The following is a 57,671-nucleotide window of genomic DNA, read 5'->3' on the forward strand; positions in this document are numbered from 1 at the left end:
GGATTGTCGTATAATTTCAATCAGTTTAAAATTGATATTGATAAATTTGATCCTAATATTCCTGATCCGGGAGTATATGACGATCGTTCGATTATCAATCATAACTTTGATGTGAGTATACTATACAGAGAGAAAAACTTCTATGCTAATTTTAGTATTGCTAATATTCTGGATAAGAACCTAGATAATTTTACCGGGATTGAGCCAATTACTTTAAGAACCTATCAGTTTTATACCGGCTATGTATTGAAAAAAGATCGATTAAGTAATTTTGAGATTGAGCCTTCCGCATTCTTTCAGTATTATGAAAGTGACGGACGTTCAAGTACAGATTTGAATTTAAAGTTTCGTTTTTTGCAACATGAAGATTATTTCTGGGCAGGAATCACCTATCGTTTTTTAAATGATCAGATGTTAGAGCCTTTAAGCATCGGACCGATGGCAGGACTAAAGAAGTCAAATTTCTATTTTGCTTACTCGTATCAGGTGACCACTAATAGTATTATGGGCTATAACTCAGGGACACATATGGTCACTCTGGGACTTGACCTGTTCCAGGGAATAAGTGATTGTCCTTGTATGGCAACAGCTCTTCCATAATGTAAAATGTTTTTTACAAACTATCAACTATTTAAGGCTTCTACTTTAATTTCCGGATCATTAAGCATATCTTTCAACATGTTTTCTATACCATTCTTCAAAGTAAAAGTAGAGGACGGGCAACCACTACAGGCTCCCTGTAATACCACTTTTACTCTTTTATCTTTCTCATCATAAGAATCAAACAAGATATTGCCACCATCAGCAGCAACCGCAGGCTTTACATACTCTTCAAGGATATTGATAATTTGTTGAGACGTAACATCCAGAGTATCAAATTTTTTCTCCTGTTGTTGTTCATGTTGCGGAGCAGCTGTAATCAGTGTTTCGTCAATGATTGTTTTGCCTTCCTCGATGTACTGTTTGATAAAAGAGCGAACTTCCTGAGTTACTTCCTGCCATTCACTTACATCATATTTTGTGATAGAGATATAGTTCTCATCAATAAAAATTTCTTTTACAAAAGGGAATTTAAAAAGTTCCTTTGCCAGAGGAGAAGCCTTTGTTTCATCGATATTTTTAAATTCCACAATGGTTTTGGTCAACATTTTACTGGCAACAAATTTTAATACAGAAGGATTCGGAGTACTTTCAACATAAACCGTTACCGGAACTTTTTTTGTAGTATTATTTTTTAGCTTAATGATTTCACCTCCTTTATTTACAAAATCTTCAATTTGTTCTGCAACAGCGTCTTTTACATCATCCCATTCTACAATGTTATATTTTTCAACAGCTATGAAATTTCCTGAAATATAAACTGTTTTTACAAACGGCAGATAGAATAATTGTTGTGCTAAAGGAGAGTCACCTGCTTCATCAATATTTTTAAATTCAAAATTATCTGTTTTAGTGATGAAATCCGGCAATTCAAATTTTATGATAGATGGACTCTGAGTCTCTTTGATCGTTACTTTAGTCATGATTTAAATTTTCTCCAAAATTAATGAACAAAAATGGTTGTTCTGCCAAATAAAAGAGTTTAAACAATAAATTAACATATTGATTTTGCGATACAGTTTAAAAAACAGTATAGTAATTTAATTTTTTTTATCCACATAACGTTAAGTGTTTTTATTAAATAAATATTTAGTAAATTTTGTTGATATATTTTATTGAATCGAAGGTTAAAATAGAAATTAAGTATTTTTATTTCTTTTCACCGTGTTTTTTCCTGTTAAATAACGCAATAATAACGCATTTATGGTTAATTGTTTTTAACATTCTTAGTTGTAATATGAATTTTTACTAAAATCATTAATGAAGAATAGAAATAAGTTGTTATGTTTGTGTTTTGTTAAATTGTGTTAAGATGCAAAAATTATTATTTTTTATAGGAATTAGTTTCAGTTTGTTATTTAGTGTAACGGATTCATATTCACAAATCAGTCTGAAAGATTCATTGATTAACCAAACTCATCCAAAAGTTATTGTAAAAGATAAGTACAATAACAAAGATACTATCACTATTGACTGTGATTATATTTTTGAACCTAATAAAGGAGTTCAGTTAACAGTAGAACATCCTATTATCAAAAAACCTACTGATTATGAAGTTTCAAAAATTCCGTTTGATCCCATAGGAGATTTCTCGGAAGGAACCATAATAGATATTTCAGGAGATGATAAGTGGAGTGAAGTTCAGAGAATTCCATTTAATTTTTGTTTTTATGGTAATCGGTTCAATTCTCTGATACTTGGAGATAACGGAGTGATTAGTTTTGATGTCAAAAATACCGGAACAGAGTGCCCCTATACTATTGCAGGATCTATCCCTAATCCCGGATTAATTCGAAATGCAATATTTGGAGCATATCATGATTTAACAAATGATAAAAATGTTTTCGGATGTTATAATCCCATTACAGGAGTAGATGATTGCGGTCAGATTTTAATGTATGTGACCGGAACAGCTCCTTTCAGGAAAGTAGTAATTAATTACTACAGAATGAATCATTTCGCTTGTGAAGTAAAATCGACTACCCAGATTGTATTATATGAGTCGACAAACATCATTGATATTTTTATAAAAAACAAATCGGCTACCTGCGCAACAGGAAACGAAAAAAAAGCCGTAATAGGGGTTATAAACGAGACAGGTACAGAAGGGTTAGCTGCTCCGGACAGAAACACAGGAATCTGGACTACCGAAGACGAAGCATGGAGATTTATACCTTCTGGTGCAGAAAGTTTTGTCTCATATGACTGGTATGAGAATTCTGCACGTCTTTATAAATATACTAAGGACGTTATTGTCTATCCAAAACAAAATACAACCTATAGTGCAAGAGTAACCTATAGTATTTGTCAGAATCTTACGCTGACAGATGATATAAAAGTGATTTTTTCTGAAGATTTCCCAACAGCAAAAAACGTAGATAAATCCTATTGCACTATAATTCCTACAGGGCAGACCACATTTAATGAAACGATTAATGTAGAAGCATTAATACCAGAAGTAACAGGAGTCCAGCAGGGACTTACAGTTACAATGCATAATTCATTAACAGATGCTAATTCAGGCGCTAATCCTTTGTCGGGAATGGATGCTTATCAGATGCAGGTGGCGACAAAAGTATTATATTTAAGAATCTCAAAAGGAGCAAACTGTTATACTACAGCAACCATTATATTAAGACTGTATCAGAAACCGGAAGGTTTTCAAGAAGAGCAGATATTAAATATATGTGATACAGGAGATGATGGAAAAGAATCGTTTTACCTCTCCAATCTTTCTAATAAACTAATAGGATATAAATCCTGGATGTATTTCCGATACTTTAAAAATGAAATCGATGCAGAAAATAATACCAATGCAATTTCTAATTATATTACGATAACCGGAGATACAGAGGTTTATTTCAGAGCCTATAATTATTATATGGCTTCTTCCTGTTATACTGTCTTTAAAGTAATTTTAAAATTACAAGAAGAAGTAAAACTAAAGGATCAGAAAATAACAGTATGTGACGATGATTTCGATGGAGTAGTAGAGTATAATCTTAAAAATAGTGAACTGACTAATATCCTTTTAGATGGACGAACAGATATTAATTTATCCTACTTTTATTATAAATCGTACGCAGAAAGCAATATATATCCAATTGCAGATCCAACTAAAGTTATAGCAAGAGAAGGAACAATACTTTACGTAAGAGGAGATATCGAAGGATTATGCGGAGGTGTAGCTAAAATAACCTTTACATTCTGTGAGTCAGATATAGAAGATGGAGGAGACACCTCCGGTGGCGGAAGCGGTGGCAATGGTAGTCCGGCTTGTATTGAGTCAGCTGGTCAGGATATAGATTTAAACACCTATTTTAAAGGTATGATTAAAGACGTGACACCAGCTCCCACACTTTATGGATTTTATGAAACACAAGAGGATGCTAAAAAAAATCAGAACAGAATTCCTGATACAAAAGCTTCCGCTTTCTATATTGAGAAAACTACAGAATTCTGGGTAAGATTTAAAGATAATAGAACAGGAGCAACAGCGGTAAGAAAAATAACAGCAGCTTTAAATAAAAAAGTAGAGATCGTATTGAATATAAATATTTGTGATTTCTATGACGATAAAAAAGAAAATGTTCTTCTGGAAGAGTATATAGAGAAATATACAGAACAATATCCGGAATCAGAAGTTACTTTTCACCTCACAAAAGAAGAAGCACAAACAGGAAAGAACCCTATCGAATCAGTAGTAGTACCTCCATCCGGAGTTATAGTATATACAAGCGTAAAAATAGATGCCTTTTGTACATTTGTTTATGATCTGAAGTTTAATTTAGTTGCTCTGGATAAACCGGAACTTCTCAAAGTTAAGATCTGTGATGATGAAAATGACGGAAAAGAAAAATATAATTTAACAGAACTTATTTCCGATCTGACAAAAGATTTCACAGAGTATATTTCCGCTGATTTTTATCCGATAAATTCCATAAAAGATGTTTATGATGAAGAAAATAAAATAGCGAATCTGACCGATTACGATATAACAAATGGTCATACTATTTATGTTCGTGTTAATTTCGAAGAAAGATGTCCCTTTATTCAGAAGATAGAATTTTCATTTTATGATTCGGTTATTCTTACACCGTTAACCCCCATTGAAGTTTGTGACTGGGACAGAAATCAGAGAGAACCCGTAGATTTAACACCCTTAATAACAGAAGGTAGTATAGATGAAAATGAAACACAAATAGATTTTTATCAGACATTAGATGCCGCTAAAAATGAAGATAATAAGTATAAAATAGATTCTCCCGATTCCTTTGAAGTAGGTCAGGCAGAAACAGAAATCTATATTCGATTAAGAAATAAAACAACCAATTGTGTTCTGATTAAACCCTATACAATATTCATGCATACACTTCCCGTGTCAGTGAATTCAGATCAGAGTATTTGTGATTTTGAAAATGATAACATTGAGAAAGAAGTGCTGTTAAGTACTTTTAATACCAAGTTGGTTGCTAATTCAACAGAATATACTTTTGAGTACTATAAAGACGCAGAAGAAGCAAAGAACCAAAAAAATGTTGTAACAAATTATGATATTATTGAAGGTGCAATCCTTTATGTAAGAATAATGAACCAGCAGGATTGCTTCATTATTGAGCCCGTTCAGTTCCACCTTACACTTTCTCCAGAGGTTAAAAATTATTCCACAATAATCTGTGATAATAATGGAGATAATAAAGAATACGTGAATTCGGGTCTTTACACATCATTCTTAGTTGATAATTCAAATGATTTTACCTTTACATTTCATGCTTCCGCTGACGATGCTGTTAAAGGAATTGGAGCAGTTTCCTCTACAAGTTATTTGATAAACGGATTCCCTAAAGATGTTTATGTCAGAATTAAAGATAAAACAGAAGGATGTTTCTCCATTGCAACGATTAATTTTTCAGTTCATCCCGCTATTGGGGTAAAAAATACAGTTACCTATTTATGCAATAAAGGTTCAGATATGAAAGAAGTTGTCAACCTTAAGGAATATATTCCCGGGATGATAACCGATGACGCTACAGTAAAAATTACCTATTACAAAACAGAGAACGGAGCGAATAATGAAACGGTATCCCAATTGATAGATGACCCGGAAAATTATCTTGCCACAGATGAGCAATCTTATGTATGGGTGCGTTTCCTGAATCCCGATACCGGATGTTATGCAGTAAGAAGTATAGAGATTAATATTATGGCTCCCCCAAAACTGATTAATAATTTCTATCAGGTCTGTGATGATAATCTGGACGGTATTTATACTTTAGATCTGACAAAAATAAATACATATGTAATTCAGAATCCGACAGGATTTACTTTCTCTTACTTTTTGGATCCAACAGAAGCACTAAATAATGAAAATCCAATTGTTGATTTTGAAAATTTTGTTATTCCTGATTTTATGAAGATTATTTATGTCAGAGCAACAAATAGATTTGGTTGTAGCGATGTAAAAACAGTTACCCTGTATACCCTTGATAAAGTTTCTTTATTAGAAGAAGAAGTAGATCTATATGCCTGTGATTATGATAACAGCGGATATAGAGTATTTGATCTGACATCAGCAGAGAAGCTTCTTACCTCAGAAAGTGGTGTCGATTTTATATACTACAGAACTCTGGAAGATGCCCAGAAGAATGAAAATACGATTACAGATAAAACAGCCTATACAAACAGTATAATTTATGCCGAAACAATCTATGTTCGTTTATCCAAAGCCACAAGATGTCCCGCTTTAGCAAGAGTGAAACTAAATACGTTCTACAGAAACTATAGCATTCCGGACAAATTAGAATACTGCGATAATGAAGCAGATAAAAAAGAATATATTAACTTACAGACCTACGTTCAGGATATTATAGGGGAAACCGGTTTAGAATTGGATTTTTATAAAAATAAATCCGATGCCGAATCACAAAGTAATGTTATACCCGATTCTACGAATTATTTACTGGAGCATTTTGATTCCACAGTGACATTATATGTCAGAATTACACATACCGTCAGTACCTGTTATTTTATTCAGGAACTGAATTTTACCAGATATCCGCCAGTCAAAGTGACTAATACTTCCGATTCAAAATGTGATATCGGAAAAGATATGCAGGAATACTTTGATCTGACCAGTTATGTTTCAAAAATGGTTGTTGATCCTTTCGTCTTAGAAATTACTTATTATACCACTAAAGAAGGAGCAGATAAAGAACTTGTTTCAGATAAGATAAATTCACCGGATAATTATTCAGCTATTCAGGAGAATGCCACGATTTATGTTCGTTTTGAAAATACTTCAGGTTGTTATATGATAGGAGAGATTGCACTGAAGATTTTACCATTACCGGAATTAACAGAACAACGTTATCAAGTATGTGATGACAACCTGGACGGGGTTTACACACAGGATCTTTCAGCTTTAGAAACGGTTATTATGGCTGATCCGGTAGGAAATACATTTGCTTATTTCCTTGACAGAGAAGACGCTTTAGATAGCGAAAATGAAATAATCGATTATAAAAATTTTGTAATCGATAGTTTTGAGAAAGACATTTATGTCAGAGTAACCAATGGTTTAAAATGTTTTGATGTTGTAAAAGCGACTCTTTTTACCCTTAATAAAGTACCATTATTAACAGAAGAAGTAGAATTAGTAGTTTGTGACAATGACAATAATGGTTTTGAAAAATTTGACCTCACACTGGCTCAGACCCTTCTTACCTCAGAAAGTGGCGTTGATTTCACCTATTATAGAACTTTAGAAGATGCTCAGAATGATGAGAATAAGATAATTGATTTTACAGCCTATCAGAATGGTATTATTTATACCGAAACAATCTATGTTCGTTTAGCGAAACCCGGAACCTATTGCCCCTCATTAGGGAAAATTAAAATAAATACATTCTATAAAGAGTATGATATTCCCGTATCATTACCCTATTGTGATAATAATGGAGATGGTGAAGAATATATTGATCTTCAGGAGTATATTCAGAATGTTCTGTCAGGAGAGACCGATCTGACCTTTACATTCTTTACCTCCCATAATAATGCGCTGACGAATACTAATGTTATTCCGAATTCGGAACATTATTTACTGAAAAAGTTTGATACTACCGTAACAGTATACGTAAGAATCACAAATATACTGGGATGTTATACCATTACAGAGCTGAAATTCAATAGATATCTTCCAATTCCGGCAGAAGACACGTCTACTGCAAAATGTGACCTGAAGTCCGATATGCACGAATATTTTGATCTTACTGAGTATATTCCGGATATGTTATCGGATACTTCCGATATAGATATTTCCTATTATGAAAGTTTTGAAGGAGCAGATGTAGCAACCACTTCCGATAAGATCAATAATTATGGTTCCTATTCCGTTACTCAGGAACAAAAAGATATCTGGATTCGTTTTCAGGACAGAATAACAGGTTGTTACACCGTTAAAAAACTGTCTATGATATTACTTCCACTTCCTCAGGTTATAGCCCCTGCAACAATGGAATACTGTGATGCAAATAATAATGGTTTCGAATCTTTCAGAATAGCAGATGCCATTCCGGAAATTACCGGAGGAGTAGCTGGTGTTGCCGTTACATTCTATGAATCAGATTCTGATCTTATTGCTGATACAAAAGTGATAAGTAGTCCATACACCAATAAGACAATCGATAAACAAACACTTTATTTCAGAGTTACCAATACAACAACAGGATGCTGGAGTAGAGGAGAGCTGAACTTACAGGTCAATCCATATCCCGTAATTCCAAAATTGCAGGATCTGGTAGAATGTGATATCAATGAAATAGACGGAAAGACTCCTTTCGATTTGACCTCACAGACCCTATATATTGAAAAGAGTTTATCATCGCCAACAACGCATAGTATTACCTATTATACTTCTGTAACAGACGCAGAACAAGAAGTAAATGCAATTGCTGATGTTGCGAATTACACTAACACCATTAATCCGCAGACGATCTGGGTTCGTCTGAATAATACCATAACCGATTGTTTCAGTATCGCTACATTCCAATTAAAAGTAAATAATCCTTTACCGTTAACCATACCGGATCCTTTACAGGTTTGCGATGATAATTATGATGGTATTTCCACTTTCAATCTGACTTCAAAAAACAATGAAGTACTAAAAGGAGCATCAGGATATACCGTAAAATATTATACAACAATAACAGACGCACAAAATAGTACAAATGAAATAACCGGTTCCCGGGCTTATAAAAGTAATAGCACTACCTTACATATCGTAGTGACAGATATAATAACAGGATGTAAAAGTTTTACAACATTAGAGATTATTGTACTGCCGTTGCCGGATCCGATTGCAAAATTAACACCATTAGAAGTCTGCGATGATAATAATCCGGGTGATGGAGTAGATGTTTTTGATCTGACTTTAAGCGAATTCGAGATTAGAAACGGAAATACAAGTGTAGAAACAGGATATTATACCACGTGGTTAGATGCAGCAAATGAAACAAACAGAATAACTAATCCAAAAACCTATATATCAGGAAGCAGTACACTGTTTGTCAGAGTTACCAATCCAAGCGCAAAAAGATGTTATGTGATCGTACCACTGAAACTGGAATTGAACCTATTACCCAATTCAGGAGATAACAACGTAATTTCAGATTACGTATTATGCGGAAGTAAAGGAACAACAACATTCGATCTGACCACCAAGACAGCAGAAGTATTAGGACAACAACATCCATCCGGATTTACAGTCACCTATCATCAGAGTCCTCAGGAAGCCATTAGCGGAATCAATGCATTACCAGATAAATATGCTAACATAATTAATAATCAGACGATCTATGTCAGAGTACAGAACAAAGTAACTAATTGTGTAAATCCTTATGGTAAATTTAAACTGATCGTTGAAGAACAGGCAATAGCGAATAAACCCGCCGATTTCCCTTTCTTTTGCGATGAGCAGGATGGTGTAAATGACGGAATAGCAGTATTTGATCTGACTTCCCTGATTCCGGAGATATTAGCAGGTCAGGATACCTCCGTTTATATAGTGAGTTTCTATCAGAATAAAACAGACGCTGAAACAAATACAAACCCAATTTCAAATCCCGAATCATATCAAAATAGCAGCAGTCCCGAAAATCAGACGATCTGGATCAGAGTCATCAATAGTACAGGAACCTTGCGCTGTCAGGATATAACAACCGTTGAATTATCCGTTGGCATCGTTCCGGAACCAACATTAAGATTTGAAAACGCAAATATCTGTGTCGATTATACTACAGGAGAACGTATGAAAACCGTATCCCTTCATTCCGGATTATCAGCAACAGATTACTATTTTGACTGGTATAAAGACGGTAAACTGATTCCCGGAGTAGATGGAGCAACTCACGAAGCAGGAGAATCCGGTTTCTATGAAGTAATAGCGACACACAAAGAGACAGGATGTATCTCTAAATCAGGTGAGTTTACATCCCATATACTGGATAAAAGTTCTCCCGCTATTATTAAAGATATAAAAATAAGTGCAGCCTTTACAGAGCACCAGTCTATTACAGTAATAGTAGAAGGTCACGGAGAATACGAATATCAACTGGATAACGAACCGTCCCAGAGTTCCCCGGTATTCCATGATGTTCCGTCAGGACTTCATAAAGTAACAGTCAGAGAAATACTGGAAGGTTGCGGAGAAGTTTCAAGAGAAGTGCTGTTAATTAATTATCCACATTATTTTACCCCAAACGGAGACGGGTACCATGATACCTGGAACATAGATGATCTTAGCGGACAGGAAAATGCCATAATCCATATTTTTGATCGATATAGTAAACATATTAAAACAATACGTCCGGCAGAAGGTATAGGATGGGACGGAACATACAATGGTTATGCTCTGCCTTCCACAGATTATTGGTTTACAGCGATTTATATAGAAGAAGGAGTACAAAAAGAATTTAAAGCACATTTTTCATTAAAAAGATAACTAACATTATGGATTTAAAAAAATGGTTTGTACTTATAACAATATTAATTACAAACATTTCATTTTCGCAGGAAGGAATAGCCATATATTCAGACTATTTAACAGATAACTATTATCTGATACATCCATCAATGGCAGGAGCAGCTAATTGTGCAAAAATCAGATTGACCGCACGTCAGCAGTGGTCCGGTCAGGATAATGCACCAAAATTGCAGACACTGAGTTTTAATACACCAGTAGGAGACCATTCCGGGGTTGGAGTAATACTGTTTAATGACAAGAACGGATACCATTCTCAAAAAGGAGCAAAACTGACCTATGCACATCATCTTAATTTTTCAAATTATGATGATGAGTTAAATCGTTTATCTTTCGGTATGAATGCCGGTTTGATTCAGAGTCAGCTGGATGAGACCAGTTTTGGGTCAGACTATGATCCGAATATAACCGGAGGGATAAAAAAATACTCCTACTTTAATATTGATATCGGAGCCACCTATCAGTATATGGATTTCTATACACATCTGACTGTTAAAAATGTAATTGCCAATAAAAGAGAGATCTATAGCGATTATGAATCCGATAATCTGAAAAAGTTTTTATTCAGTACAGGGTATGTTTTTGGGCGTTATAGCGATATACAATGGGAGCCATCCGTATTATTCCAGTTAATAGAAGAAACCAAAGAAAAAAATATTGATGTGAATCTGAAGGTCTATAAAAATATGGATTTCGGGAAAATATGGGGAGGTCTTTCCTACAGAAGAAGTTTTGACGGAGTAAAATCCAGTCAGCACAGAGATATCGAAGATACCAAACTGCAATATCTTACACCGATTATTGGCGTGAATTATAGAAACTTTATGTTTGCCTATACCTATACCTATTTAACAGGAAATACCAAACTTGATAATAAAGGATTTCATCAGATAACCGTAGGACTTAATTTATTTTGCAAAAAAGAGAGATTTAGTTGTAATTGTCCCGCAGTTAATTAACTTTGAGTTCCGTTAATTAGATTTCAGTTTGTTGAATTGAAGTAGATAAAAGAAAATATATGTTAGTAAAATCGGTAAAAGGAAAGAGTCCGGTTATTCCGGAAGATTGTTACGTAGCAGAAAATGCTACCATAATCGGAGACGTTTCTTTCGGAGAATCCTGTAGTGTCTGGTTTAATGCCGTTATAAGAGGAGATGTTCATTTTATAAAAATCGGTAATAAAGTGAATATTCAGGATGGAGCAGTTATTCATTGTACCTACCAGAAGCATCCCACCATAATAGGAAACAACGTTTCCATAGGACACAATGCCATTGTACACGGTTGTACAATACAAGATAATGTTCTGATAGGAATGGGAGCCATTGTAATGGATAATTGTATCATAGAAAGCAACTCCATTGTTGCAGCAGGAGCAGTCGTCACTCAGAATACCGTAGTAGAATCCGGCACAATATATGCCGGAGTTCCGGCAAAAAAAGTAAAAGATATCAATGCTTCCGCTTTTTCCGGAGAAATTGAACGCATTTCAAATAATTATGTAATGTATTCAGGCTGGTTGAAAGATGAAGAGTAGGTTATTCGTTATTTAGTTCAAAGTTGCAAAGTTAGCAGGGCAGTTCAAGACCAATAACTAACAACCAACAACTATTCTCCGGTATCACATTTTACTAATAACATTTCACCTCTCACAAAAAACTATCAATTATTAATTATCAACTAAATAAAATGGTCAACTAACTTAAAAGTCTTTCTCTATAACAGGATATTTATGTTCCAGTATAGAAGCAAGTACCTTAGAATCCGCATTAGTATAGAATAAATTGCTATTTCCGGTATCTGTATTTGGATTTAGTCCGTTATTCTCATTAAGAATGAACTGAGTTTGTCTTGCAACCGCCTCACCCGAGTCAATGATCTTAATATGCGGAGGAATAATTTTTTTGATTTGAGGGATTAGATAAGGGTAGTGTGTGCATCCCAATACCAAATAATCAATATTTGCTTTAATCATCGGAGTAAGATACGCATGGAGTAGCTCTGTCATCTCAGGCGACTCCATATCGCCGTTTTCGATTAGCTGAACTAGTCCGTAACCTACCTGTTCAATAATCTGAACCTCATTAAATCGAGTTACTATAGAATGAAAAAGGTCACTGCTCAGAGTACCTTTTGTCGCCAGTACCCCGATAATTTGTGTTTTAGAATTATTAGCAGCAGGTTTTATAGCAGGCTCAATACCGATAAACGGGACGTCATATTTAGCTCTTAGTTCCTTAATTGCATTTGTTGTAGCCGTATTACAGGCAACAACAACGATTTTACAATTTCTCTCTAAAAGGAATTCCGTATTTTTAAAACTTAGATGAATAATCTCCTCTTTTGTTTTCTGACCATAAGGAGCATTTTTATTATCTGATAAATAAATGGTATCCTCATTTGGTAATAAAAGATGTACCTCTTTCCATATAGAAGTCCCTCCAATACCTGAATCAAATAATCCAATAGGGTTTGTAGCTATCATAAAACAAATATAAAAAAAACTGCTCAATTAATTGAGCAGTTTTTTAAATGTATTATTTAAGGATTCAGATTAGAAACCTAAATCTTTTTTAACATCATTCAATAAGTTTGGACCATCAGCAAAGATAACACCACCACCACTTGAAGCATCAAGAACATATTGGTATCCTTTTGCTTTCGCTACTTTTTGAATCGCTAATCTTGCTTTCTCTAAGATTGGTTTGAAGATATCCTCTTGTTTTTGTTGTAACTCTTTTTGAGCAGTCTCTCTGTATTGAGTAATGTTCTGTCCAAGAGTCTGAACCTCTTTAGAACGCTCTTCATTTACTTTATCTCCTACAGTAGAAGCTTCCTGCTCGTATTTTTTTAATTTATTCTGATATTCTTCAACCATTGTTCTGTACTCAGTATCGTACGTTTTGCTCAATTTTTCAATCTGAGCCTGAGCCGCTTTCATTTCAGGCATAGTAGTCATTAATTCACTAACGTCTATATGCGCTACTTTTGCTTGTGCGTTAGCAGTTTGGTTAATACCAAAAAATAGTACTGCTGCAATTAATAGGGTTTTTACTTGTTTCATCATTTTAAAAGTATTAATTAATTTTTGTTTTTGTTTTCTTCTCTTTCTTTAAGTTTTTCTTCTCTCTCTCTTTTAGCCGCTTCCCTTGCTTCTAATATTTTTCGTTTTCTTTCCTCTATATCTTTTTTACGCTCTTCAATCTTTTTGTTTCGTTCGTTTTCTGCTTCTGTACCAGTAGAATTGTCAGTTGCTTTCTCTGTAGCAGAAGTATTTTCAGCAGGAGTTTCACCTTTCTTTTTTGCTTCTCTTTCTTGTTTTAGTTTCTCTCTTCTTTCGTCAAACGCTTTCTTTCTGTCATCAAACGCTTTCTTTCTTTCCTCAAGTAAACGTTCTCTTTCTGCTTTTTTCTCTTCAAGGATTTTCTTTCTTTCCGATAAAGCCTCATTATCATCTTCCATATCCTCTTTAGCCTCCTGTGCTTCAATTTCTTTAAGCTCTTTTTTGCTTACTTGCCCTCTTTTTGAAGCACGGGTAAGAACTCTGACGACCTGATCACTAACATCATATTTTTTAGCTCCATATAGAATAGTCAGATCAGAAGATTTGTCAAATATGAAATCATATTTTTTACTTTCAGCCATATCCTGTACCGCTGTAAAGATTTGATCCTGTATCGGTTTTATCAGACCTGCTTTCTGAAGAATCAGATCACCTCCCGGTCCAAATCTTTTTTGCTGATAATCCAATAATTCACTTTCCAGAAACTTAATTTCATCCTCCCGTTCCTCAATAAGCTCCTTAGTAAGAAGAGCCCTTTCAATTTTTAAAGTTTCCTTAAACTTTACGATCTCATTTTTTTTAACTTCAATCTCCTGTTTCCATTTTTGGGCTTTTTCTTCCAGTTGATTTTTAGCCTGAGTATAATCCGGTACATTCTCCAGAATGTATTCCATATCAATATAGCCGATTCTGATTCCTCTTGTTTGCGCTTCAGCCGAAAAAGAAGCAGAAACCGTAATAAACAGTATTATAATATGCTTTCTCATAACTCTCAAGTATTTATTAGAAAATATCATGCCAAGTTTTTAAAATTGTTGTCCGATAATAAAGTGAGTTTCCCACCCGTTCTTTTGCGTTGTTCCCGGAATAGCATCAAAACCATGTCCGAAATCAATACCTAAAAGACCAAAGGCCGGCATAAATACTCTTAGTCCGAATCCGGCAGATCTTTTTAAAGTAAATGGATCAAACTCTTTAAAAGTATCATAAGAATTACCCGCTTCAAAGAAGGTTAGGGCATAGATAGAAGCAGCAGCTTTTAAAGTAATAGGGTATCTTAACTCCAGTGTGAATTTATTATATATAGTTCCACCATCCGTAGAAGATAAAGACTGATTAGGGTAACCTCTTAACTGGATGATTTCACGCCCATCCAGCGCATAATTCGCTAATCCGTCACCACCCACAAAGAATCTTTCAAAAGGAACTAACCCTCTATCATGATTGTAAGCCCCTAAGAAACCAAATTCTCCCAGAGTACGTAATACTAATTTATCATAGATAGTAGTATACCAGTCTGCTTTAAATTTAATTTTATAATATTCTAACCAGTTGTATTTCTTTTGGTCAATTTTTGCCTGATTAGGAGTACCATCTGCATTCTGATATTCTTTCTGATTTTTCAGATCCGCATAATCCACATTGTTGAACAAAGAATATGGGAAAGTTAGTTTAGCACTAATACTGAATTCCGATCCATAAGTAGGGAAAATAGGATTTACCCCTTTGTTATTTCTGCTAAGACCAATAGTATACGCTAAGTTTTTTGAACTACCATTACCAAAAGTGAATAGTCCTGTATTATAATTTTTCAGATCATAGTACTGAAAACTTATTGCCTGTGAGAATACAAAATAATCATCCGGTACATTCAGCCTTTTTGCTAATCCTACAGAAAGAGAAGTAATATTAAAACTTCTGGTTCTGTCAACATCCCTGTTTGAATAGTTATATAAGAACTGCTTACTGTGTGATATCGATGTAGAGAACTGTACTGGTTTTTTACCACCAAACCAAGGTTCAGAGAAAGAAAGACTATAAGTTCTGAAATAGGTGCTTCCTTGTAATCTTAGTGCCAGTTTCTGACCATCGCCCATTGGAAGAGGTTTGTAAGCCTCTTTCTTGAACATATTTTTGACAGAGAAGTTGTTGAAAGAAAGCCCCAGCGTACCGATGAATCCACCGCCACCGTAACCTCCTTGTAGTTCCACCTGACTAGCTCCTTTTTCAACTAAATGGTATTCAACATCCACCGTACCGTCATTAGGATTTGGTTTTATATCCGGTCGGATTGCCTCCGGATCAAAGAATCCTAAAGCACCGATCTCTCTAATTGTTCTTACAACATCTTCTTTACTCCATTTTTGTCCCGGTTTTGTACGTAATTCACGATAAATAACAGGATCATTCGTTTTGTCGTTACCCACCACAGATATTTTATTGAAATAAGCCATTGGTCCCTCAACAATTCGGATTTCGAAATCAATAGTATCATTTGCTGTTTTTACTTCAACAGCATTGATATTTGAGAATAAATATCCATTGTTCTGATATAAGTTGGTAATATCTTCCCCATCCGGTCGCGTCTGATCCGAAATTCTTTTCTGAAGTAAAAGACCATTATAAACATCCCCTTTTTTAAGTCCTAAAACACGGCTGAGTTGTTGATTCGTATAAACAGAATTCCCTAAGAATTTGAAATCTCCAAAATAGTATTTTTCCCCTTCTTCAAGGTTAATCTTAATTGCTACAGTATTCTTTTCCTTGTTATACGCTATTGAATCCGATACAATACGCGCATCACGATAACCTCTTTCCTTATATTTGTCTACAATATTTACAAGATCTTCTTTGTATTTATCTTTAATATACTTTGAAGCTTTGAAAATACGCAAAGGGCTAATACTTTTCCGTTTCGTGTTTTTCATTGCTTTTCTGAGCTTTTTATCGCTCAGCATTTCATTACCTTCAAAAGTGATTGCACTAACTTTAACTTTATCACCTTTATCGATATTAATCACCATATTTACCTCATTACCTTTTATAGTGTCAAGAATAGTGTTAATAGCAACTTTAGTATTGTAGAATCCGTCTTTTTTGTATTTATTTTCAATATAATTTTTTGTAGTAGTAATAAGGTTTTCATTTACAATCTTACCCTTAGTAAGTCCGTTATCTTTAATCAGACCCTCTTTTTTGGATTTTTTAACTCCTTGAATTTTAACCTCTTTCAGTTTCGGCAATTCAGAAATGTTCAGATCAAGATAAATACTGTCTCCAGAAACACGGTTTACATAAAAGTTAATATCATTAAAAAGACCAAGTTTCCATAATTTTTTAATGGCGTTACTTATCTCTTCACCCGGTACAGTGATTTTCTGTCCTTTTTCAAGTCCTGCAAACGTAACAATGGTCTGTTGATTATAACTTACTTTACCAATTACATCTACACCGGCTAACACATACTGTTGTCCTCTATCAAAATCCGTACTTTTTTGAGCACTTACCTGAAAAATATTTCCTAAAACTAAAACCGTTAAGAATAGTTTAATGCTTTTATCTAACATTAAAAATTTATTTAATTTGTTCACTTGTTTTTCCAAATCTGCGTTCTCTTTTTTGATAACTGATGATGGCCTCATATAAATCTTTTTCTCTGAAATCAGGCCACAGTACGTCCGTAAAGTACAGTTCTGCATAGGCAATCTGCCATAGCAGGAAGTTACTTATACGGTATTCACCACTGGTTCTGATTAATAAATCTACATCTGGTAAATTTTGCGTGTAAAGATGCTGATTAATAATTGATTCGTCAATATCGTCTGTTGAAATTATATTATTTTTAACTTTACTGCTTATGCTTTTAACCACACTGATCAATTCTTCCCTGGACCCATAGCTTAACGCCAGTGTCAGTGTCATTCTTGAATTTTCTTTTGTCTTGGCAATAACGTCCAGAAGTTCTTTCTGTGCAGATTTAGGAAGCTGATTTAAATTACCGATAGAGTTGAGTCGGATATTGTTCTTTTGAAGCAGAGGAAGTTCATTCTTTAAAGAACTAACAAGTAGCTTCATTAAAGTGTCCACCTCCAGTTTAGGTCTGTTCCAGTTTTCAGTTGAAAAAGCATAAAGAGTTAGGTTTTCAATACCCAGTTTTGCGCTTGTTTCCACGACTTCTCTAACTGCTTTTGTGCCACTTTCATGTCCCAAAGTTCTCAGGAATCCTTTTTGTTTTGCCCATCTGCCATTACCATCCATAATAATAGCAAGGTGTTTCGGCAAATTTTCTTTATTTATATTGTTTATTAAATCCATTCTTTACTCACGGCAATAGCAAGGTTTATTTCCAAAGGTATAAGTAAGGGTTAGCCCTGTAAAAACATACCAGTCCTCATTGTTAATGTTTCCGAATTTTAAATGTTGATAGGCTTCACCACCCGGATTACTTCCGTCCAGGTTATCTGTGAATGTATATCTCGCACCTACTTCAAGACCAAGAACGAAGTTTTCGGTCAGTCTTGTCTTTATTCCCAGTGTTATAGGTATTGCTAAAGAACTTTTATTTCCGTCCTTTCGAGTCTCTCCGTTTACTATATATAGCTCATCATACATAACATAACTCAGTCCCGAGTATATATAAGGAGTAGTAACAAATCCTGATTCATGCAAATTAAATTCAAAAAAATTAAATTCGAGACCTAAAGATACTTCTTTTATGTTATTTTCAAAATCATAACCCCTTTGTTTTCTGGCAGGCATATCTGACTTTCTGTCCGTAGCAGAGATTTTACTCTGCGTATAAGAGAATCGGAAAGCATGTCTCGGACTTTTGTTCCATTTGTACAAAACACCAAAAGCACCTCTGTTAGGTGCAATATAAGTAGTAGGTCCTATGTCACCTATATAATTGCTTCCCCCAAGAAAGACACCAAACTCATGGATTTGAGCTTGTACACTAATTAGTGAAAAAAGACAGACAAAAGAAAGTAAGATTCTATTCATTTATTTAAAAATAGTGTGCAAATATAATAATAATGTATTGCCAATTAATCGACTGGTTTCTAAATTTGAGAGTTTTTTTAAAAATAAAATAAAATAATTTATAAAAAGACAAACTTATACAACCATTTTAAACGTGATTTATCTAATTTATAGTATGAATTAATGGTTAAATATCCATTTAGTTTCTTTTATCCTCCCCCCAAAGTAATTTTTTTCGGATCGTTTTTAAAAAGTCTTCTTCAGGAAATTCGATCATATTGATCTTAAAAGGTGTTTTTTGTACAGTCAATATAGTTTCATTATCCATAAAAGTAATTCTGGAATCCAGAGAGACCAAATATTGTGATTCCCGTCCCGAAACTTTTAATGTAATTTTAGTATTGTCCGGTATCACTAAAGGTCTTGCGTTTAAATTATGTGGTGCAATAGGCGTAATAACAAGACTTTCCACATCAGGCATTAAAAGAGGACCGCCACAACTTAAAGAATAACCCGTTGAGCCTGTCGGAGTAGAAATGATTAGTCCGTCAGCCCAGTAAGAATTTAGATATTCACCATTTAAATACGTTTCTATAGTAATCATGGCAGTAGTATCCTTTCTGTTGACCGTTACCTCATTCATGGCGAAATTGATTTCTTCAATATCCGCATTTTCAGGATTACATTCCAGGCTTAAAAGAGTTCTGGGTGAAACAGAATATTTTTTCTCAAAAACGAAATTTAAAAATTGTTCTATGTTTTCCTTCTGAATCTTAGCCAAAAAGCCCAGTCTTCCGGCATTGATTCCTAATATCGGTATCCCGGAATCCCTTACAAAAGTAGCAGCCCTTAAAATAGTTCCGTCCCCCCCGATACTGATCAGAATATCAAAAGAATCGTTTAATTCCCTATAAGATTCAAAAGTAGAGTATTCACTGACCCCTATGTTTCTTTCCAATAGTAGGTCAGAGTAGTTTTTTTCCAGGACTATTTCTATTTTATTTTTATTTAATATACGAAGAATCTCATAAATGATCTCTTCTGTACTCTGCTGGTAGTATTGTCCGTAAACAGCGACTTTCATATATTAAATATTTAAATATTTATCAAGGTAATCCGAACGGTCTTTCAGGCTCTGGATATAAGAATCTTCCTGATGTTCAGAGACGATCTCATAATTAAACCTTCTGAAAGTCTGGATAATTTCATTAATATTCCCCAGATTTATTTTCAGAGTAATTCGCGTTTTTTCAGGATTACTGTCAGAAATGAACAGTCCCAGCAACGTATTATTATTGCTTTCCACAATCTGAACGATCTGGCTTATAGAGTATCCGTTTGTTTCTTTTTCTACGATTAAGATAGCGCCCTGTTCTTTCAGGAAAGGAGTTTCATTAAATAGTTTTATAATATCAATAACCTCGTAATATCCAAGATATACATTGTCCTTGCTTAATATCGGCATGATATTCGTCTGATTTCTTGCAAAATATTCCAGGACATCAAGCCATAACGCATCCTCCCTTACAAAAAAACTTTCCAGAGTATAACGGTAATCAATGATTGTTTTTTCAGATTCAAATGTTTCAGCATCTTCAGAATCAATACATCCCAGATAAACATTCTGTTCAATTACCGGAAAGTGAGAAAAAGTAGTCTGGTTGAAGAAATCCTGAACCGTTCCGATTGTGTCGTGACTGTCAAACGGACTAAAATCGTTATTGATAAGTGCTGTAATGTCTATCATAATTAATTTATAGATAATCGATTGCAAAATAATCAAAATTTAGAACAATACACCTTGTTTAACTTCGTATTTTTGTAATCATTAATAAAGTGTTACTTTAGATTCTAAATCCGATAAAAATAAAACAATAATAATGACAAAGTTAAGCGTAAATATTAATAAAATTGCTACACTTCGAAATTCTCGTGGCGGAAATGTTCCCAATCTGATTAAAGTAGCACAAGATATTCAGGAATTTGGCGGACAAGGAATAACCATTCACCCAAGACCAGACGAAAGACATATTCGTTATCAGGATGCCCGTGATCTGAAATCCGTTGTTTATACAGAATATAATATCGAAGGAAATCCCGTAAAAAGTTTTATTGATCTGGTGCTTGAAGTAAAGCCGACACAAGTAACACTCGTTCCCGATGCAGAAGATGCCATTACCTCTAATGCAGGATGGGATACCATAAAGCACAAATCCTTTTTGCAGGAAGTAATCCGGGAATTTCAGCATAACGGGATCAGAACCTCCATTTTCGTAGATCCCGTTCCGGCGATGATTGACGGAGCTAAAGAAACAGGAGCCGAAAGAATTGAGTTGTATACAGAATCATTTGCCCATGAATACGGTTTAGGAAATCAAAAAGGAATACTACCTTATATAGAAGTCGCAAAACAGGCAAACCAATTAAATCTGGGAATCAATGCCGGTCACGATCTGAGTTTGGAAAATATAAAATTCTTTAAAGAAAACATACCCGGTCTGCTCGAAGTATCCATAGGACACGCATTAATAGCAGAATCCCTGTATTTAGGATTAGAAAATGTAGTTAATATGTATCTTCAGAAGCTGAAATAGTTGATAGTTTGTGAGATGTAAAATGTTTTTTGTAAAAAGTGCTAACCCTTTGCGACCCTTGCGTAATACTTTGCGTTCTTAGCGGTTAAAAATATCCGGTTTCGTAACTTTGAACCTTTGCAACCTTAAACTTTAAACCTTAAACAAAAAATATGTTATATTCAAGAATAGAAGGAGAAGGAGAACCTTTGTTGATTTTGCATGGTTTTCTCGGAATGTCCGATAACTGGAAAACATTAGGAGGACAGTTTGCAGAACAAGGATATCAGGTTCATATATTGGACATGAGAAACCACGGACACAGTTTTCATTCCGATGTTTTCAATTATGACGTTATGGTTGCCGATGTTCTCGAATATTGCGAACAGAACCATTTAGACACCATAAATATAATAGGGCATTCAATGGGAGGGAAGGTTGCCATGTTTTTTGCCGTTTCCTATCCTGAAAAGATAAATAAGCTAATAGTAGCCGATATTGGCCCAAAATATTACGCTCCCCATCATCAGGATATTTTAGCTGGTTTGAGTGCTGTAGATTTTACAAAAAAACCCGGACGTAGCGATGTAGAAGCGATACTTAAAAACTATATAACTGATTTTGGAACCCGTCAGTTTCTAATGAAAAGTCTGTACTGGGAAACACCCGGACAACTCGCTTTTCGATTTAATCTGAAAGTTTTTCTTCAGAATCCGGATACAATAGGAGCCGCTTTACCCGAAAGTGCCGTTTGTATAAAAGAAACATTGTTTCTCAGAGGAGAGAAATCAGATTATATAAAAGACACCGATACTAAAATAATTCGACATCATTTCCCAAATTCAGAAATAAAAACAATCAGTAATGCAGGACATTGGCTACACGCAGAGAACCCAAAAGACTTTTTTGATTCCGTAGTCGATTTTCTGAAAAAATAAACAATAATGAAATAAAAGGACCCTGTTGTTCTTGATAATTATTCTCATTTCTTAAATCTGTTTTTTAAGGTATTCTTGGTTTTATGACTTTAAAACCAAGAATACCTTAATTTTTTTATTCTCATTTTTATACGGTATTTATTATGCATGCATAGTAAATTCAAGAAAAATAGTATGAGTGCATAATAAATTCGTTAAAATTATTGTAAAATTCATATTTTGTTTTACATTTGAAAAATCTATTTTTTGATTTCAATAAACAAACAAACAAAATTTAAGGTTATGAGAAAACTGTTATCATTAACACTAATGACATTTGCGACTTCGATCGTATTTGCAGGAGGATACCGTGTAAGTTTACAAGGTCAGAAACAACTGGCAATGGGACATACCGGTGTAGCCGTAGTAAATAGTGCCGAAGTTCTGTTTTTTAACCCTGCAGGGATGGCTTTCTTAGAAGACAAGTTTAATTTCTCAGTAGGAGGGAATTTATTAGTTGCAAAAACAAAATTTCAGAATGAAACTTATGGCTGGAGGGCTAGTACCGATAATACAGGTACCCCGTTCACCGCTTATGCAGCCTACAGAGTTACAGACTGGCTTTCCGTTGGTCTAGCAGTATACACACCTTATGGTAGTACTGTAAAATGGGATAAAGACTGGCAGGGTTCTCATCTTGTTAATAATATTAAGTTAGAAGCATTTTATATACAACCGACAGTATCGATCAAAGTAAATGAGAAATTCAGTATCGGAGGAGGTCCTATCTATGTAAATGGTAGTGCTAATCTAAATAGAAATCTTTCCAGAAGTTTAACAGATGAAGCAGGTAATCGCTCCAATGTAACCATAGATGCCAAAGGTGTATCTGCTTGGGGATATACACTGGGCTTTATGTTTAATCCTACTGAAAAAATCCGTATGGGATTTAATTATCGCTCAGAAATTACAGTACAAGCAAGAGGAGAAAAAGCAACATTCCAGAATATTCCTACCTTTCTTCAGGGAACATTCACAGATACTAAATTTGATGCCGATTTTCCATTACCCGCAGAAATTTCTGTAGGGATATCCTATCAGGTTACAGACAGACTGTTACTTGCTGCCGATTATAACAGAACACAATGGAAAGTATACGATGCATTAGTTGTTCATTTTGAAAATAGTGTTCCTACCTCTTATAACCCGAGAAACTATAAAGATTCTGATGCCTACAGATTAGGTGCTCAGTATAAAGCAAACGAGAAATTCACAATTAGAGCAGGTTGGTATGTAGATCAGAGTCCCGTACAAGATGGTTATTTTGCACCAGAAACACCAAGAAACAGTTCTATGGGCTTTACAGGAGGATTAACCTATCAGATCACTAAAAAATTAGGAGTTGATTTCTCATTCCTTTACTTGCATTTTGATGAAGTGGATAATTCCTATGACCATTTTATTGAAGACGGTCATGCTGTTACATTTGGCGGAACCTATAAATCAAAAGTATTTTCTCCGGGTCTTGGTTTAACCTATAGTTTCTAATTTTAATAAAAAGAAAGATGAAAAATAAATTTATATATTTAGCACTTTTAGCAATCAGTTTTACAGCATGTGATCCCGAATTTGATCATCCGGTAGAAGACGGCGGAACTTACACCGCAGGTGATGCTGATTTCTCATCCTATGTAGCTATAGGAAATTCACTTACCTCCGGTTATATGGACGGAACCGTTTCCAGAACAGGTCAGTCTTATTCCTTCCCGAATACTCTTGCAAAGCAGTTTGCAGTAGTAGGCGGTGGAGAATTTACACAACCTTCCTATGCAGACGATGTTAATAATCTCGGTGGATTGGTTTTAGGTGGTACTCAGATAGGTGCTACCCGATTAATTATTAATCTTGATCCTACAGTAAACGGACCACAGAATTTAAAAGGAACCCCTACAATTGATGTTTCAAAACTTCAAACTACAGCCTATAATAATATGGGTATTCCGGGGGCAAAATCATTTCATTTGATGTTGCCTAATTATGGTAATATAGCAGGTGTTGCAACCGGTACAGCAAACCCATACTTTGTACGTCATGCTACAACACCATCTGCAACCGTTATAGCAGACGCAATGACTAAAGATCCAACTTTCTTTACCAACTGGATTGGTAATAATGATGTATTAGGTTATGCTACCGCCGGAGGCGTTAGTACAACAGAAGGTACAGGAGCTGCGGATATTACACCTTTATCTATTTTTGAAGCTTCTTATACAGGAATTATTAATACATTAACCTCAAAAGGAGCAAAAGGAGTAGTAGCTACAATTCCGGATGTTACCACAATTCCGTTCTTTACCACAGTGCCTTATAACCCTTTAACAGTAACTGTATTAGGGAAAGGTAATCCTGCTGTCGGAGTAGCAACAGTTCAGGCTTTAAATGCTCAGTTATATGGTCCTTTAAAACAGATTCTTACAGCACTGGGACAGGGAGACAGAATTAATTTATTATCCGCAACAGCAGCCAATCCTCTTTTAATTAAAGATGAAAGTTTAACAGATCTTGGTGCTCAGATTTCTTCCATCGCATCAGGGAATCCGCAGTTGGCTCCATTAGCAGCCTTTTTAGGAGCAACATACGGCCAGGCAAGACAAGCAACCACTTCTGATCTGGTTTTATTAACCACAAAAGGAGTAATCGGTACAGCTCCGGTAGGAGTGCCGGCACCATTAAATGCATATGGTATTGCGTATCCTTTACAAGACCAACATATTTTAATACCAAGTGAGATACAAATCGCAAAAGATGCTACTACAGCATTTAATAATGTCATTAAATCTGTGGCTGCTTCTAAAAATCTTGCTGTAGCGGATATGAATGCTATTATGACACAGTTAGTAACCGGGCTGAGAGAAGCAGATGGTCAAATCTATACCAGTGATTATTTTAGTGGAGATAAAGTAAGTACAGTTTTATTCTCTTTAGATGGCGTACATCCTAATGCAAGAGGATATGCCGTAATTTCTAATGAAATTATTAAAGTGATCAATAAACATTTCAATGCAAAGATTCCTCAGGTAAGTGCCTCAGGATATCCAGGAGCAACAATTTTGGCAAAAAACTAACTAACCCGTTTTTAATATTAAAACAGGCTGTTCTGCTTTGGGATAGCCTGTTTTTTTTGTTTTAAGGTTTAAAGTTAGCAGAGCGACTGTAAACTGTATATTGAGACTGAGTACTGAAAACTTTTACTTCCCTGAGAACTAAACTCCTAGTTTGCTCCTGGTGTTGTTTTTTGATCTCCATAATTAGACTTAAATCTATAATTTATTATTAGATAATTACGTAACAAAAACGTGTTTTTTAAGCATACTTGTTTGTTTTTTGTGTTGTTTTTGTAAAATAAGTATAGAAAAAAGAATGTTTTTTTATAAAAAAAACATCGAAAACATATAGGGTATTGTTTATAAATTCCTATGTTTGTTTTTTAAGAAAATTTTTACTTAGAAAAAAGTATAATATGAAAAACACACTACTGTTTTTTAGCTTCCTGTTCTTTTCGATATCAGGTTTCGCTCAGAAGAAATTATCATTCAGTTACGATGCTGCCGGAAATCAGATCAAACGAGAACTGATTTGTATTAATTGCAGAATGTTACCCGATTTTGAAGAATTAGAGGAATTAGAGGACTCAGTTGTTGACACAGAAGAAGAAGGGCTTAATGATTTTACAGAAAAAGAATCAGCCGTAGTTAACTATTATCCTAATCCCACCAGAGAAGAACTTTATATGAATTGGGAAAATACCCCCAATGCCGTTATTCATACTATAGACGTATTTACCACAAGAGGGCAGATCATCCGTTCCTTTACCAATCTTTCAAAAAAAGAAACATTGACCATTCCGTTTAACACTGTGCCCATAGGTACCTATCACGTACAATTACACTATCGGGACGGCAAAAAGAAAGTGATCTATATTATCAAGAAGTAATTTAGTTTTCAGTTTACAGTACTCAGTTCACAGTCTCAGTGTTCAGTTTACATTTGCCGGGCTCCGTTAACGAACTTTGCAACTTTGAACCTCTGCAACTTTAAACAAAACCTCTACCAACCAAATACCAATAACTAACACGCATGAAACAACATTACTTTATACCTGTACTTTTTGGTCAGGAACAGCATAAGAATAGCAATTATAGCATTATAAAATATCCCGTTTTATTTTTTATCTTATTTTTCACATCGGTTTTATTTTCTCAGAATTATCATGATACACAAGGTAAATTAGAAATATCTGGCTCCGGTCAGGCTGTTTATACTTTACCGATAGTTATGCCACCTAGTTTAAAAGAGGTTGGTCCAGTCATTAACCTGACCTATGCTAGTGGACAATTAGGAGGAATTGCTGGTCAGGGATGGGGTGTGAATTCCATTTCTAATATTAGTAGAATGGCAAGTAGAAAAGATATAGATGGTTTTGTGGATGGAGTTGATTTTGATAATAATGATATGCTGGCATTAGATGGTCAGCGGTTAATTCTTAAATCAGGTATTTATTGGGCTGACGGATCCGTTTATGAGACAGAAGTACAATCCAACACAAAAGTAGAATTAAAAGGAGTCGGATCAGCAATTTATTTTATAGTTACTAGTCCAGATGGTTCAACCGCATGGTATGGGAATTACGGAGGGATAAATGCAACAGATTTAACAGCTTATTATATTGTTCGTTTTGAAGATACGAATGGGAATTATAGTACGTATCATTATACAAATCCATCAGGGAAAACTTTATGTATTAGTGAAATAAAATTTAGTGCAAGTACAAAAGGCTTAGTACCGTTAAATAGTATTAAGTTCAATTACAAATTAGCTAAAAGAACAGAATCCACTTTTATAAAAAATATAAAACATGAGAAAGTAGTTTTACTGGATAATATTGAAGTAAAAACAAATAATCAGTTATTTAGAAAATATCAACTTACTCATACTGTCGATTCACAACTGGGATATGAAAGAGTAGCACAGATACAGGAATTTAATGGAGCTTTAGAGCCTGCAAATCCGGTGGTTTTTGAATATAATACAACGCAAACAGATATTAAGGGTTCGGAGAATCAGATTACTTATGTTAATAATCTGAATTTTAATAGTATCGAACTTTCAGGAGATTTTGATGGAGATGGTAAATTGGATTTCACTACAGATACTCATATATTCACTAAATTATTTCAGGGAAATAGTGGTTCTGTTCCTGTTAATTCTCCTATAATTATAGATAGTCAAAATACTTTTATTGCTACTACATTAACAAATAATAAACTAAATCAATATCAGTCTATTGTGAAATATGGAGGAACAGGGAATTTCAATATTTATGATGTCCAAAATGGTAATTTGAGCCTTTCATATATAAAAAAATTTAGTTTCCCATTTCATCTTTCTTGTTTTAGAATTATAATGCCTTGTGATACTGTAAAAGAAGGTTTTCTTGAAGGAGATTTTAATGGAGATGGAATTTCAGAAGTAATAATGTATAACACTTGTAAGAGTGGGACAGGTCCATTTGCAATAACAAGTGAATGTGACGAATTTTATTGGATAGATCTTAATCCAAATGTATCTAGTTTACATTCAGGTGATTTTTTTCAGCCTGATCCTGCTCCAGGAGCTTCAATATTTCCAAGTTCTGATTTAATAAGAGGAAAAAAAAGATATGTAGCAGATTTTAACGGTGATGGAAAATCAGATATATTGGCGATAGATACTTATGACGGAAGTTATAGAATAGTAGGTGTAAAACAATTGACAGAAGCACCGTGGGTAGAGTTGGAGCTTTTGGGAGAAGGAATATTAGATGTGTATTCAAAAACAAAACAAATCTTATTTGGGGATTTCAATGGAGATGGAAAGACCGATATTATGATTCCGGATGGAGAAGGAGGACCTGGACAAACGCTCTGGCATATTTATTACAGTAATCCAAACCCTGCAGGAGGAGAATTCTTTGCTAAAGAATCACACACGATTGTTGAATACTGGCCTGATACAAAAAGAACATATAAAACACAGACCCATTTCAGTAATTATTATGCTCTGGATACTAATGGTGATGGGAAATCGGATTTAGTCAGAGTATGGAGAAAAATTTATAAACCCAATTTGACTATTAACGATCATAATACAACCTGGGTTGTAACTACTTTTGTAAATAATATTGGGAATACAGCTGTTTCAGGGAATAAGTTTGTGCCGGATTATACTTCTCCGAGTAACCATGACAGCGGATCTCCTGATATACCGGTTCCGGTAGTTTCAAACTATAAATATCAGGATGTCAATAATGAATTGGTAATGGTTCGAAATCATCATAACCAGTTAACCTATATTAATTTTACTAAAGACGTACTACAAGACGGTTTATTGAAAAAAGTAGTGGCTTCAGGAGGAAATATAGTGGATGAAATCACTTATAAAACAATGGAATCATCTACCCTGAATAATGGGCAGGGCACTTTGAGTGAGTTTTATTCATCATCAAATTCAGTTACATTTCCAAATATTGAATTAAAAAAACTGTCTGCAAATAATCTGGTAGCTCAGCTAAAGAATACAACAGACGGAGTAATAAAATACCAGGATTTCAGATATCATGGTTTCGTAGTGAATATGCATGGATTGGGAACTATAGGTTTTAATAAAACAGGCAGAAGTGCCTGGTATCAGAATGCCGCCGGTCCGAGAATATGGAGTGTTACCGAAAATGATCCGTTATTAAGAGGCGCTACAACAAGAATGTACTCTCAACTGGTTAATAACGGAAGTCAGTTTTCTTTTATCAATACCGGAAATCCGACAGGGATCATAAACAGTACAGTCAATTTATTTAAAACATCTACTCAGAAGAAGATTTATTCTCTTCTGTTGGAGAAGCAGACGGTAACTGATTATATGACTAATGTAATTACAGAAACAACAAATACATATGATCCGGTCTATCAGTTACCAATACAAACTGTAACCAAAAATCTTTTGGGAACAGCTTTGCAGGGAACACATACCACCACGACCACTTTTGATAATAACCCTACAGGTGCAGGGATGGCGTATTATATAGGACGTCCACAAAAAGTGATTACTACTGCCTCTGCTTATGGAGATTCTTTTTCGACAGAACAGAAATACACCTATACTAATACTAATCTGACCCGATTAGAGAAAAAGGGAAATACAACTAAAGCATTCTATCTGACGGAAGATTTTGAATATGACGGTTATGGGAATATAAAGAAACAAACCATAAGTGTGCCTGGAGCTATACCCGCAGTAACACCAAGAACAACAGAGTATACTTATGAACCTACAGGACGATTTGTGAAAACAGTAAAAGATACAGAAGGTTTAATAACCACAACAAATGGATATCATCCTTTATACGGTTTAGCATTGGGAGTTACAAATGCTTATGGATTAACTATTGCAAATACGTATGATAACTGGGGTAAACCGACAAAAACAACAGATTATTTAGGGAAAAAGACAGAGTATCTTTATATAAAAGGATCGAAAGAGTATACAGTATCTAAAATAGGTGAAGACGGCAGCAATAGTGTGGTAATAAATGATGTATTAGGCAGAGTAAAGAAAACAGGAGTGAAAAATGTTGAAGGAAAATGGGTCTATAAAAATACAACTTATGATTTTCTGGGATTAAAAACACAGGAAAGTGAGCCTTATTTTGGATCCGGTCCTTCTTTATGGACTACAACCCAATATGATATTTATGGTAGACCTGTAGAATCTACAGCAGCTACAGGAAGAGTTACGAAAATAACCTATAATCAGCTGGCAACAACAATTGATGATGGTATAAAAATCAATACAACCATTAAAGATGCATTGGGGAATGTCGTTTCCGTTACTGATCCGGGTGGAACTATTAAGTATGCCTATTATGCTAATGGAACTGCGAGAACCACGACTTATGATCAGACCGTTATTACCCAAGAGCAGGATGAATGGGGCAGAAAGATAAAATTAACCGATCCTTCCGCAGGAACCTATGCCTATGAATATAACGCACTGGGTGAATTGTTGAAAGAAACCACCCCAAAAGGGACGACCACTTTTGTACTTGATGCAACAGGAAAAGTAATAAGCAAAACCATTAAAGGCGATGGTACCGATATGGCAATGACCTATACCTATCATCCTACTACCAAATTACTAACGAAGTTACAATCCGTAAGTAGCGGTGAAACATCCACCTACGAGTATAGTTATGATGCCTATCAACGTTTAAATCAAACCATAGAACAAACCCCTTTTGCCCGTTTCCAGAAAAATAACACCTACGATGCCTTTGGCAGAGTAGAAAAAGAATATAGTGGCGCAACCAATTTAAGAAATGCCAAAACCGTTTCAAAATGGGTTAAAAATAGTTATAAGAATGGTTATCACTGGCAAATATTGGATAATGATACTAATAATATGCTGTGGCAGGCAGATGTTACCAATGCCAGGGGACAACTCGAAAAAGCCACATTAGGTAATGGAATTGCCATTACCAATACCTATGATGCCTATGGTTTTGTAACCACAATGAAACACGATCGCACCGGAGCAACTTCCGCAACCGTCATGCAGCTGACCAATTCCTTTAATCCGTTAAAAGGAACACTCAACAGCAGAACCAACAGCCTATTCAATAAAACCGAAACCTTTCAGTATGATAATCTGAACCGATTAACCTATTATCCTAATAGATATGGTCGTCAGGAAGAACAACTCTACGATCAGAAAGGAAGAATAACCCAAAATAGTATAGGAACTTATGAATATGGAAACAACGCAAAAGCGTATCAGAATACCGGAATAATCCATGTGCCGGAACTTGCTGATAATGAAGATGTTTTTAAGGACGGTATGGAAGAGAGAACAGGATGGGGCATATCAAGATATCCGGGAGGTAATTTCTTTTCATATGATAATACTAAAACACATACGGGTAATTATTCTATAAAATTGACTACCCCTCAAACAGTAACAGTATGTTATTTGCTTTCAGACAAATCAGTTCCTATTGATAATCAAGTAGATACGCAATATACTTTTTCAGGCTGGGTGTATAGTGATAATTCTATAGCTCAACTTATATTATTTATGTATAAAGAAGGAGAAATCGGTTATTATACACAGGTTGAGTCTGTTAATACAACTGTTAAAAATAAATGGCAATATATCACTAAAACGGTTACAGTTCCTGCTCATATTAAAAAATTAAAGATTCGTTTAGATAATGTAGGTAACGGTAATGTCTGGTTTGATGATGTTTTGATTCAAAAGGAATTAGTAACCTCGGCAGTACTGGAGGGGTACTATGCCAATAGAGAAGGGTTATTTAATGATAGTATGGAAGAACAAGGAGGATGGACTACCGGAGTGATTAGCTCCGCAGATATTATCTATGATTTTTCCAAGGCAAAAACCGGAAAATATTCATTAAAAATGAGTACTCCGGCAAGACCTGTAAATTATGTTCAGTCTGACGAATCAATAGTTATTGATAATTCGGTAGCGACACAATATACTTATTCAGGCTGGGTGTATAGTGATAGTCCAACAGCTCAAATAGTCTTGTTTATGTATAAAGAAGGAGAAACCGGTTATTTTACCCAAGTTGCTCATCTTAATACGACTGTTAAAAATGAATGGGTTTATATTACTCAAACCGTTACAGTTCCTGCGCATATTAAAAGTTTGAGGTTAAGATTAGATAATATAGGAAATGGTAATGTATGGTTTGATGATGTGCAGATTCGAAAAACTGCCAATCCAAAAACCGATCTGAGACAACTGAATATTACGTATAATGCCTTTAAAAGTCCGGTACAAATTGAAGAAACCGGAGTCGATAAGATTAGTTTTAAATACAATCCATTTGGACAGCGTAGCAGTAGTTTCTATGGCGGACTCGAAGCCGATCCGGGACGCCGAAGCCAACGTAAACACTATTCACATGACGGTAGTATAGAAATAAAAGATAATATCGTTACAGGAAATACAGAATTTGTTATCTTTATTGGTGGCAACGGTTATAGTGCTCCCGTAATATTAAAAAGTGATGGCACTAAAAATGATTATTACTATCTGCATCGGGATTATCAGGGCAGTATACTGGCAATTACCGATCAGGCAGGGGCAGTTGTAGAAAAACGACATTTTGATGCATGGGGAAATTCAGTAGGAGATTTAAAAATATTGGACAGAGGGTATACCGGACACGAACATTTGCAGAGTGTAGGAATTATCCATATGAACGGTCGTTTATACGATCCTAAAGTACATCGTTTCCTGCAACCGGATAATTTTATACAAGACCCTACTGATACGCAGAATTTTAATCGGTACAGCTATGTGTTAAATAATCCGTTACTATATACCGATCCCAGTGGAGAAAGTTTTGTAGCAGCAGTTATAATTAGTGCAGCAATAGCAGCTACAACGTATACCATGACGGCTTTGTTAGCAGATGTTCCTTTTACAACAGGAGGTTTTATGAAGTCGTCCATTATGGGAGCTATAAGCGGAACAGTAACTTTTGGAATAGGGACCGCTGCTACAGGTATAACTCAGTTGGGCGCCAGAATGACTTTTCAGACATTAGCCCATGGAGCATTTCAGGGAGCAATGAGTGGAGTTCAGGGAGGTGATGTTTGGACCGGTTTTGCCAGTGGTTCTTTAAGTAGTATAACAAGTAGTCTCTGGAGCGGAGGTAAAATGGCAAATGAAAGTACATGGAAAGGCGTAGGAGGTTCCTGGGGTAATGGTAGTTTTGGTACAATTGCTTTTGGTACGGTTTCCGGAGGAGCAGGAGCTGCTATGACAGGTGGTAATTTTTGGCAGGGAGCAGCAACGGGATTAGTGGTTTCAGGATTGAATCATGCGATGCATGATAATGATGATAATGTCCGTATAAACACAAAGAATAAAACAGTTGAGGTAGAAAGAACGGGAGATAATTTTGATAGGATTTTTGTTGATGGTGAAGAGATTATGGCTACAACAAGAGGATTATTAGGAGAAGAATTGAGAGGTAATGGGTTTACTATTAGTGAGAAAGGTCCATATGGAGCTGGAATGAGATTAACGGATTTGGCTTTAGAAGTGTTTGGAACTAAAGGATTAGGGAAACTTGGAAGTGTAACTATATCTAAATATTTTGGAGCAAAATTATTTAATAGTAAAAGTGTAGGATATGCAAGTAAACTATTTGGAAGATATCACCCGAAATTCCTACCAACAGGAACAAAAGGAACTCTAAATAGTGGTTTTATTAGAACAGGTTGGGGAAATAATGCAGGAGTTAATACTTTCAGAACGTCTGTAGGGCATACTCCAAATCAATTAGGACATTTAGACTGGTTTTGGAAACCTTAAAACATATCATATGAAGAGTATCAATTTTACAAAGGAAAATCTTGAAAGTTTAAAGTCATTAGAGCTTAAGGGATTAGATAAAAATATTTTATTTTATACAATTAATTTGCTTAATAAGATTAATTTTCAAAATATAGAGATCATTAATTCTATTATTGAAATTAGACAAGAAATCAATAATGATAGCGTATGTTTTACATTAAATTCTGAAAAATGTATTCCTATGGAAATTGTTTTGCATAAAAATTATATTGATATGACTGTAGGCAATTTTCAATCAATTCGTGAAATGTATAAAATAAATGAAAGTAAGATAAATAACGAATTGAAATTTTTATATAAATGGTTTAATTATGACATCGTTAATAAAGTGAAATATTCTGGAAAATTAATTGTTTACAGTAAATTTTATAACAAATTAAATGCTTCGGATGTTATATTCAAATCATCATCATTGTTTAGTTTTTTATCAGTAGGTAGTAGTGAAGAGATTGGATACAAATCTTGGATGAAATAAAGTGTCTTGTCCTGAAATAGGTTTACACAAAAGAGAAACAAAAAGGAAATATTTATTCCCTGCTGGCACGAGTATCTTGCTCGTGCCCTAGTTCATAATGTTTTAGTTTATTTTAACTCTAGGAAATAGTTTTATGTGGTCACGAGCAAGATGCTTGCGCCAGCGGGTGTCTTGTCTTCTGCTGGCGCGAGCATCTTGCTCGTGTCCTAGTTCTTAATGTTTTAGTTTATTTTAACTCTAGAAAATAGTTTTATGTGGTCACGAGCAAGATGCTCGCGCCAGCGGGGGGCTGTTGGTTCTGGAATAATTTATAATAATTAAATATAACATGAATAATATTGAAAAAGAAGTTATTGTTTTTTTTGAAAAATATGGACTCATTGATAGTTCCATAAATATTAATGATTTTATAATTAATAAAATTTCTTTGGATAAAGAAGATACTATTATGGTTTTTGAAGATTTTATGACCGAATTCCAAATAGAAAATAGTTTAGATTTTATGGTTGAAAAATATTTATACAGTTTAAATTTTTTAGATACAATAAAAATTACAATTTTTAATATGGATTCAAAAAAATATAAAGAAAAACCTCCTATAACGATAGCTCATATGATAGAAGTAGCTAAAAGAAAAGAGTGGTTTGATCCTGAATAGAGATAGAAAATATGACTATAGAAGAAAAAGTAATCTCCTTTTTTAAAAAGAGATTATCAAATAAAATCACAATAGATTCAAATATCAATGATTATGAAAAATATATAGATGATGCAGATTGGCTTTTTATGGATTTTTTAGATGATTTTGATATTAAGGAAGAGAATTTTCATTTAGGTGTTTATTTCCAGGAATATCCAAAATTGTTATTGAAAAGGTTTCTTACTGTTTTTAAGAAAACAGAGTATGAGTATAGACCCCCATTAACCGTGAGACATTTAATAAAAGTGGCTGAGAGAGGTGAATGGTTTGATCCTTTGCCGGAAGGGGAGCAGTATTAATTTATATAACAGCTCCTTACAATCTAATAAAACACGATTAAAGTGTTTAAAAAACATAAAACAAATTAAAAAAATGAAAAAAGCTTTTTTAAAATTTTTCACATTGTTTTTGTTGGTGTATGTGTTTATCTCTTTTTTTCAGAGTTGCGCAACACCGGCAATGAGTAACCAACCTATGAAATTTTAAAAGACTGATAGTTAATCTGTTCCAGCAACATTAAGCTGTGCTCTCAACAATACAAGATTTACAAAACAAATAATAATAATAAAATTTATGAAACAAATTATTACCCTTCTATCTTTAATTTTATCGTTTACCTCCTTTTCGCAACAACTCACTTATAAAAGTGGCGGAACGGTTTATACTACTGAAAACAAAAAATTATCGTCTGATGAAGTTCGTAAACTTTTGGGCAATAATAGTGAAGCATTAGAACTTTACAATGCCGGTCGAAACAAAAAAACATGGGGAAATATTCTTTTTTATAGTGGAATAGGTCTTGTAACAACAAATGTAATTATTGGGATGAATAGTGACAATACTACTACATCTTATTCTGGAAATGGATATTATCCTTCAGTAGCATCTGAACGAACAAATATGACTGCTGCTATCATTGGTGGAGTGTTAATTGTTGCTTCTATCCCTATCAAAATTAGTTATCCCAAAAAAATTAAATCAGCTCTTGTAAGATACAATGAGGGTTTAGCAGAAAATTATAAACCTGCTCCCAAAACAATTTTGCTAGTAAGTACAAATCAAATAGGTCTTAGAGTCGAATTTTAGAACCAACTAAAAAGTAAAACAGATTCTGTCTCGTTCTGAAGTTTACCTAAATTTATACTTAATCCTAAAATAGATTTACAACTATGTTTTAGTCCTGTTTTTTTATTTAAGGTTCAAAGTTAGCGAAGCAACTAATAACATTTTACATTTCACTAACAACATCTCACATTTCACAAACTATCAACTAACCACTATCAATTATCAACTAATTTTCTGGTTTATTCCGGGTTTTTGTCTAATTTTATTACAACTTAAAAACTCGAAAATATGAATTTATTGATCAGGATTTTATTGACGGCTGTATTAGTGCTAGTACTTTCTAATTTTTTACCGGGGGTATCAGTAGACAGTTTTACTACTTCGATCATTGTAGCAGTGGTCTTGGGGTTGCTGAATATTTTTATAAAACCGATATTGGTTTTATTTACACTGCCCGTTACCATAGTTACGTTCGGTTTATTCCTGTTGGTAATCAACGCTGTGATTATTCTGTTATGTAACGGTATTGTCGGAGGATTCCATGTAAGTTCATTCTGGACGGCTTTATTATTCAGTGTAGTACTTTCATTTTGTCAGTCCATTGTATTCTCCGTTACAGGAGGAAGCGATGACAAATAAGTATTGAATTTTGAGTATATTAAACAGTTAAAAAGAAAATATTAATAGCTTGTTGAAATTCAATAAATTAAAAACTTGGTTGGGTTGCAAAAATGTTATAATTTTGCAACCCAATTTTATTCTATAAAAAATTTCGAGATGAATATTACAAAAGAGCAAATAGACGCATTAAATGCTGTTGTAACAGTAGCAGTTACTAAAGAAGATTATTCTGATAAGGTTGAAAAAATATTGTCAGATTACCGTAAAAATGCCGCTATACCGGGATTCAGAAAAGGAGCTGTTCCAATGAGCTTAATTCAGAAGCAATATGGTAAAGCGATACTTCTGGAAGAAGTAAACAAAATACTACAGGAATCTCTGAATAAATATTTAGTAGATGAGAAATTAGATATTTTAGGTAATCCGTTACCAAAAATGACAGAAGATTTTGATTGGGATGCTGACGATTATACTTTTGAATTTGAATTAGGTTTGGCTCCATCTTTTGAGATTGATCTGGCTGCAAAAAACAAGTTGGTTAAATATACTATTACTGCTGACGATACAATGATTGATGAGCAGGTAGAACGTATACAAAAACAATACGGAAAATTAGTTTCTAAAGATACCGTTGAAGAAGGAGATGATATAAGAGGTGTTTTTAAAAATGAAGAAAAAGAAATCGAAAGCGAAGCGACTATTTCTTTAAAAGTATTCAAAGACAAAAAAACCGTTAAGAAATTCATCGGTAAAAAAGTAGGTGATGTAGTGACACTTAAAACCAAAGGTCTTTTTGAAGATGATCATGATTTAATGAACTACTTAAAAGTTTCTCATGATGATGTTCACGGTTTGGATATAGAAGTAACTTTCACAATCGAAGAGATTACTACAACAGAATTAGCAGAGATCAATCAGGAGTTATTAGATAAATTGTTCGGAGAAGGAAATGTTACTTCAGTAGAGCAGTTAAAAGAAAAAATAAAAGAAGATGCTGAAAAGCAGTTTTCTACACAAGCAGATCAGAAATTCTTAAATGATGTAACAGAATTCCTGTTAGAGAATACAAAATTCGATCTTCCTGCAGAATTTCTTAAAAAATGGATACAGACAGTTGGAGAAGCACCATTAACCCCGGAACAGGCAGAAGAAGAATACGCGAAGTCTGAGAACGGATTACGCTATCAGTTGATCGAAGGAAAAGTAATTACAGCGAATAATCTGCAAATCTCTTTTGAAGACCTGAAAGATTATACAGGAGAAGTAATTAAAAAACAAATGGCTCAGTTCGGTCAGATGAACCCTACAGAAGCAGACGTTGAAGGTATTGTAGCCAGAGTTTTATCCAATCAGGAAGAAGTGAAAAGACTTTCAGATCAGGTGATGAGTGAAAAAATGCTTGCCCTGTTTAATGACAAGGTAAAAGCGAAAAATAAAAACGTTACGTATCAGGAATTTATTAAAGAATCTTACGGAGAGTAAATTTTATAAAAAATCAGTATATTTAGGGCATCAAACTATTTTTGGTTAGATGCTCTTTTCTGTTTAATATAAAAAACAAAAAATACTATGAATTACGGTAAAGAATTTAAAAAATTTGCGATAAAACACCAAGGAGTGAACAGCATGTATTACGATAAGATCGTAAAAAGTATGACGCCATATATTATCGAAGAACGTCAGCTGAATATCTCTCAGTTAGACGTGTTCTCCCGTCTGATGATGGACAGAATCATTTTTCTTGGAACAGGTATAGACGATCAGATCGCTAATATAGTACAGGCACAGTTGCTGTTTCTGGAAAGTGCAGATGCGGCAAAAGATATTCAGATCTATATTAACTCTCCCGGAGGAAGTGTTTATGCAGGTTTAGGTATCTATGATACCATGCAGTATATTAAGCCGGATGTTGCAACGATCTGTACTGGTATGGCAGCTTCCATGGGAGCAGTGTTATTATGTGCGGGTGCAGAAGGAAAACGTTCTGCTTTACCACATTCAAGAGTTATGATTCATCAGCCTTCAGGAGGAGCACAGGGAGTAGCTACCGATATGGAGATAAATCTTCGTGAAATGCTGAAACTGAAAGATGAGCTGTATCAGATCATTTCAAAGCATTCAGGACAGACTTTTGATAAAGTACATAAAGACAGTGAAAGAGACTATTGGATGATTGCCGAAGAAGCAAAAGCCTATGGAATGATTGATGAGGTTTTAGTAAGAAAATAAAAAATAAAGAATGGCTAAAGAAGTATTAGAGTGTTCATTTTGTGGAAGGAAAAAGCCAGAAACTAGTTTACTGATTGCGGGTATTGATGCGCATATCTGTGATAAATGTATTGAACAAGCTCACGGAATCGTTTTAGAAGAATTAAAACAGAACAACCACTCCGGATTATCATCAGAATTAGTTCTGAAAAAACCAAAGGAGATAAGAGCCTTTTTAGATCAGTATGTTATTGGTCAGGATCAGACGAAAAAAGTAATGTCTGTTGCCGTTTACAATCACTACAAACGTTTACTGCAAGAGCAGTTAGAAGACGAAGTAGAGATTGAAAAAAGTAACATTATTATGGTCGGACAAACTGGTACAGGAAAAACACTGGTAGCAAAAACGATTGCCAAAATGCTGAAAGTACCCTTGACTATTGTAGATGCAACTGTATTAACAGAAGCAGGTTACGTAGGCGAAGACGTAGAAAGCATTCTGACCCGTTTATTACAGGCAGCAGATTATGATGTTGCCAAAGCAGAAAGAGGAATCGTGTTCATTGATGAAATAGATAAGATTGCACGTAAAAGTGATAATCCGTCTATTACAAGAGACGTATCAGGAGAAGGAGTACAGCAGGGATTATTAAAGCTCCTTGAAGGAACAGTTGTAAACGTACCGCCAAAAGGAGGCAGAAAGCATCCGGATCAGAAGTTCATTGAGGTCAATACACAGAACATACTGTTTATTGCCGGAGGTGCTTTTGATGGTATAGAGCGTATCATTTCAAAAAGACTGAACAGACAGGCAGTAGGGTATAACACCTCCAAAAACGAGGATAATATCGATAAAGATAATCTGTTGCAGTATGTTACACCAAGAGATATTAAAGATTTCGGTTTAATTCCTGAGATTATAGGACGATTACCCGTACTGACCCATATGGATCCACTGGACAGAGAAACCTTAAGAGCAATTCTGACAGAGCCTAAAAATGCACTGATTAAACAGTATACCAAATTATTCGCTATGGATGAGGTAGAATTTACCGTTACAGAGGAAGCATTGGATTTTATTGTTGAAAAAGCACTGGAATACAAATTAGGAGCCAGAGGGTTGCGTTCTTTATGCGAAGCGATCCTTACAGATGCAATGTATGAACTACCAAGCTCAGAAGATAAAAGATTAGAAATTGATAAAGACTATGCTGAAGATTCATTAAATAAGAATTTACTGAAACGATTAAAATCAGCATCTTAATCCGATGGTTTGATTATTCGATTTTTAGATTCATAAGATTTCCTGCAAGGTTTTCAGAACCTTGTAGGTCTATTTTGAGGATTCAGTTATCCGATAGTTTGATTTTTAGATTATTCGATTTTTAGAAAAAATGCCTGACTGATTTCAAAATCAGTCAGGCATTTTTCGTAATCGTTATTTGTTGATCCTGTTCCCTGCTCTGTAAAGTCTCTGACTTTAGTAGGAGTGTTCAAAGGTCTCCAGACCTTAAAAATCCGATTCTGCAAATTTTTCAATATTTGATTGAAATGGTAAACAGAGTTACTATTTCACTAACTTATAACGTCAGTCAGAGACTATCGAACTATCTAAAAATCCTCTCCTAAAGATTTTTAATCACAAATTCACTTCTTCGGTTTAATTCATGTTGTTCTTCTGTACAGGATTCCAAAGGCTCACATCGAACGATTGGCATAGTTTTACCATATCCCTTAGCTTGTATTCTTTTAGGCCCTATTCCTTGGCTTAAGAGGTAAGTTCTGGTTTCTGTAGCTCTTCTTTCCGAAAGATTCAGGTTGTATTTATTTGCACCTCTGGTATCGGTATGTGAACCTACTTCAATAACCATATCCGGATATTTTTTCAGAATTTCGACTACTTTATCCAAAACAACTTTAGAATCTTTTCGAATGTAAGATAAATTGTAATCGAAATAAATAGGTTCCGTTTTAATAAAAAACTTACCTCTTTCTTTTATAATATTTTTATCCTTGCTCACTAACTGTTCCAGTAGATCTTTTTTCCTTTTTTCAGCTTCTTCTTTTTGCTGTTTTTTCAAAATAAGAGCCTCTTCTTTTTGTTTTTTAGCAGCTAGTTGCTGTTCTTTTTTCAAAAGAAGCTCAGCTTCTATTTTCTTTTTAGCAGCTTCTTGTTGTTGTCGTTTTAAAAGAAGAGCTTCTTCTTTTTGTTTTTCAGCAGCCAGTTTCTGTTCTTTCTTTAAAAGAAGTTCAGCTTCTATTTTCTTTTTAGCAGCTAATTCCTGTTGCTGTAACAAAAGGAGCTCCTGTTCTTGTCTTTTTTTCTCTGCGCGTTCTGCTTCAAGTTGCTTTTCCTTTTCTATTTGAGCATATGATTTCAGGGCTAAAGAAATAGAATTTATTTTTTTACGTTCCTTATCCGTTTGAACCCCTTTTGAATCATTGGTATAGTCTTCTTTTGAAGCTAAAACGGCATATTTTTCAATACAGGCTACAGATATACTAAATTTTCCCTCATGATCTGTGTACGTTCTTCCTGTCTCATTTTTCTGGTCATCCTGTAAAACAATCAGAACATTTTCTAAAAATAATGCTGTATCTTTATCTATAACAGTTCCGACAATGAATTGCTGACAGTCTTCCGGAGTTAATGGTTTAATTTCTTTCAACGCATAGATGTCGTCACTTCCTTTACCTCCAGGTCTGTTTGATGCAAAATAACCTGTTTTAGTATCAGAATCTATTGTAAAAGCAAAATCATCATATCCGGAATTTACAGGTAATCCTACATTTAAAGGGTTGGAAAATGATCCGTTTTGTATGTCCGAAACAAAAACATCCAGACCGCCTAATCCTAAATGTCCATTAGAAGAAAAATATAGTTTATGGTCTTTAGACACAAACGGGAATTGTTCATTACCTTTTGTGTTAATAATATTCCCAAGGTTTTTTGGTTCCCCAAAAGTTCCGTCATGATGTATGGCTACTGAGAAAAGATCAAAAGAGCCTAAAGTACCCGGTCTGTCAGATGAAAAATACAACGTTTTTTCGTCATTACTCAGAGCCGGATGTTCGGAGGAATATCCCTCGAGATTAAAAGGAAGCAATTGGATATTTTTCCATTTTCCATTAATCAGTTCAGCTTTATAAATCTGAAGATGTGAAATCTTCATCTTTGTCTCTTTATTTCTAATATGTTTCGAACTGTTTCGGGTAAAGTAAACCGTCGTGCCGTCTTTAGTGAAAACAGCATTAGATTCATGCCGTTTAGTATTGATTTCTTTTGAAAAACTTTCTATCTGTTCCTCTCCGGACTCTAATTTGTCAATAGGAATAGAATACAGATCCAGATAGTTTTCATTATTCCATTTATATATTTTACGGAACCAGTAGTTTGATTTTTTACTAGTTGTAAATATCAAATTTTCTCCGTTTTTTACAGCCCCAAAATCAGAATAATTTGTATTGATTTCGAGATTCTTTAGTTCAAATCGGTTACCAATAGCCATGATGTTTTCTAATACCTGTACCTCTCTGTCAAATTGGTTTAATACCTGTGAATCATTTTCTTTTGCGATCTGTTTTCTCAAAATAGCAGTACCTTCATCATATTTGTCTAATGCTTTGAGAGTTTGGGCATATCTATAATAATGTCCTTCCTGCAGATCAGATTCAAAATTCCTGATTAGAAGCTGATACGATTTCAGGGCATTGTCCATGTCCTGTGTATAATAATAAGCATCCGCTAATCGACTCTCTGTTTCAAAAGAAAGAGATGTTTTTATGTTTTTTTCATACAAAGGAATAGCATAACTATAAAATGTTCTTTCAAAATACAGGTTTGCTCTCTTTAAATCACGATCCTGTGCGTTTATTAATTGTATTGTCAGTACAATAATACAGGTAATTATCTTTTTTATATTTTTCATATCTTAAAAAAACCTTGATGATTTATCATATTTTTTGCCTAGTTGTAAGAAGTCTAAATCAAACAAAAGCATGATTTCGTGTGATCCTGAATTAAATCGACTTAATCTTGAGGTTGAGTAATCATAAGCATAACCAATTCTCAGATTTGGAACCACTTCTACATTTGCCAGTGCACTTACTGAATCATTGAACCGATGAGATACTCCTAGTTCAAATCGTTCCATAAACAATACATTAGCAGAAATATCTAAAGTTATCGGAGTATTTCCTGTCGTTTTTGCCATAAATGACGGTTTCAGTTTAAACTCACTGTTGATTTGATAAACATAGCCTCCAGCCAGATAAAAGTGGGCAGCTTGTGTTTTTACGCCATAAACGTCATCCTTTTTCTGCAGATGTTTTTCTGCTAAAAAATTAGAAATAGATAAGCCTAAGTAGTACTGATCTGTAAAATAAAACAGACCGGCTCCGATGGTTGCAAAAGTGCGGTTTATATTTTCGGAAAAAGCATCATCCGAAATGGTGCTATTACCAAGCTTAAAATTAGAAAAATCAGTTTGAAGTGCTGTAAAACCTGCTTTAACTCCAAAAGAAAGTCTGTGCTTTTCATTCATTTTTAAAACATAAGCAATATTGGCAGAAAAGTTATTTTCTTTTTTCCTTCCTTCTCCAATATTGTCGGATACTATTGAAAATCCAAGTTCTATATTTTTACCCGTAGGAGTATGTCCAAAAAAAGAAAGTGTTTTTGGAGCTCCTTCTATTCCGACCCATTGCGTTCTGTACAGAGTCCCTAAATTGAGTATTGCAGGGGTCTCCGTTGCATAAGCCGGGTTGATAACCCCCATATTATACATATACTGTGTGTATTGGGGATCTTGCTGAGCGAATGCTTTACTCATGAAAGAGAATAAAACGATAACAAGAATTATTTTTTTCATACGATACTATGCTGTTTATTTTTTAATGTAATACACCGATATTGTTTTATTGACTGTTATTTCAGTTTATAAACGGGGTATTCAAAATGATTTTTATCTGTTTAAATACAAATAGCCTTGTTTAGGCGGTTTATTCCCTTTATTGAAGTTTAAGATATAATAATAGACACCATTAGGAACTATACCGTTACTTACACTTTTTGAATGGGTATTTCGTCCGTCCCAAGAAGGCGTGTTCTTATTTCCTTTAAACAAAAGGTTTCCATATCTGTTGTATATTTCTAAAGAGAAATTCGGATAGATATAACCTATATTAGGAATTTCAAAAGTATCATTAAGACCATCCTCATTTGGTGAAAATCCATCCGGAATAAAGAATTCATTGTCTTCTGCATCACAATTGGTAAGTGAAACAGTTACAACCAGAGGCTTTTCGGACATACATTGTGTTGTCTCTGAAAAACTATAACCGTAGTAGGCATATCCCTCTTTAAGTAATTCAGTTTTTGCAATTATATTTCCATTAGATTCAGCATCAAACCAAATTATAGCTCCATCTGTCAGGATTTTTTTATCCAGATCAGAAATGATTGGTTTATCTAATCCGCAAAAATTATGACCCTCAGATGGTAATACAGGAGTAGCTACCTGATGAATAATTACCGTTACTGCTGCTTTTTCTGAAACACATCCTCCTTTGTTTTCTTCAGCTATCCAATAGACACCTTCTGTCAGAGCAGTTTGTATCGGTAGCATATCAGTATCGGAGGCATCATTAAACCATAAAAAGTGATTGCTTCCCGGATTTAGATTTTTAATTATAGTATCTATATCTTCCAAAGTAGGTTTTTCGTTACTACAAAATTCTATTGCCGTACCGGAGACTTTTGGGGTTTCGGGTTTTTCGGATATTATAATTGTTTTTTTCGGAAAGGAAGGAAATTCAGTTGGACAAGAGTTTGTATTGCTCTGAATCGCAACAATGGTTAAAGTCATGTTTCCTACGTTAGGAAGCAGAGCTTTATCAATAGTAAATTTAGCAATACCATCTGAAACCGTTAATTTCAGAGTCTGATCAGTAATACTATTAGCGCCCGAAGCAGCATAGGTCAAGGTAATATCAGTCAAAATATCCAGACCGGAGAGTACAACATCTACGTTGCTATCCTGGCAGCCAATACCATTATTATTAACATCCAGTACAATCTCTTTAATTGTAGCTGTTCTATGAGTTTCAAATTCAGAAGTAAAAGTATCAGGGATTTTTTTAGAACATTCTGCTCCCTTATTTTTAATACTTGTGAGTGTTATAGTTGTTTTTCCTGAATTAGGTATAGAGCCCGGAGGGATTTGGAAAGAACCGTTTCCGTTTTCTATTGTCAGGGTAGCAACTTCATTTGTTTTTATATTTTTACCGGATAGATTATAGGTGATTTCATAGGTGCCGTTAACCAGTCTCAAAGCATTTTTCAAAGTGATCGATACATCTTCATATACTTTTCCTTGATTACAAATAAGTTCTGGTGTTATAGTAAGCCCTTCAATAGTAGGATTTTTATAAATTTTTATTTCTAAGGGTTTATTGCTTACAGGATTCCCACATGTCATATTATTAATGTCTCCTCCTTTTATAGAAGATATACTAAAGGTATAAACTCCCGGATTTTCAAGACTAATTTGAGATCTATCAATCGGGAAAGAGGTTTGTCCGTTTTTAAAAGTAACAGTTGTAGTAAAACTACCTGATTTATTTATTGTATAAGTAAGAGTGTAGGCTCCGTCAGGAATAGAATTTACATTTTTAGGTTGTTCAATTTTTGCTATAATTTGAAAATCCGGTTTTTTAATGTCATCAAGACAAATATTAGTCGTAATAGAGTGTTTTGCAGATGTAAAATCTATGGTTTTATCTATTATAAAAGAAGCAGAGATATTATCTGGAGCTGTCATACTGCATCCGGATACTGCATTTTCAATTTTTGTAAGAGTTAGGGTTGTTTCTCCTGCATTCGGTATAGAGCCCGGAGGGATTTGAAAAGAGCCTTTTCCGTTTTCTATTGTCAGGGTAGCAACTTCATTTATTTTTATATTTTTACCGGATAGATTATAAGTAATTTCATAGGTGCCGTTAACCAGTTTCAGAGCATTAGTCAAATTGATCCATACAGCCCCTTGTTCACAAATAAGTTCTGATTTTATAGTAAGTCCTTCAACTTCAGGGTTTTTGTAAATTTTTATTTCTAAGGGCTCGTTGTTTACAGGGTTTTCACATGTATTATTAATATCATCCTCTTTTATAGAAGAAATACTAAAGATATAAGTTCCCGGGTTTTCAAGGTCAATTGAGGACAGATTAACAGGAAAAGAGGTTTGTCCGTTTTTAAAAGTAACAGTTGTAGTAAAACTACCGGATTTATTTATTGTGTAAGTAACGGTGTAAGCTCTGTCAGCAATAGTATCTGCATTTTCAGGTTGCTCAATTTCTGCTATAATTTGAAAACCGGGTTTTTTTATGTCGTCAAGACAAATATTAGTCGTAACAGAGAGTTTTGCCGATGTAAAATTAATAGGCTTATATATTGTAAAAGGAACAGAGGCATTAGCTGAGGCTGTTACACTGCATCCAGTTATAGTATTTTCAATTTTTGTTATTGTGAGGGTTGTTTCTCCTATTTCAGGAAGTAAAGAGCCGGGAACAGTAAAATAAAAATGACCATCAGTAACAAGAACCTCGACTATTTCTCCGGTTTTTTGATTGCTCCCACTTAAATTATAAGTAAAAAGGTATTCTCCATCCGTTAAAAGAGGATTTGTTGATTTAATAACCATAGATTCTCCTAGACATATCGATTCTGCTGATAATGTGGCATGTTCCATAGTATCAGGAGAAGGATTAAGAACTAAAGATGCCTGAAGGTCATCCATAATATTGTTACAGGAGGTTTCACTGATAATGGAAATTATTTTTAGAGTATGATCACTTGTTATAAAAAGATCCTTTTTATCAATGGCATCAATAGGAAATTCTGCTTTTCCGTTTTGAAAGGTAATCGTTTTTGTTTTTAAAGTTGTAGATCCGGTGGTATATTCAATAATATAAGTCCCATCCGGTACAGGTTTTCCCCCTTGCTGTAGAGTAGCAGAAAAATCAGTTTCCTCAAATTGATCTATACAAATAGCAGGATTTATTTTAAAAGTAGTATTACTAAAATCTAACCTCTCTTTAAATACAATTTGAACCTCTACAGTTCTGTCGGGTTTACATACCGGGACAGATTCCACTTTGTATATAAAAGAGTAGGTTCCGGGACCTTGATTTGCCAGTATTTCGGGTATATTTATGGTTGAGTCGGAACCGTTTACTAATTGTCCTGTATTGGAAGCATCCGTCCAGATTCCACCGGAATCCTCATTATCAATAAGATCAAATAGATCTACATTGGTATAACCTGAAAGATTGTCCGTTTCACAAAAAGGCTGATTAACCCGTGAAGTGTTTATTTCTCCCGGTTTTGGAGCATGACTTACTTTTACAGTAAAAGAGGTTTCTACTCCAAGGCAGTTTTCCACGTCCTTTAAACTATAGGTAAAATGATAGGTTTTTTCCTCCTCTACTTTTGTAGCGTCAAAGGTAGAACCAATGACTGCGTGACTAGCATCTGTACTACTCCAGGTTCCATTACCGTGAGGATTAAAGTCTCCTGTTAAAAACTGGAATAAATTAACCTGAGAATTATCACTACAAGCTCCGCCGTCACTTCCTTTTCCTATATAAGGTCCTAAGATTAAGATCACGGAAGCAGTACTTGTACCACCCTCCGGACAAGTTACCGTGTAGACATACTCATGTTTACCGCTGTTTTTAATAGCAAGGATATTTAAACGACCGGTTTTATAGTCTAGTCCGCTATTTTCTGTCTTTGCAGACCAGATTCCGCCATCGGTATAATTTGCCATAAATAGAGGAAGGTCTACTATACCTTTCGGTGGCGTACTAATATCGCAAAATTCAATCGTTGTTTCAGGAGTTCCTGCAGTACACTGAGAATGAGCCTTAGTGATAGTAAAAACAGTAAAACCGATTATGAACAATAAAACGAAACGGTTCGTTTTGAAAGTAAAGTTATTCCTCATCCACATATTAAAAAAAATTATCAATAAAAATTCGTTCCATATCTTAAAGTAGATATAGAATAATAAATACTACAATTTGTTTTAGAAATTAAATACTTGATAAAACGGATCGTTTTACTTAGTATAAAAAAGAGGGATTTCCTGTATTGTAGACCACAAAAATACTTGTTTTTTTAAATAAAAATGTTAATAAATTAAATTTCGTCGACAAAAATAAATAACCATCTGTTTTTCAGTTGTTTATTTGTTTGTTTATTTTTTAAAGCGCTCTGTTTTTGCTGTTTAACATAGAGTATAAAGAGAGTTTATTGTAGAAATAAGTCTTGGTATCTTAAATTTATTCTTGGATTACTTTGTCTATTTGTGCTTTCAGATTAAAGTAGTTGATTGTAATTTCCTACAGGATTTTTAAAATGCTGTAGGTTTTTGAGAATTTAATTATCCAATATTTAGGAAGTTGGATAAGATAAAAACCCCTAATCAATTTTAAAACCGATTAGATATTTTTTTATAATTGTTATTTTATTTGGGCAAAAGATATTTTTAGTATATTGTCAATAACCAATAACCAAATGTTTATGAATTTTTATCAATTGGTTCAGTAATAAGTACTTTCTCATTTGTTTCACAATATCTTTTTTTACAGCTCCATCCCTTTGAAGCACAGGAAGTAAATAGGGTAAGAGCTAAAAAGGAAGGCAGTATATAAAATATTTTTCTCATAATCTCATATATAAAATTTGATATAATTTCTTTTCAGTAGCAAAGATACATTTTTTTGATAATTTGATAATTTGATTTTTTGATGATTCGACTGCTGTTTTGTAAAGCCTTTGTTTTTAAGATACTGTTTATCAGAAATAGAGAAGCGTAAGTGTTAATACAAAGATCAATTTTCAGTATTTCAAGTTATTGAATAATCTGACAATCCAATAATCAACTATAAATTACTGCATTACTTTCAGTTGCTCTATATAATCTCTTTTGTTCGATAGACGTGGAATTTTGTTCTGACCGCCCAGTTTATCCTGATTTTTTAACCAGTCATAGAATAGGTAATGTCTGGCAATGTTGATTACAGGAGGGTTTAAGGTCATATTATTATAGCGTTTTGCCTCATAATCAGAATTCAGAGATTGTAAAGTTTCATCCAGAATGCGGTGGAAAGCTACCATATCTTCAGGATTCTTTTTAAATTCGATCATCCATTCATGAGCTCCTTTTTCCTTATCTTTCATAAATACCGGAGCAACCGTATAATCCACCATTTCGGTTTGTGTTAACAGACAGGCTTTTGCCAGTGCCTTGTCTGTGTTTTCAATAATTAATTCTTCACCAAAAACATTGATATGATGTTTTGTTCTTCCTGTTACTTTGATACGATATGGATTTAAAGAAGTGAAACGAACCGTATCACCAATCATATAACGCCACAGACCTGCATTAGTAGTAATAACAATAGCGTAGTTTTTATTGAGTTCCACATCCGATAAACGTATTGTTTTTTCGTCGGGAGTTCCATAAGTATCCATTGGAATAAATTCATAGAAAATGCCATAATCCAACATTAATAATAATTCCTGAGAATTATTCAAATCTTGAATAGCAAAGAACCCTTCAGAAGCATTATAGATTTCATAGTAGTTAAAGGAAGAACTCGGGATAATCTTTTTGTATTGTTCCCGATATGGATCAAAACTGACCCCGCCATGAAAATATACTTCCAGATTAGGCCAGATATCCAGCAAATTTTCCTTACCCGTTTCTTCCAGTGTTTTATTTAACAGTACCAGCATCCAGGAAGGAACTCCCGCAAAGCTAGTCACATTTTCATTTATTGTTTCCTTTACAATAGCACTCAGTTTGGTTTCCCATTCACTCATCAGAGAAACTCTATTACTTGGTGTACTGCTAAATTCTGCCCATATCGGCATATTCTCTATCAGGATGGCAGACAGATCACCAAAAAAACTATTGTTATCTTCATATAACTGTTTGCTTCCACCCAGACGTAAACTTTTCCCGGTAAACAGCTGTGATTCCTCATTATTATTCAGGTAAAGACATAATAAATCCTTTGCTGCTTTATAATGGCAATTTTCTAATGCTTCATTACTTACAGGGATAAATTTACTTTTTGCATTTGTTGTTCCGCTTGATTTTGCGAACCATTTTATTGAAGTAGGCCAGAAAACATTCTGTGCTCCTTTACGAGTCTGTTCAATTAAAGGTTCCAGATCTTCATAAACAGATACCGGCACTCTTTCAGTAAAGGTTTGGTAAGAACGAATAGATTCAAAATCATATTGCTCCCCTATTGTAGTACTTTCAGCAGTGCGAATCAGGCTTAACAGTAACTCTTCCTGAACCTCATTCGGATATTTCATGAATAACTCAATCTGATGAATACGTTTTTTTAATATCCAGGAAGCTATTGAATTGATTATAGGTAATGCCATATTTCTAGTATCTTTATGCCATAAAAATAACAAATTTTATTCATGCAATACGAAGGAGTACTAACAAAAATGCAAACTGAATTAGGAAATCCTATTCAATACTACTTAATTTTTGAAAATAATTTCTTAAATATAAATCAATTGTTGAATAAAACACTGGAGATCAATTTTCTGAAATATCAATGTCTGAATTGTGGAAAAGAGAAAAAAATATTTCGCCAGGGGTTTTGTTACGATTGCTATTACAGTGCACCTCAGGCAGGAGACTGGATTTTCAGACCGGAATTAAGTACCGCTCATTTAGATATTGAAGACAGAGATCTTGTTTATGAACAAAAGGTACAGTTGCAGCCCCATATTGTTTATTTAGCCTCTTCCAGCGAAGTGAAAGTAGGAGTGACAAGGAAAACTCAGGTTCCTACAAGGTGGATTGACCAGGGAGCTTCAGAAGCGATTGTGATTCTGGAAGTACCGAATCGTTATTTGGCAGGAATAACAGAGATAGCCTTAAAAGATCATTTTACAGATAAGACGAACTGGAGAAAAATGCTTCAGAATGATATTATAAAAGCAGATTTGGAAACAGAAAAATCAAAATTATTAGAACTTTTTCCGGATGAGGTAAAAGGGTATTTTAATGAAAATAAAAATGATCATTATGTTTTTGACTATCCGGTTTTGCAGTATCCGAAAAAGATAAACAGTCTAAATTTAGATAAGACCCCGTTTTATCAAGGGAAATTAATGGGGATCAAAGGGCAGTATTTATTATTTGAAGACGGAACCGTTTTTAATGTCCGAAATTTTGAAGGATATGTGGTAAGCATAGGAGGAATGATATAATCATAGATTATATCCGTAGAAACGTATTTCAATGCGTTTATTTAATATGCATCTGTAGAGATGCATTGCAATGCATCTTTACATAGGAGGAATGATATAATCATAGATTATATCCGTAGAAACGCATTTCAATGCGTTTATTTAATATGCATCTGTAGAGATGCATTGCAATGCATCTTTACGAACCGGATAATTGAACCGGATTTTTATATATAAAAATCCCCTGCAAAATTAATTTTGCAGGGGATTTTATTTTAGGAATTTATGACACGAATAATCAGTGTGTCATCATTCAATATCAATCTATTCTTTCTTTTTCTTTCCGAAAAGACCTTTAAGAGCATCTACAGCTTTCTCTTTGATTTCTTCTTTCGGAGTAGTGGTTGTTTTAGTAGAATCAGCAGCTGTTTTCTTTCCGCCAAGTAAGTTTCCTAAAGCATTAGTACCCTGACTGATAAGTTTATCTTTTTGTTGTTGTACTAATTGTGTTGCCAGATTAGAAACTGCTTTTTGCAGGTCAGTACCCACTTTGGGATTGCTGAAACTACCGGTAACTGTAGCGGTAATAGGAACACTGCTTATTTTATTTGCTTCAGCAGGACTTAATGAAGATAAAAGTTTAGTTGCTTCAGTTCCTAAATATTTAGCAGGAACATCAAACTTTACATTATAATTCATAGACTGGTCAAAACCGTGTTGTCCTCCTATATTTACGTTGATATCCTGAAGTTTCAGATCAAATGGTTTTACATTTACTTTACCATCAGTAAAGGAAAGATGTATTTTCTGGTCGTTCAGGTTTACTTTTTTCAGATCGACAAATTTTAGGTTGGTATCCAGAAGGCTTAGTACTTTTGATTTGCTCGGATCAATAGAAGTTCCTTGTAATGAACCAATCATGTCTCCTGAAAGTGTATTAAGATTCGGTGTCAGTTCTTTAGGATCTAATTTTCCGGATAGTTTGATGGTAGAATTTAGTTTCCCTGAAATGATATTCGCAATAGGAGCAATTGATTTCAGCATTTCTAACTGAGTAAAAGACTGAGTAATATCAACGGCATTCATTCCCAGATCCATATTGAAAGTTGGTGTTTTTTCTTTTGTAGAAACCGTACCATTAGCAATAATTTGTCCGCCGAATATATCTGTTTTAACATTTTCCAGTTTTACAGCTTCATCCTTAATAACCATTTTACCTGAAGCATTTTTCAGGTTCAGATTATCATAAACGATTGTATTTACAGTAGCAGTAAAAGTACAGTTCAGGAAGCCCGGGATTTTGATTGCATTTGCAACAGCAGTATTTTTTGTTTCTGCTTCTTTTTTAGTATCATCTGTTTTTGTAGCAGCAGGCTCAGCAGCACTCATGAAATCGGTAACAACAAACTGATTTGATTTCAGATTAAAGTTCCCTTTAAGTTCCTGTTTTTTAAATAAGAAACCATAGAAGTTATCCAGAGCCCCTGATATTTGCATATCTGTTTTTCCGGTAGTAACATCCAGTTCCTGTAAACCAATGTGTGAAGTGTTGAATTGTACTGTAGCCTGATTGATATTAAAAGCTTTATTCGTTTCATCAACATACTGGAATTTAGATAAACTTAAATTACCGGAGTTCTGAATGTTCTGATATTGATTCGTTTCAACGGATTTCATATCGAACTTAGTAGTAATATCTGCTTTTAAAATACCGGCTAAAGGTTTATCCAGTTTAACAGGATATGCTTTTGTTAGGTTTGCCAGATTGATGCTTCCATTGAAATTTGCATTTACCAAAGGATTCTCTACAAGATTACGAACAGTAGCTTTTGCATTAAATACATCTTGATCAATTTTGAACGATAACTGGTTCAGATTTACATAAGTATCATTCATCAGACCGGTTTCATTGATAATTTTAGTATCGATTACAATATTCTGAACACCTTTTGGAAGATCAGGATATTTGAATGAAGAGTTTTTAGAATCAATAGCGATATTGAATTTAGGAATAGTAGTGTCACTAAGTAAGCCGTTCACTTTTCCTGCAACGGTAAAATCACCTGTTGTCTCTACTTTCTCTATACTTCCTGCATATTCTTCCGGAACAAGACCCAGGAAGTTTTTAAAAGAAGATGTCGGTGTTTTAAAAGTCAGGTTGTATTCCTGTCCAGCATCAACTAAATGAATGTTTCCGTCAAATTCCAGTGGTAACTGGTTGATTAGAGCTTTGTTTTCTTTAAAAGTGTAAATGTTTTTTTCCAGATCAAGCCCTAAAACAGCATCTAGTGAAATAGCTACGTTTTTCATATAATTAGAACCATCCATATCGAAAGAAACTTTTCCTGTGGTTTTTGTGTCCAGATCCAGTACAGAAGCAGCGAAATCTCCTTTGCCTTTATGATATAACTGATCAAGAACAAATTTCATTTTTGAAGTTTCATCATAGTATTGGATTTTATAATTTTCAATAGCATAATCTTTAATGGATAGTGCCAGAGGACTACCATTATCTTCCTCTTTATTTTTCTCTTCCTCTTTTTTGATGGCAATATCATAGTTAGCAATACCATCTTTATTCACGTGAACATTGATAAATCCGTCTTTCGTGAAAATGGATTTAATATTCATAGGCTCTGTTTTACCTTTGAACAATTCTCCAATGGACATTTTAAGATTAACTTCTCCAACATAAACTAAGGTATCTCCTTCAAAAGGAGCTTTGTTTATGATGCTTAATTTCTGAATAGCAACATTTGCCTGAGGGAAGCTTTTAAATAAATTTAAAGTAACATCATCAAAAGCGACAACTGCTTCCAGATTTTCGTTAATAGTTTCTGTAACAACTTCTTTTATTTTATCCTTAAATAAAAAAGGAACAGATACTAAAGCGATAATGACGACAAGTATAAAAATACCCGATCCTATTAAAATTTTCTTTAACATTATTGTGTTTTTAATTGGGTTTATATTATAAAAAATGTGGATTGGGAGATACCAATCCACATTAATAAACATCAAAAAGCTTGCCTTTCGTATTAAAAATTTTTTTTTAATTGATGTTTAGCTCAAACGGCAACATTGCCTGTGTCCCTTTTTGTTCACTTAATCTTCTAATTTGTTCTATTACACGGTAGTTATCTGAACCGATCTCATTTTTGATAAAACTTTCCCTTGATTGCATAAATGGAAGTCTGTTGAACAGATCGGATAAGTCTTTTTCATATTCCGGGAAATTTTCGGTTTTATATGTTTCTATTTTTGCTACAGAAGCCGCTTCCTTAATAGCATCGTCCAGACCGCCGATTTTATCTACCAGTCCGATTTTTATTGCATCAGCTCCTGTCCAGACTCTTCCTTGTGCAATAGAATCCACTTGTTCGTAGGTCATATTTCTACCTTTAGCAACATGGCTGACAAACGTAGAATAAATAGTTTCAATACTTTGTTGCACTACTTTTTTATAGTTTTCATCCAGTGGTTTGAAAACGCTGTATCCTGCGGCATTATCATGTGTATTGACCTGTTCTGTATGAATTCCTATTTTATCAGTTACCCCTTTAAAGTTCGGTAATATTCCAAAAACACCAATAGATCCTGTAATGGTGTTTGGTTCTGCAAAAATGGTATTAGCATTACAGGCAATATAATAACCACCCGAAGCTGCCAGATTACCCATAGAAACAATAATCGGTTTTTTCTTTTTTGTGATCTCTATCTCCCTCCAGATCAGTTCAGAAGTTAAAGCACTTCCTCCTGGAGAATCAATTCTGAGTACAATTGCTTTTATATTTTTATCTTTTACAGCAGCCTGTAACGATCTTCTCATGGAGCCTTCACCAATTTCATTTACATCACCTTCACCACTCGTAATATTCCCCTGTGCATAGATTACAGCAATTTTATCCTTAGTTTTTGCTTTCGTAGAAGTAGTTGCTATTTTGGCTGCATACTCTGTTATGTCAACGGTGTTATAATCTTCTTTCTGGTCAATTTTCAGCGCTTTCTTGATTCCGGCATGATATTCATCTTCATAAGCAATCTTATCAATAAGGTGTTTTGATTTAGCCATTTCAGGAGTGCGTACAGATAGTTTATTCGCGTAAGAGTTTAAACTGTCTACAGGGATATTTCTACTTTGTGAAATAGCATCCACCATAGAACTCCATACAGAATTCAATAAAGTTGAGATCTGTTCTCTGTTGGCATCACTCATTTCATTTGCTAAGAAAGGTTCTACAGCACTTTTATATTTTCCATGACGGATTACTTCCATTTTGATACCGGATTTTTCCTGAAAGTCTTTATAATACATTACTTCAGAGGAGAGACCTTTAAAATCCAGTTCGCCAATAGGATTTAAATAGATGGTATCAGCAACAGAATTTAGATAGTATTCTTTTTGCGATAAAGTATTAGAATAAGCAAGGACAAATTTACCTGATTTTTGGAAATCAATTAATTGATCTCTCAGGGCTTTACTTTGTGCTAAACCTAAAGAGTAGGAGTTGTTTAACATAGAGATTCCTTTGATCTTATCATCTGTTTTTGCCTCCTTAATAGCATTCAGAATATCGGTTAATCCATCATGATCTGCTTCAAAATAATTAAATTTTTTATAATTTGTTTTTCCGGCATAATCAATCATTATTTCTTTCAGATCCAGATTAATAACAGAGTTCTCCTCTGTTTTTTCGCTGTCTGATCCGCTGCCTGCAATAGACATAATCAGGATCAATCCAAAGAAAATAAACATAAAAAAAAGGAATAATCCAACGATGGTTGCTAAAATGTTGCTTAAAAATTTCATACTTTAATATTTTATACAATTGGTAGTAAAAAGGTCTAAAATGTTACAGTTAAAGATTTTGTTTTTCTTTAAATCGTATCAGATAAAAAACATGTAAGGTAATAAATTTATTAACAGATTGGTGTAAGTGTCCTTTTTTCTAAAATTCTTTTAGTTAATTTGCCTTTAATATGAAGTCGCAAAATCAGGTAGTTTTATCCATAGGCAGTAATCAGGGCGAAAGGCTTGAAAATATAGAAAAAAGCATTCGTTTGTTATATCAGAAAGTAGGAACGGTAGTGAAAGTGTCCCGGCTTTATGAAACACCGGCATGGGGTTTTGAGAGTGATCCATTTTATAATTGTGCTGTGTTGCTTCATACTTATAAAACCGCAGAAACAGTGCTTTCGGAAATATTGGAAACAGAAAAAGTACTGGGCAGAGTTCGAAAAGGAGAATCAGGATATCAGCCCAGAAGTATTGATATTGATATCATTGCATTTAATGAGGATCATATTCATACAGAAAATCTTCAGGTACCACATCCACAGATGCAGAACCGACGGTTTGTTCTGTTGCCAATGTTGGATTTGATGTTTGATTTCATACATCCTGTTTTAAATAAAAGTACAGAAGAGCTGTTAAAAGACTGTTCCGATAAAAGCGAATGCAGTGTTGTGAAAGAGCTGATATCACCATTGAAACATTTTAATCTGGAATACTGCAATTATATTGCGATAGAAGGGAATATAGGAGCCGGAAAAACCACATTGGTAAATAAAATAGCAGAAGATTTTAATGCAAAAACGGTATTAGAGCGATTTGCAGACAATCCTTTTCTGCCAAAGTTCTATAAAGATCAGGCTCGTTTTGCCTTTCCGCTTGAGATGTCTTTTCTCGTAGATCGATATCAGCAGTTATCAGATGATTTGGCGCAGTATGATTTATTCAAGGATTTTATCATGGCGGATTATCATATTTTTAAGTCACTTATCTTTTCAAAAGTAACCTTGTCAGAAGACGAGTACAGAGTATACAGAAAGTTTTTTGATATCATCTATAAAGAGATGAGAAAGCCTGATTTATATGTTTACCTGTATCAGAATACCAGTAGATTACTGGAGAACATCAAGAAAAGAGGACGTGAATATGAAAAGGATATTCAGGCAGAATATCTCGAAAAAATCAACAGAGGTTATCTGGATTATATCAAGTCACAACCCGATCTGAATGTTCTTATCCTTGATGTATCCGATAGAGATTTTGTAAAGAATCAGGAAGATTACCTTTTTATCCTCGAAGCCATTCAGGCTAAGATTAGTTGATCTTTTTAGTCTGAAAGTCTAAAGTCAAATGTCTTAACGTGGGATCAGCGATTAATGGCGTCTTGGCGAGAAACCATCAGCTGTAAATTGCGTCCTTTGCGTAAACCTTTGTACTCTTAGCGGTTAAATCTCAGTAAACCTTTAAACCAATTAAAAAAAACCTTTGCACTTCGCATATTTAACTAATACTTCATTTTCTTAAAAAGATCCCATACCACAATTCCCATACTTACAGAAATATTCAGTGAATGTTTTGTCCCCAGTTGTGGAATTTCGATACTTCCGTTACACAATTCTACGGCTTTTTGTGAAACTCCTTTTACCTCATTGCCAAATACCAGAGCATATTTTTGATCTTTTTCCGGTATAAAATCCTGTAAAAAAACAGCACTTTGTACCTGTTCCACAGCAAAGACAGTAATTTTTTCGTTCTGAAGTTTCTCGATTACGGTCAGCACATTTTCCTGATATTCCCAGGCAACTGTTTCCGTAGCACCCAGAGCTGTTTTGTGAATTTCTTTATTAGGAGGTACAGCAGTAATACCGCA

The 57,671-nt window shown here is 34.3% G+C and carries 38 protein-coding genes (1 of these 38 running past the window's edge); 20 read left to right on the forward strand and 18 right to left on the reverse strand.

From position 1 onward, the window contains the following. Window positions 1–600: PorP/SprF family type IX secretion system membrane protein (locus tag AC4FQX_RS13810; protein ID WP_491168303.1), on the forward strand; the 600-nt coding region annotated here is incomplete at its 5' end. A gap of 23 nt (window positions 601–623) precedes the next feature. Here AC4FQX_RS13810 and AC4FQX_RS13815 read toward each other — a convergent pair. Further along, entirely contained in the window at window positions 624–1,523 is a 900-nt protein-coding gene (locus AC4FQX_RS13815) for a NifU family protein (protein WP_491168304.1), read from the reverse strand. A gap of 389 nt (window positions 1,524–1,912) precedes the next feature. On the opposite strand from AC4FQX_RS13815, the gene AC4FQX_RS13820 reads away from it, so the two are divergent. Genes AC4FQX_RS13820 through AC4FQX_RS13830 form a run of 3 tightly spaced genes read left to right on the forward strand, consistent with a single transcriptional unit; the run spans window position 1,913 to window position 12,173 of the window. Beyond that, window positions 1,913–10,597, forward strand: a complete 8,685-nt coding sequence (locus AC4FQX_RS13820; protein ID WP_491168305.1) for a T9SS type B sorting domain-containing protein — start codon at window positions 1,913–1,915, stop codon at window positions 10,595–10,597. A gap of 8 nt (window positions 10,598–10,605) precedes the next feature. Further along, window positions 10,606–11,595, forward strand: coding sequence for a PorP/SprF family type IX secretion system membrane protein (locus AC4FQX_RS13825; protein ID WP_491168306.1), 990 nt, complete (start codon window positions 10,606–10,608; stop codon window positions 11,593–11,595). Between the two features lie 59 nt (window positions 11,596–11,654). Next, complete coding sequence (locus AC4FQX_RS13830) at window positions 11,655–12,173, forward strand: gamma carbonic anhydrase family protein (RefSeq protein WP_491168307.1); 519 nt, start codon at window positions 11,655–11,657, stop codon at window positions 12,171–12,173. 165 nt (window positions 12,174–12,338) lie between these two features. On the opposite strand, the gene murI is transcribed toward AC4FQX_RS13830, so the two are convergent. From murI to AC4FQX_RS13870, 8 genes are all read right to left on the reverse strand, one after another. After that, window positions 12,339–13,121 carry a glutamate racemase gene (gene murI / locus AC4FQX_RS13835; RefSeq protein ID WP_491168308.1) on the reverse strand — a complete coding sequence of 261 codons (783 nt, stop codon included), beginning with the start codon at window positions 13,119–13,121 and terminating at the stop codon, window positions 12,339–12,341. Between the two features lie 69 nt (window positions 13,122–13,190). Continuing rightward, entirely contained in the window at window positions 13,191–13,700 is a 510-nt protein-coding gene (locus AC4FQX_RS13840) for an OmpH/Skp family outer membrane protein (RefSeq protein ID WP_491168358.1), read from the reverse strand. A 17-nt stretch (window positions 13,701–13,717) separates the two neighbouring features. Beyond that, window positions 13,718–14,686 carry an OmpH/Skp family outer membrane protein gene (locus AC4FQX_RS13845; RefSeq protein ID WP_491168309.1) on the reverse strand — a complete coding sequence of 323 codons (969 nt, stop codon included), beginning with the start codon at window positions 14,684–14,686 and terminating at the stop codon, window positions 13,718–13,720. Between the two features lie 39 nt (window positions 14,687–14,725). Beyond that, window positions 14,726–17,341, reverse strand: coding sequence for an outer membrane protein assembly factor BamA (gene bamA / locus AC4FQX_RS13850; protein WP_491168310.1), 2,616 nt, complete (start codon window positions 17,339–17,341; stop codon window positions 14,726–14,728). After that, a complete protein-coding gene (gene uppS / locus AC4FQX_RS13855) occupies window positions 17,274–18,014 on the reverse strand; it encodes an undecaprenyl pyrophosphate synthase (protein WP_491168311.1) in 741 nt (246 codons plus the stop codon). Before uppS ends, bamA begins: the two co-directional genes overlap by 68 nt. 3 nt (window positions 18,015–18,017) lie before the next feature. Then, window positions 18,018–18,701, reverse strand: coding sequence for a type IX secretion system protein PorG (porG, locus tag AC4FQX_RS13860; protein WP_491168312.1), 684 nt, complete (start codon window positions 18,699–18,701; stop codon window positions 18,018–18,020). Between the two features lie 178 nt (window positions 18,702–18,879). After that, window positions 18,880–19,764, reverse strand: a complete 885-nt coding sequence (locus AC4FQX_RS13865; RefSeq protein ID WP_491168313.1) for an NAD kinase — start codon at window positions 19,762–19,764, stop codon at window positions 18,880–18,882. Between the two features lie 3 nt (window positions 19,765–19,767). After that, entirely contained in the window at window positions 19,768–20,427 is a 660-nt protein-coding gene (locus AC4FQX_RS13870) for a CBS domain-containing protein (RefSeq protein ID WP_491168314.1), read from the reverse strand. A gap of 133 nt (window positions 20,428–20,560) precedes the next feature. On the opposite strand from AC4FQX_RS13870, the gene AC4FQX_RS13875 reads away from it, so the two are divergent. From AC4FQX_RS13875 to clpX, 14 genes are all read left to right on the forward strand, one after another. After that, the gene (locus tag AC4FQX_RS13875; RefSeq protein ID WP_491168315.1) at window positions 20,561–21,274 is read left to right on the forward strand and encodes a pyridoxine 5'-phosphate synthase; all 714 of its coding nucleotides are present in this window, start codon (window positions 20,561–20,563) and stop codon (window positions 21,272–21,274) included. A gap of 152 nt (window positions 21,275–21,426) precedes the next feature. Next, window positions 21,427–22,191, forward strand: a complete 765-nt coding sequence (locus tag AC4FQX_RS13880) for an alpha/beta fold hydrolase (RefSeq protein WP_491168316.1) — start codon at window positions 21,427–21,429, stop codon at window positions 22,189–22,191. Between the two features lie 282 nt (window positions 22,192–22,473). Continuing rightward, entirely contained in the window at window positions 22,474–23,718 is a 1,245-nt protein-coding gene (locus AC4FQX_RS13885) for an OmpP1/FadL family transporter (protein ID WP_491168317.1), read from the forward strand. A gap of 17 nt (window positions 23,719–23,735) precedes the next feature. Continuing rightward, on the forward strand, window positions 23,736–25,295 hold the full coding sequence (locus tag AC4FQX_RS13890; protein WP_491168318.1) for an SGNH/GDSL hydrolase family protein: 1,560 nt from the start codon (window positions 23,736–23,738) through the stop codon (window positions 25,293–25,295). 395 nt (window positions 25,296–25,690) lie between these two features. After that, the gene (locus AC4FQX_RS13895) at window positions 25,691–26,164 is read left to right on the forward strand and encodes a T9SS type A sorting domain-containing protein (protein WP_491168319.1); all 474 of its coding nucleotides are present in this window, start codon (window positions 25,691–25,693) and stop codon (window positions 26,162–26,164) included. A gap of 143 nt (window positions 26,165–26,307) precedes the next feature. After that, entirely contained in the window at window positions 26,308–33,612 is a 7,305-nt protein-coding gene (locus AC4FQX_RS13900; RefSeq protein ID WP_491168320.1) for an RHS repeat-associated core domain-containing protein, read from the forward strand. A gap of 10 nt (window positions 33,613–33,622) precedes the next feature. Then, window positions 33,623–34,129 carry a hypothetical protein gene (locus AC4FQX_RS13905; protein ID WP_491168321.1) on the forward strand — a complete coding sequence of 169 codons (507 nt, stop codon included), beginning with the start codon at window positions 33,623–33,625 and terminating at the stop codon, window positions 34,127–34,129. Between the two features lie 328 nt (window positions 34,130–34,457). After that, on the forward strand, window positions 34,458–34,787 hold the full coding sequence (locus AC4FQX_RS13910) for a DUF1493 family protein (RefSeq protein WP_491168322.1): 330 nt from the start codon (window positions 34,458–34,460) through the stop codon (window positions 34,785–34,787). Window positions 34,788–34,798: 11 nt separating this feature from the next. After that, complete coding sequence (locus tag AC4FQX_RS13915; RefSeq protein WP_491168323.1) at window positions 34,799–35,128, forward strand: DUF1493 family protein; 330 nt, start codon at window positions 34,799–34,801, stop codon at window positions 35,126–35,128. Window positions 35,129–35,402: 274 nt separating this feature from the next. Beyond that, the gene (locus AC4FQX_RS13920) at window positions 35,403–35,915 is read left to right on the forward strand and encodes a hypothetical protein (RefSeq protein ID WP_491168324.1); all 513 of its coding nucleotides are present in this window, start codon (window positions 35,403–35,405) and stop codon (window positions 35,913–35,915) included. A gap of 267 nt (window positions 35,916–36,182) precedes the next feature. Next, window positions 36,183–36,533 carry a phage holin family protein gene (locus tag AC4FQX_RS13925; RefSeq protein ID WP_491168325.1) on the forward strand — a complete coding sequence of 117 codons (351 nt, stop codon included), beginning with the start codon at window positions 36,183–36,185 and terminating at the stop codon, window positions 36,531–36,533. Between the two features lie 138 nt (window positions 36,534–36,671). Beyond that, window positions 36,672–37,997 carry a trigger factor gene (gene tig / locus AC4FQX_RS13930; protein WP_491168326.1) on the forward strand — a complete coding sequence of 442 codons (1,326 nt, stop codon included), beginning with the start codon at window positions 36,672–36,674 and terminating at the stop codon, window positions 37,995–37,997. An 87-nt stretch (window positions 37,998–38,084) separates the two neighbouring features. Further along, window positions 38,085–38,744, forward strand: a complete 660-nt coding sequence (gene clpP / locus AC4FQX_RS13935) for an ATP-dependent Clp endopeptidase proteolytic subunit ClpP (RefSeq protein ID WP_491168327.1) — start codon at window positions 38,085–38,087, stop codon at window positions 38,742–38,744. Window positions 38,745–38,754: 10 nt separating this feature from the next. Further along, window positions 38,755–39,987 (forward strand): ATP-dependent Clp protease ATP-binding subunit ClpX, encoded by a 1,233-nt coding sequence (gene clpX / locus AC4FQX_RS13940; protein ID WP_491168328.1) that lies wholly within the window; start codon window positions 38,755–38,757, stop codon window positions 39,985–39,987. A 110-nt stretch (window positions 39,988–40,097) separates the two neighbouring features. Here clpX and AC4FQX_RS13945 read toward each other — a convergent pair whose 3' ends face one another. From AC4FQX_RS13945 to AC4FQX_RS13970, 6 genes are all read right to left on the reverse strand, one after another. After that, entirely contained in the window at window positions 40,098–40,253 is a 156-nt protein-coding gene (locus tag AC4FQX_RS13945) for a hypothetical protein (protein ID WP_491168329.1), read from the reverse strand. Window positions 40,254–40,348: 95 nt separating this feature from the next. Then, the gene (locus tag AC4FQX_RS13950; RefSeq protein ID WP_491168330.1) at window positions 40,349–42,652 is read right to left on the reverse strand and encodes an OmpA family protein; all 2,304 of its coding nucleotides are present in this window, start codon (window positions 42,650–42,652) and stop codon (window positions 40,349–40,351) included. Window positions 42,653–42,655: 3 nt separating this feature from the next. Then, the gene (locus tag AC4FQX_RS13955) at window positions 42,656–43,594 is read right to left on the reverse strand and encodes a PorP/SprF family type IX secretion system membrane protein (protein WP_491168331.1); all 939 of its coding nucleotides are present in this window, start codon (window positions 43,592–43,594) and stop codon (window positions 42,656–42,658) included. Window positions 43,595–43,687: 93 nt separating this feature from the next. Beyond that, window positions 43,688–47,728 (reverse strand): T9SS type B sorting domain-containing protein, encoded by a 4,041-nt coding sequence (locus AC4FQX_RS13960; RefSeq protein WP_491168332.1) that lies wholly within the window; start codon window positions 47,726–47,728, stop codon window positions 43,688–43,690. 576 nt (window positions 47,729–48,304) lie between these two features. Next, window positions 48,305–48,451, reverse strand: a complete 147-nt coding sequence (locus AC4FQX_RS13965) for a hypothetical protein (protein ID WP_491168333.1) — start codon at window positions 48,449–48,451, stop codon at window positions 48,305–48,307. Window positions 48,452–48,675: 224 nt separating this feature from the next. Continuing rightward, entirely contained in the window at window positions 48,676–50,187 is a 1,512-nt protein-coding gene (locus AC4FQX_RS13970; protein ID WP_491168334.1) for a GH3 auxin-responsive promoter family protein, read from the reverse strand. 42 nt (window positions 50,188–50,229) lie between these two features. Between AC4FQX_RS13970 and AC4FQX_RS13975 the strand changes: the two genes are divergently transcribed. After that, window positions 50,230–51,030, forward strand: coding sequence for a DUF2797 domain-containing protein (locus AC4FQX_RS13975; protein ID WP_491168335.1), 801 nt, complete (start codon window positions 50,230–50,232; stop codon window positions 51,028–51,030). Between the two features lie 303 nt (window positions 51,031–51,333). Here AC4FQX_RS13975 and AC4FQX_RS13980 read toward each other — a convergent pair whose 3' ends face one another. Then, a complete protein-coding gene (locus AC4FQX_RS13980; protein ID WP_491168336.1) occupies window positions 51,334–53,955 on the reverse strand; it encodes an AsmA family protein in 2,622 nt (873 codons plus the stop codon). Between the two features lie 106 nt (window positions 53,956–54,061). Further along, window positions 54,062–55,819 (reverse strand): signal peptide peptidase SppA, encoded by a 1,758-nt coding sequence (sppA, locus tag AC4FQX_RS13985; protein ID WP_491168337.1) that lies wholly within the window; start codon window positions 55,817–55,819, stop codon window positions 54,062–54,064. Between the two features lie 170 nt (window positions 55,820–55,989). Here sppA and folK point away from each other — a divergent pair, with 170 nt between their 5' ends. After that, a complete protein-coding gene (gene folK / locus AC4FQX_RS13990) occupies window positions 55,990–57,123 on the forward strand; it encodes a 2-amino-4-hydroxy-6-hydroxymethyldihydropteridine diphosphokinase (RefSeq protein ID WP_491168338.1) in 1,134 nt (377 codons plus the stop codon). Window positions 57,124–57,305: 182 nt separating this feature from the next. On the opposite strand, the gene AC4FQX_RS13995 is transcribed toward folK, so the two are convergent. Then, window positions 57,306–57,671, reverse strand: partial view of an RNA methyltransferase gene (locus AC4FQX_RS13995; protein ID WP_491168339.1) — the 3' portion only. The gene runs 165 nt beyond the window's last position; the window shows 366 of its 531 coding nt (coding positions 166–531); the start codon falls outside the window, past its right edge — the gene reads right to left on this strand; the stop codon is at window positions 57,306–57,308.

This window comes from Flavobacterium sp. AK-301 (assembly GCF_058310215.1).

What these genes read in the sequence shown, in the direction of transcription:
- AC4FQX_RS13815 (WP_491168304.1), bottom strand. Translation starts at nt 1,523, where the DNA reads ATGACTAAAGTAACGATCAAAGAGACTCAGAGTCCATCTATCATAAAA.
- AC4FQX_RS13820 (WP_491168305.1), top strand. Translation starts at nt 1,913, where the DNA reads ATGCAAAAATTATTATTTTTTATAGGAATTAGTTTCAGTTTGTTATTT.
- AC4FQX_RS13825 (WP_491168306.1), top strand. Translation starts at nt 10,606, where the DNA reads ATGGATTTAAAAAAATGGTTTGTACTTATAACAATATTAATTACAAAC.
- AC4FQX_RS13830 (WP_491168307.1), top strand. Translation starts at nt 11,655, where the DNA reads ATGTTAGTAAAATCGGTAAAAGGAAAGAGTCCGGTTATTCCGGAAGAT.
- murI (WP_491168308.1), bottom strand. Translation starts at nt 13,121, where the DNA reads ATGATAGCTACAAACCCTATTGGATTATTTGATTCAGGTATTGGAGGG.
- AC4FQX_RS13840 (WP_491168358.1), bottom strand. Translation starts at nt 13,700, where the DNA reads ATGAAACAAGTAAAAACCCTATTAATTGCAGCAGTACTATTTTTTGGT.
- AC4FQX_RS13845 (WP_491168309.1), bottom strand. Translation starts at nt 14,686, where the DNA reads ATGAGAAAGCATATTATAATACTGTTTATTACGGTTTCTGCTTCTTTT.
- bamA (WP_491168310.1), bottom strand. Translation starts at nt 17,341, where the DNA reads ATGAGGCCATCATCAGTTATCAAAAAAGAGAACGCAGATTTGGAAAAA.
- uppS (WP_491168311.1), bottom strand. Translation starts at nt 18,014, where the DNA reads ATGGATTTAATAAACAATATAAATAAAGAAAATTTGCCGAAACACCTT.
- porG (WP_491168312.1), bottom strand. Translation starts at nt 18,701, where the DNA reads ATGAATAGAATCTTACTTTCTTTTGTCTGTCTTTTTTCACTAATTAGT.
- AC4FQX_RS13865 (WP_491168313.1), bottom strand. Translation starts at nt 19,764, where the DNA reads ATGAAAGTCGCTGTTTACGGACAATACTACCAGCAGAGTACAGAAGAG.
- AC4FQX_RS13870 (WP_491168314.1), bottom strand. Translation starts at nt 20,427, where the DNA reads ATGATAGACATTACAGCACTTATCAATAACGATTTTAGTCCGTTTGAC.
- AC4FQX_RS13875 (WP_491168315.1), top strand. Translation starts at nt 20,561, where the DNA reads ATGACAAAGTTAAGCGTAAATATTAATAAAATTGCTACACTTCGAAAT.
- AC4FQX_RS13880 (WP_491168316.1), top strand. Translation starts at nt 21,427, where the DNA reads ATGTTATATTCAAGAATAGAAGGAGAAGGAGAACCTTTGTTGATTTTG.
- AC4FQX_RS13885 (WP_491168317.1), top strand. Translation starts at nt 22,474, where the DNA reads ATGAGAAAACTGTTATCATTAACACTAATGACATTTGCGACTTCGATC.
- AC4FQX_RS13890 (WP_491168318.1), top strand. Translation starts at nt 23,736, where the DNA reads ATGAAAAATAAATTTATATATTTAGCACTTTTAGCAATCAGTTTTACA.
- AC4FQX_RS13895 (WP_491168319.1), top strand. Translation starts at nt 25,691, where the DNA reads ATGAAAAACACACTACTGTTTTTTAGCTTCCTGTTCTTTTCGATATCA.
- AC4FQX_RS13900 (WP_491168320.1), top strand. Translation starts at nt 26,308, where the DNA reads ATGAAACAACATTACTTTATACCTGTACTTTTTGGTCAGGAACAGCAT.
- AC4FQX_RS13905 (WP_491168321.1), top strand. Translation starts at nt 33,623, where the DNA reads ATGAAGAGTATCAATTTTACAAAGGAAAATCTTGAAAGTTTAAAGTCA.
- AC4FQX_RS13910 (WP_491168322.1), top strand. Translation starts at nt 34,458, where the DNA reads ATGAATAATATTGAAAAAGAAGTTATTGTTTTTTTTGAAAAATATGGA.
- AC4FQX_RS13915 (WP_491168323.1), top strand. Translation starts at nt 34,799, where the DNA reads ATGACTATAGAAGAAAAAGTAATCTCCTTTTTTAAAAAGAGATTATCA.
- AC4FQX_RS13920 (WP_491168324.1), top strand. Translation starts at nt 35,403, where the DNA reads ATGAAACAAATTATTACCCTTCTATCTTTAATTTTATCGTTTACCTCC.
- AC4FQX_RS13925 (WP_491168325.1), top strand. Translation starts at nt 36,183, where the DNA reads ATGAATTTATTGATCAGGATTTTATTGACGGCTGTATTAGTGCTAGTA.
- tig (WP_491168326.1), top strand. Translation starts at nt 36,672, where the DNA reads ATGAATATTACAAAAGAGCAAATAGACGCATTAAATGCTGTTGTAACA.
- clpP (WP_491168327.1), top strand. Translation starts at nt 38,085, where the DNA reads ATGAATTACGGTAAAGAATTTAAAAAATTTGCGATAAAACACCAAGGA.
- clpX (WP_491168328.1), top strand. Translation starts at nt 38,755, where the DNA reads ATGGCTAAAGAAGTATTAGAGTGTTCATTTTGTGGAAGGAAAAAGCCA.
- AC4FQX_RS13950 (WP_491168330.1), bottom strand. Translation starts at nt 42,652, where the DNA reads ATGAAAAATATAAAAAAGATAATTACCTGTATTATTGTACTGACAATA.
- AC4FQX_RS13955 (WP_491168331.1), bottom strand. Translation starts at nt 43,594, where the DNA reads ATGAAAAAAATAATTCTTGTTATCGTTTTATTCTCTTTCATGAGTAAA.
- AC4FQX_RS13960 (WP_491168332.1), bottom strand. Translation starts at nt 47,728, where the DNA reads ATGAGGAATAACTTTACTTTCAAAACGAACCGTTTCGTTTTATTGTTC.
- AC4FQX_RS13965 (WP_491168333.1), bottom strand. Translation starts at nt 48,451, where the DNA reads ATGAGAAAAATATTTTATATACTGCCTTCCTTTTTAGCTCTTACCCTA.
- AC4FQX_RS13970 (WP_491168334.1), bottom strand. Translation starts at nt 50,187, where the DNA reads ATGGCATTACCTATAATCAATTCAATAGCTTCCTGGATATTAAAAAAA.
- AC4FQX_RS13975 (WP_491168335.1), top strand. Translation starts at nt 50,230, where the DNA reads ATGCAATACGAAGGAGTACTAACAAAAATGCAAACTGAATTAGGAAAT.
- AC4FQX_RS13980 (WP_491168336.1), bottom strand. Translation starts at nt 53,955, where the DNA reads ATGTTAAAGAAAATTTTAATAGGATCGGGTATTTTTATACTTGTCGTC.
- sppA (WP_491168337.1), bottom strand. Translation starts at nt 55,819, where the DNA reads ATGAAATTTTTAAGCAACATTTTAGCAACCATCGTTGGATTATTCCTT.
- folK (WP_491168338.1), top strand. Translation starts at nt 55,990, where the DNA reads ATGAAGTCGCAAAATCAGGTAGTTTTATCCATAGGCAGTAATCAGGGC.